The 46,356-nt window shown below is 44.2% G+C and carries 56 protein-coding genes and 2 tRNA genes; 6 read left to right on the top strand and 52 right to left on the bottom strand.

Going from position 1 to position 46,356, the window contains the following annotated elements:
* Positions 1-91: 91 nt before the first annotated feature.
* The 39 genes from GB992_RS02495 to rpsJ form a co-directional block, all read right to left on the bottom strand.
* Positions 92-352: a TetR family transcriptional regulator gene (locus GB992_RS02495; protein ID WP_161001060.1), complete on the bottom strand. Its 261-nt coding sequence runs from the start codon at positions 350-352 to the stop codon at positions 92-94.
* Between the two features lie 171 nt (positions 353-523).
* Positions 524-595 (bottom strand) — tRNA-Gln (locus tag GB992_RS02490).
* Positions 596-601: 6 nt separating this feature from the next.
* Positions 602-674 (bottom strand) — tRNA-Glu (locus GB992_RS02485).
* Between the two features lie 209 nt (positions 675-883).
* Positions 884-1,276 carry a 30S ribosomal protein S9 gene (gene rpsI / locus GB992_RS02480; RefSeq protein WP_161001059.1) on the bottom strand — a complete coding sequence of 131 codons (393 nt, stop codon included), beginning with the start codon at positions 1,274-1,276 and terminating at the stop codon, positions 884-886.
* 13 nt (positions 1,277-1,289) lie between these two features.
* Positions 1,290-1,733 carry a 50S ribosomal protein L13 gene (rplM, locus tag GB992_RS02475; RefSeq protein WP_017262682.1) on the bottom strand — a complete coding sequence of 148 codons (444 nt, stop codon included), beginning with the start codon at positions 1,731-1,733 and terminating at the stop codon, positions 1,290-1,292.
* Positions 1,734-1,841: 108 nt separating this feature from the next.
* Positions 1,842-2,624, bottom strand: coding sequence for a tRNA pseudouridine(38-40) synthase TruA (gene truA / locus GB992_RS02470; protein ID WP_161001058.1), 783 nt, complete (start codon positions 2,622-2,624; stop codon positions 1,842-1,844).
* A gap of 32 nt (positions 2,625-2,656) precedes the next feature.
* A complete protein-coding gene (locus GB992_RS02465) occupies positions 2,657-3,457 on the bottom strand; it encodes an energy-coupling factor transporter transmembrane component T family protein (RefSeq protein WP_017262680.1) in 801 nt (266 codons plus the stop codon).
* On the bottom strand, positions 3,457-4,320 hold the full coding sequence (locus tag GB992_RS02460) for an energy-coupling factor ABC transporter ATP-binding protein (protein ID WP_161001057.1): 864 nt from the start codon (positions 4,318-4,320) through the stop codon (positions 3,457-3,459). The genes GB992_RS02465 and GB992_RS02460 overlap by 1 nt, the downstream gene beginning before the upstream one ends.
* Positions 4,296-5,138 carry an energy-coupling factor ABC transporter ATP-binding protein gene (locus GB992_RS02455; protein ID WP_186337559.1) on the bottom strand — a complete coding sequence of 281 codons (843 nt, stop codon included), beginning with the start codon at positions 5,136-5,138 and terminating at the stop codon, positions 4,296-4,298. Before GB992_RS02455 ends, GB992_RS02460 begins: the two co-directional genes overlap by 25 nt.
* Positions 5,132-5,656, bottom strand: a complete 525-nt coding sequence (locus GB992_RS02450; protein ID WP_161001055.1) for a hypothetical protein — start codon at positions 5,654-5,656, stop codon at positions 5,132-5,134. The genes GB992_RS02455 and GB992_RS02450 overlap by 7 nt, the downstream gene beginning before the upstream one ends.
* Positions 5,657-5,960: 304 nt before the next feature.
* A complete protein-coding gene (gene rplQ, locus GB992_RS02445; RefSeq protein ID WP_017262676.1) occupies positions 5,961-6,344 on the bottom strand; it encodes a 50S ribosomal protein L17 in 384 nt (127 codons plus the stop codon).
* A gap of 31 nt (positions 6,345-6,375) precedes the next feature.
* Positions 6,376-7,320, bottom strand: coding sequence for a DNA-directed RNA polymerase subunit alpha (locus GB992_RS02440; RefSeq protein WP_161001054.1), 945 nt, complete (start codon positions 7,318-7,320; stop codon positions 6,376-6,378).
* A 76-nt stretch (positions 7,321-7,396) separates the two neighbouring features.
* On the bottom strand, positions 7,397-7,786 hold the full coding sequence (gene rpsK / locus GB992_RS02435; protein ID WP_017262674.1) for a 30S ribosomal protein S11: 390 nt from the start codon (positions 7,784-7,786) through the stop codon (positions 7,397-7,399).
* A gap of 28 nt (positions 7,787-7,814) precedes the next feature.
* Positions 7,815-8,180: a 30S ribosomal protein S13 gene (rpsM, locus tag GB992_RS02430; RefSeq protein ID WP_017262673.1), complete on the bottom strand. Its 366-nt coding sequence runs from the start codon at positions 8,178-8,180 to the stop codon at positions 7,815-7,817.
* Between the two features lie 24 nt (positions 8,181-8,204).
* On the bottom strand, positions 8,205-8,324 hold the full coding sequence (gene rpmJ, locus GB992_RS02425) for a 50S ribosomal protein L36 (RefSeq protein WP_081495882.1): 120 nt from the start codon (positions 8,322-8,324) through the stop codon (positions 8,205-8,207).
* 33 nt (positions 8,325-8,357) lie between these two features.
* Positions 8,358-8,573: a translation initiation factor IF-1 gene (gene infA / locus GB992_RS02420; RefSeq protein ID WP_017262672.1), complete on the bottom strand. Its 216-nt coding sequence runs from the start codon at positions 8,571-8,573 to the stop codon at positions 8,358-8,360.
* Between the two features lie 161 nt (positions 8,574-8,734).
* Entirely contained in the window at positions 8,735-9,400 is a 666-nt protein-coding gene (locus GB992_RS02415; protein ID WP_161001053.1) for an adenylate kinase, read from the bottom strand.
* Positions 9,401-9,402: 2 nt separating this feature from the next.
* Complete coding sequence (gene secY, locus GB992_RS02410) at positions 9,403-10,740, bottom strand: preprotein translocase subunit SecY (RefSeq protein WP_161001052.1); 1,338 nt, start codon at positions 10,738-10,740, stop codon at positions 9,403-9,405.
* The gene (gene rplO, locus GB992_RS02405) at positions 10,741-11,175 is read right to left on the bottom strand and encodes a 50S ribosomal protein L15 (RefSeq protein WP_017262669.1); all 435 of its coding nucleotides are present in this window, start codon (positions 11,173-11,175) and stop codon (positions 10,741-10,743) included.
* 32 nt (positions 11,176-11,207) lie between these two features.
* Positions 11,208-11,393 (bottom strand): 50S ribosomal protein L30, encoded by a 186-nt coding sequence (rpmD, locus tag GB992_RS02400; RefSeq protein WP_017262668.1) that lies wholly within the window; start codon positions 11,391-11,393, stop codon positions 11,208-11,210.
* A gap of 13 nt (positions 11,394-11,406) precedes the next feature.
* Positions 11,407-11,907: a 30S ribosomal protein S5 gene (gene rpsE, locus GB992_RS02395; protein ID WP_017262667.1), complete on the bottom strand. Its 501-nt coding sequence runs from the start codon at positions 11,905-11,907 to the stop codon at positions 11,407-11,409.
* 18 nt (positions 11,908-11,925) lie between these two features.
* Positions 11,926-12,282, bottom strand: a complete 357-nt coding sequence (rplR, locus tag GB992_RS02390) for a 50S ribosomal protein L18 (protein WP_017262666.1) — start codon at positions 12,280-12,282, stop codon at positions 11,926-11,928.
* Between the two features lie 80 nt (positions 12,283-12,362).
* Positions 12,363-12,899 (bottom strand): 50S ribosomal protein L6, encoded by a 537-nt coding sequence (rplF, locus tag GB992_RS02385; protein WP_017262665.1) that lies wholly within the window; start codon positions 12,897-12,899, stop codon positions 12,363-12,365.
* A gap of 29 nt (positions 12,900-12,928) precedes the next feature.
* Entirely contained in the window at positions 12,929-13,327 is a 399-nt protein-coding gene (gene rpsH, locus GB992_RS02380; RefSeq protein WP_017262664.1) for a 30S ribosomal protein S8, read from the bottom strand.
* Positions 13,328-13,414: 87 nt separating this feature from the next.
* Complete coding sequence (locus tag GB992_RS02375) at positions 13,415-13,600, bottom strand: type Z 30S ribosomal protein S14 (RefSeq protein ID WP_017262663.1); 186 nt, start codon at positions 13,598-13,600, stop codon at positions 13,415-13,417.
* Between the two features lie 17 nt (positions 13,601-13,617).
* Positions 13,618-14,160, bottom strand: coding sequence for a 50S ribosomal protein L5 (gene rplE / locus GB992_RS02370; protein ID WP_161001051.1), 543 nt, complete (start codon positions 14,158-14,160; stop codon positions 13,618-13,620).
* A 27-nt stretch (positions 14,161-14,187) separates the two neighbouring features.
* The gene (rplX, locus tag GB992_RS02365) at positions 14,188-14,496 is read right to left on the bottom strand and encodes a 50S ribosomal protein L24 (RefSeq protein ID WP_017262661.1); all 309 of its coding nucleotides are present in this window, start codon (positions 14,494-14,496) and stop codon (positions 14,188-14,190) included.
* Between the two features lie 50 nt (positions 14,497-14,546).
* Positions 14,547-14,915 (bottom strand): 50S ribosomal protein L14, encoded by a 369-nt coding sequence (gene rplN / locus GB992_RS02360; protein WP_017262660.1) that lies wholly within the window; start codon positions 14,913-14,915, stop codon positions 14,547-14,549.
* Between the two features lie 46 nt (positions 14,916-14,961).
* A complete protein-coding gene (gene rpsQ, locus GB992_RS02355) occupies positions 14,962-15,225 on the bottom strand; it encodes a 30S ribosomal protein S17 (RefSeq protein WP_017262659.1) in 264 nt (87 codons plus the stop codon).
* 27 nt (positions 15,226-15,252) lie between these two features.
* Positions 15,253-15,453: a 50S ribosomal protein L29 gene (gene rpmC / locus GB992_RS02350; RefSeq protein ID WP_017262658.1), complete on the bottom strand. Its 201-nt coding sequence runs from the start codon at positions 15,451-15,453 to the stop codon at positions 15,253-15,255.
* A gap of 2 nt (positions 15,454-15,455) precedes the next feature.
* Positions 15,456-15,884: a 50S ribosomal protein L16 gene (gene rplP / locus GB992_RS02345; protein ID WP_161001050.1), complete on the bottom strand. Its 429-nt coding sequence runs from the start codon at positions 15,882-15,884 to the stop codon at positions 15,456-15,458.
* Between the two features lie 2 nt (positions 15,885-15,886).
* On the bottom strand, positions 15,887-16,549 hold the full coding sequence (gene rpsC, locus GB992_RS02340; RefSeq protein ID WP_017262656.1) for a 30S ribosomal protein S3: 663 nt from the start codon (positions 16,547-16,549) through the stop codon (positions 15,887-15,889).
* 12 nt (positions 16,550-16,561) lie between these two features.
* Positions 16,562-16,909 (bottom strand): 50S ribosomal protein L22, encoded by a 348-nt coding sequence (gene rplV, locus GB992_RS02335; RefSeq protein WP_017262655.1) that lies wholly within the window; start codon positions 16,907-16,909, stop codon positions 16,562-16,564.
* A 16-nt stretch (positions 16,910-16,925) separates the two neighbouring features.
* Positions 16,926-17,204 (bottom strand): 30S ribosomal protein S19, encoded by a 279-nt coding sequence (gene rpsS, locus GB992_RS02330; protein ID WP_017262654.1) that lies wholly within the window; start codon positions 17,202-17,204, stop codon positions 16,926-16,928.
* 85 nt (positions 17,205-17,289) lie between these two features.
* Positions 17,290-18,123, bottom strand: coding sequence for a 50S ribosomal protein L2 (rplB, locus tag GB992_RS02325; RefSeq protein WP_017262653.1), 834 nt, complete (start codon positions 18,121-18,123; stop codon positions 17,290-17,292).
* Positions 18,124-18,208: 85 nt separating this feature from the next.
* Positions 18,209-18,496 carry a 50S ribosomal protein L23 gene (gene rplW, locus GB992_RS02320; protein ID WP_017262652.1) on the bottom strand — a complete coding sequence of 96 codons (288 nt, stop codon included), beginning with the start codon at positions 18,494-18,496 and terminating at the stop codon, positions 18,209-18,211.
* The gene (rplD, locus tag GB992_RS02315) at positions 18,496-19,122 is read right to left on the bottom strand and encodes a 50S ribosomal protein L4 (protein WP_161001049.1); all 627 of its coding nucleotides are present in this window, start codon (positions 19,120-19,122) and stop codon (positions 18,496-18,498) included. Before rplD ends, rplW begins: the two co-directional genes overlap by 1 nt.
* 26 nt (positions 19,123-19,148) lie before the next feature.
* Entirely contained in the window at positions 19,149-19,808 is a 660-nt protein-coding gene (gene rplC, locus GB992_RS02310; RefSeq protein ID WP_161001048.1) for a 50S ribosomal protein L3, read from the bottom strand.
* A gap of 68 nt (positions 19,809-19,876) precedes the next feature.
* Complete coding sequence (gene rpsJ / locus GB992_RS02305) at positions 19,877-20,185, bottom strand: 30S ribosomal protein S10 (RefSeq protein ID WP_017262649.1); 309 nt, start codon at positions 20,183-20,185, stop codon at positions 19,877-19,879.
* A 340-nt stretch (positions 20,186-20,525) separates the two neighbouring features.
* Here rpsJ and GB992_RS02300 point away from each other — a divergent pair, with 340 nt between their 5' ends.
* Positions 20,526-21,092, top strand: coding sequence for a cysteine hydrolase family protein (locus GB992_RS02300; RefSeq protein WP_161001047.1), 567 nt, complete (start codon positions 20,526-20,528; stop codon positions 21,090-21,092).
* Between the two features lie 161 nt (positions 21,093-21,253).
* Positions 21,254-22,675 carry a C69 family dipeptidase gene (locus GB992_RS02295; RefSeq protein WP_161001046.1) on the top strand — a complete coding sequence of 474 codons (1,422 nt, stop codon included), beginning with the start codon at positions 21,254-21,256 and terminating at the stop codon, positions 22,673-22,675.
* Positions 22,676-22,954: 279 nt separating this feature from the next.
* Here the strand turns inward: GB992_RS02295 and fusA are convergent, their stop codons facing one another.
* The 3 genes from fusA to rpsL all read right to left on the bottom strand — a co-directional run bounded on the left by fusA (position 22,955) and on the right by rpsL (position 26,068).
* Positions 22,955-25,060: an elongation factor G gene (gene fusA, locus GB992_RS02290; RefSeq protein ID WP_161001045.1), complete on the bottom strand. Its 2,106-nt coding sequence runs from the start codon at positions 25,058-25,060 to the stop codon at positions 22,955-22,957.
* A gap of 103 nt (positions 25,061-25,163) precedes the next feature.
* Positions 25,164-25,634 (bottom strand): 30S ribosomal protein S7, encoded by a 471-nt coding sequence (gene rpsG / locus GB992_RS02285; protein ID WP_017262645.1) that lies wholly within the window; start codon positions 25,632-25,634, stop codon positions 25,164-25,166.
* Positions 25,635-25,654: 20 nt separating this feature from the next.
* The gene (rpsL, locus tag GB992_RS02280) at positions 25,655-26,068 is read right to left on the bottom strand and encodes a 30S ribosomal protein S12 (protein WP_017262644.1); all 414 of its coding nucleotides are present in this window, start codon (positions 26,066-26,068) and stop codon (positions 25,655-25,657) included.
* A 307-nt stretch (positions 26,069-26,375) separates the two neighbouring features.
* Between rpsL and GB992_RS02275 the strand changes: the two genes are divergently transcribed.
* The 3 genes from GB992_RS02275 (at position 26,376) to GB992_RS02265 (ending at position 29,218) form a co-directional block, all read left to right on the top strand.
* A complete protein-coding gene (locus GB992_RS02275) occupies positions 26,376-27,065 on the top strand; it encodes a prepilin peptidase (RefSeq protein ID WP_161001044.1) in 690 nt (229 codons plus the stop codon).
* 113 nt (positions 27,066-27,178) lie between these two features.
* A complete protein-coding gene (locus GB992_RS02270; protein ID WP_161001043.1) occupies positions 27,179-27,532 on the top strand; it encodes an ArsR/SmtB family transcription factor in 354 nt (117 codons plus the stop codon).
* Between the two features lie 6 nt (positions 27,533-27,538).
* Entirely contained in the window at positions 27,539-29,218 is a 1,680-nt protein-coding gene (locus GB992_RS02265) for an oleate hydratase (protein WP_161001042.1), read from the top strand.
* A gap of 656 nt (positions 29,219-29,874) precedes the next feature.
* On the opposite strand, the gene rpoC is transcribed toward GB992_RS02265, so the two are convergent.
* The 7 genes from rpoC to GB992_RS02230 all read right to left on the bottom strand — a co-directional run bounded on the left by rpoC (position 29,875) and on the right by GB992_RS02230 (position 43,340).
* The gene (gene rpoC / locus GB992_RS02260) at positions 29,875-33,531 is read right to left on the bottom strand and encodes a DNA-directed RNA polymerase subunit beta' (protein ID WP_161001041.1); all 3,657 of its coding nucleotides are present in this window, start codon (positions 33,529-33,531) and stop codon (positions 29,875-29,877) included.
* 41 nt (positions 33,532-33,572) lie between these two features.
* Complete coding sequence (rpoB, locus tag GB992_RS02255) at positions 33,573-37,205, bottom strand: DNA-directed RNA polymerase subunit beta (RefSeq protein ID WP_161001040.1); 3,633 nt, start codon at positions 37,203-37,205, stop codon at positions 33,573-33,575.
* Positions 37,206-37,470: 265 nt separating this feature from the next.
* Positions 37,471-38,061: a TetR/AcrR family transcriptional regulator gene (locus tag GB992_RS02250; protein ID WP_161001039.1), complete on the bottom strand. Its 591-nt coding sequence runs from the start codon at positions 38,059-38,061 to the stop codon at positions 37,471-37,473.
* 207 nt (positions 38,062-38,268) lie between these two features.
* A complete protein-coding gene (locus tag GB992_RS02245; protein WP_161001038.1) occupies positions 38,269-40,767 on the bottom strand; it encodes an ATP-dependent Clp protease ATP-binding subunit in 2,499 nt (832 codons plus the stop codon).
* 75 nt (positions 40,768-40,842) lie between these two features.
* Positions 40,843-41,316 carry a CtsR family transcriptional regulator gene (locus GB992_RS02240; protein ID WP_017262637.1) on the bottom strand — a complete coding sequence of 158 codons (474 nt, stop codon included), beginning with the start codon at positions 41,314-41,316 and terminating at the stop codon, positions 40,843-40,845.
* 116 nt (positions 41,317-41,432) lie between these two features.
* Positions 41,433-42,092, bottom strand: a complete 660-nt coding sequence (tenA, locus tag GB992_RS02235) for a thiaminase II (RefSeq protein ID WP_161001037.1) — start codon at positions 42,090-42,092, stop codon at positions 41,433-41,435.
* Between the two features lie 249 nt (positions 42,093-42,341).
* On the bottom strand, positions 42,342-43,340 hold the full coding sequence (locus GB992_RS02230; protein ID WP_161001036.1) for a D-2-hydroxyacid dehydrogenase: 999 nt from the start codon (positions 43,338-43,340) through the stop codon (positions 42,342-42,344).
* A gap of 222 nt (positions 43,341-43,562) precedes the next feature.
* On the opposite strand from GB992_RS02230, the gene GB992_RS02225 reads away from it, so the two are divergent.
* The gene (locus tag GB992_RS02225) at positions 43,563-43,949 is read left to right on the top strand and encodes a hypothetical protein (protein ID WP_161001035.1); all 387 of its coding nucleotides are present in this window, start codon (positions 43,563-43,565) and stop codon (positions 43,947-43,949) included.
* 106 nt (positions 43,950-44,055) lie between these two features.
* Here GB992_RS02225 and GB992_RS02220 read toward each other — a convergent pair whose 3' ends face one another.
* The 3 genes from GB992_RS02220 to GB992_RS02210 all read right to left on the bottom strand — a co-directional run bounded on the left by GB992_RS02220 (position 44,056) and on the right by GB992_RS02210 (position 46,174).
* Positions 44,056-44,973 (bottom strand): EamA family transporter, encoded by a 918-nt coding sequence (locus GB992_RS02220; protein ID WP_161001034.1) that lies wholly within the window; start codon positions 44,971-44,973, stop codon positions 44,056-44,058.
* Positions 44,974-45,011: 38 nt separating this feature from the next.
* Positions 45,012-45,401 carry a hypothetical protein gene (locus GB992_RS02215; protein WP_161001033.1) on the bottom strand — a complete coding sequence of 130 codons (390 nt, stop codon included), beginning with the start codon at positions 45,399-45,401 and terminating at the stop codon, positions 45,012-45,014.
* Positions 45,402-45,604: 203 nt separating this feature from the next.
* Positions 45,605-46,174, bottom strand: a complete 570-nt coding sequence (locus GB992_RS02210) for a hypothetical protein (protein WP_161001032.1) — start codon at positions 46,172-46,174, stop codon at positions 45,605-45,607.
* Positions 46,175-46,356: the final 182 nt, after the last annotated feature.

The following is a 46,356-nucleotide window of genomic DNA, read 5'->3' as shown; positions in this document are numbered from 1 at the left end:
TAATCAGAGACCACTTAAAATACTTGACTGGCAAACACCTTATCAGATCATGCTGACAAATTTGTCCAAAAATTCGGATTAAATTTGCAATCTACCTAACATCTAAGTATCTAAATACACTTAAATATCTTGCTTTCCACTCACTTAATAATATTTGTTCTGGAATTAAATCCCTGGCCTCGTTAAAGAAAAGATATTGTAAACAATCGAATTTATCTTGAAAATGATAATAAAAAGTCTGTCGATTAACGCCACTGTCTAAAACAATTTGTTTTACCGCAATTTCATCAAATGACCGAGTTTGTAGCAATGTTTTTAATGATTTCGCAAGCGCTTCCTTAGCTGTTTTCATGCCTTGTCTCCCATCTTTTAAAATCTAATTACATGATGTTCCACAAACTCATTTTTCTGTATAGACATAACGCGGGATATGTATAAACAAAGGCAGAAAGAAAAAAACATACCAACGACGCCCCATTAAAACTCAAAAATCTTAACAGGGCGTATTAGTATGTTTGCAAACTTGGGATAGCTGGATTCGAACCAGCGCATGACGGAGTCAAAGTCCGTTGCCTTACCGCTTGGCTATATCCCAATAAAATGACCCGTATGGGACTCGAACCCATGTCACCGCCGTGAAAGGGCGGTGTCTTAAACCGCTTGACTAACGGGTCTTATTTAAATCACATTGTTAATATAAAACACAATCTTGGGGTGAACCATAGACAAATTAGTCAAACTGATAAAAATAAAAAAAGACTCTCAACTTTTTCTACTAAATTCTATAGAAAAGTTGAAAACCTTCATTGATTAACATGATCTGCAAAAAAAGAACCCGCCAATTGGCAGGTTCTTTTTGAATCCAAAGTCGATAATGATAAGATTAACGCTTTGAGAATTGTGAAGCTTTACGGGCCTTTTTAAGACCGGGCTTCTTCCGTTCTTTCATCCGAGCATCACGGGTCAAAAGACCTGCGCCCTTCAAAGCTGAACGGAAATCAGGGTCAACCGTCAGTAAAGCACGGGCAATACCGTGACGAGTGGCACCGGCTTGACCGGAGAAGCCACCACCATTGACGTTAACCATAACATCGTAATTACCAGTCGTTTCTGTTGCAGCAAATGGTTGAACAACCACTTCACGCAAGTTAGCGAATGGAATGTAGTCTTCAATATCCTTACCATTCATGGTAATTTTACCAGTACCGGGAACTAAGCGAACCCGAGCAACTGAGTTTTTCCGACGACCTGTGCCGGCGTATTGAACAGTAGCCAATGTGATTTCCCCCTTAGATTAATTTAGTAATATCCAAAACTTCTGGCTGTTGTGCAGCTTGATCATGTTGGTCACCTGCATAAACGTGAAGCTTAAGCAGTTGTTTGTGACCAAGCGTACCTGCTGGCAACATGCCCTTAACGGAAGTTTCAATCAACCGAATTGGGTTTTCATCACGAAAGTTACCTGCAGTGCGTGACTTCAAACCACCTGGATGGTTTGAGTGGTGATAGTAAATCTTGTTTGTGGCTTTCTTACCAGTCAAGCCTACTTTTGAAGCATTAAGAACAATGACAAAGTCACCCGTATCCACATTAGGGGTAAATGTTGGCTTGTTCTTGCCTCGAAGAATAGAAGCAACGACTGAACTTAAGCGTCCCAAAGGAACGTCTGTGGCGTCAACCACGTACCATTTACGGTCTACTTCACCTGGTTTTGCTAAATATGTTGTACGCACGGTATTTTCCTCCAATTTCTTGTCTGTTTGACACTCGATAAAACTTTCCGGGGCTTATCGTGGGGCAAACAATACCAAGTAATAGTGTACTGTCCTGCCCCTCATAAGTCAATTGTTATTTTCATCTGAAACGTGTTTGTCATACAGCACAGATTCCAGATACAAACCGCTAGCCGGTGCCGTTTCACGCGCTTCTTCGCGATCTTTAGCCGCCATCACTCGTGGAATGTCATTAACCGGCCGACGCCCATTACCAATTTGTAACAACAATGCTACCATAATCCGAACTTGATTATAGAGAAAACCACTGCCATAAAAATCAAACACAAATTCATGATCTTCAGGACGCTCGTGAACTTGAATATCATAAATCATTCGTATATTTGACTTAGCTTGGCTACCTGAAGCCACAAAACTGGTGAAATCATGCTCACCAATCAAATCACGGCTCGCCGTCTGCATCCTGTCGAGTTTTAACGGATATTTATAGTGTCCAGTATAGTTCCGTTTGAATGGATCGACAAATGGCGTATTGGAAACAATATAACGATAACGCTTACCATGCGTTGAAAAACGGGCATGAAACGTATCATCAACCTCTTCAACACTCACCACTGCCATATCAAGCGGAAACATACTATTGAGCGCTAATCGTAAATTAGGAGCTGGAATTGGCTTGGGCAAATCAAAGTGGATCACCTGCCCGTGAGCATGTACCCCAGCATCTGTTCTCCCCGATCCAAATACCTGAATGGCTGGGTGAGGATTTTTCGCAATCTGGTTTACCACTTTCGTTAATACAGATTCAACGGTCCGCTGATGAGGCTGCACCTGAAAGCCGGCAAAATCAGTACCGTCATATTCAATAACAACTTTGTAGCGTTGACTCATTACCGACCTCCCTAATTTTTCTAGAAAAACTCTTACATGTGACGCAACACGACGAGAACAACATTTAACACAAGAATGACAACAACTGCTATCGTGTCGGCGTTATGCCACTTCAATACGCGGTAACGCGTGCGGTTTGTGGCTCCTTGATAACCACGTGACTCCATGGCCGTCGCTAAGTCGTCGGCTCGTCCAATAGCCCCGACAAAAAGCGGAATCAACAATGGAACAATCGCCCTCAAACGCTTGATTAAACCACCATTATTAAACTCCACCCCACGTGCACGTTGCGCATTCATAATTGTCTGCGCTTCATCCAATAACGTCGGTACAAACCGAAGCGCCACAGAGAGCATAAGAGCCGTTTGAGCCACTGGGAAGTGAATAACCCGCAGCGGCCGCAAAAGCGCTTCTACGCCGTCCGCAATCGCTAATGGCGCCGTCGTCAACGTGAGCACCGTTGCCATCGTTATAATTAACAGAAAACGTAAGAAAACTGCTGTAGACGTTTGAATCCCCGTTGAAGTAATCATTAAAATACCCCAATGCCAGTAAATGTGTCCGCCTGGTGTAAACAATAATTGCAAAATTGCCGTAAACACAATCAACCAAATCAGTGGACCAATACCACGCACAAAATAGCTGAAACTCAGTCCTGTTAAAAAGATAACGCCGCCAATAAAGGCAAACATTAGCACATAAGTTAACCAATTTGTGGTTAAAAAGGCGATCACAATAAAATAACAAGCCAACACCAACTTAGCTCGTGGATCTAACCGATGTAACCATGAATGGCCGGGAATATAACGTCCGAGCGTAAGTTGCTCAAGCATTAACGTCCCTCCTTCGGTAACTGACCACGCAACTGTATTGCCAGTTGTTCAGCCGTTAACGGCAACGAGTCAAACTCAAAGCCACGAGTCACTAAGTGTTGCGCAAAATTAGCAGCTGTTGGTAACGCCAATTGCTGTGCTTTTACCCATTCAGGATCGGCAAAAATTTCAGCAGGTGTGCCTGCCTTAATCAAATTACTATGTGCCATCACTAGCGCCTGATCCGCATAGTCAGCAACATCATCCATTTGGTGCGTAACTAAGATAACCGTCAGGTGTTGGTCAGCCTTTAACTTAGCAAACATGGCCATCATTTCGGCTCGTCCGCGTGGGTCTAACCCGGCCGTTGGCTCATCTAAAACGAGCACGCGCGGTTGACTGGCCAAGACACCAGCAATGGCAACGCGCCGCATCTGTCCACCAGACAACTCAAATGGTGACCGTTTTAGCAACTCATCCGGTAGCCCAACGTCATGAGCCGCCTGATGTGCCAAACTCATTGCCTCTTCATTAGTAAAACCAAAGTTAAGGGGACCAAACGCGATGTCACGCTCCACCGTTTGGTCAAATAATTGATTCTCAGGGAATTGAAACACCATCCCAACATGTTGATGAAGTGACTTTAGGTGTTTATTTGTTGTTTTGGCAGTTAACTGAAAATCATCCACCGTAACCGTGCCACTGGTGGGTTTAAGTAAACCATTTAAGTGCTGAACAAGTGTACTTTTGCCACTCCCTGTATGACCAATAATCGCAGTAAACGATTCACTAGGAACGGTGAAACTAACATCGCTTAACCCGACCGCCTCAAACGGCGAGTTGGGCTGGTACATATAGTTTACATGGTCAAATGTGATTGCCATAACCAATCCTCCAACTCGTCATCTGTTAGGTACTGTTTTGGGGTGACTAGTCCTTGTTTAGCCAATTGTTGGCTCAATTTTGTGCTAAACGGTAAGTCTAGCCCTGTGGACTCAAGTAATTGTTCGTCACTGAAAATAGCGCGCGGTGTCCCTTCACTAATCAACTGACCGTTATCCATGACTAGCAATCGTTGTGCTTGTGCGGCCTCACTTAAATCATGAGTGATTGATAAAATGGTCGGTGCTTGATTAGAACGACGTAGATGCTGCAATACAGACAACACCGTCTGCCGTCCGTGAGGATCCAGCATGCTAGTTGCCTCATCCAATACAATAATACTGGGGTTCATCGCAATGATTCCGGCTAGGGCAACCCGTTGCTTTTGCCCACCTGACAAACGGCTAGGCTCGCGTTCTGCAAATTGCCACATATCGACGGCTTCTAAAGCCTCTTGAACACGTTTTTGCATCTCAGGACGTGGTACCCCCGCATTTTCCAAGCCAAAGGCCACATCATCGGCCACCGTCGCTCCAACAAACTGGTTGTCTGGATTCTGAAACACCATGCCAATGTGTTCGCGAACCAGCCAAACCGATTCTGGTGACAATTTTGTTCCGGCTACAGTAACTGTCCCCGATTTAAAATCGATAAGGCCATCCAAAGCGCGAACCAACGTACTCTTACCACTTCCATTATGGCCAACGATAGCCACCCATTCTCCGGCATTGATCTCAAAAGAAATGTGATTTAATGTTGGCCGGTCTGCATCGGGATATTGATAAGATAAATCGTCAACTGAAATGATCTTTGTCACGATGTTCCCCCACTTCCTGCCGTATTGGCATGGTTGTTAATTTTAAACTGGTGTTGTTCGCCGGTATGTGCGGCATGAATCAGACGCCCCATATAATTTTTATATAACTGGAAACACTGTTTATTACCGTGTTTTAAAGACAGTTTAGCGACATTAGGTTCTTTAAGCAGTGCCGTATTCCAGCGGGTAATATCGGTCGCCGTCGCTGGATTATTCAATCCAAACTGATCAAGTTGATTAAAAGCGACATTAACAAGTTGTCCGTGTTTATCCACGTTAACAACGGCGAACACACGATACCCATCAACATAATGACTTTCACTCAACGTGTACGCGCCAGGTTTAAATGCCTCTTTAGGCAATACTTTGGCCGCTCGCTCACTTAGCCGACGCAAACGTGATTCATGTTCTTCGTGACGCCTTTGAGCGTTAATAGTCGTAATAGCGGTCGCCCCGAGTGCAAGCACTGCCAGTAGAACAACTACAAGACCTGTAATTAACTTTGCATGTTTCGTTTGCACTCAGTCTTCACCTCATTATAAAACGAATAATACCGCACTATTTTAGCGAAAACTAGACCAATACGCAAGCAACGCTGAAACCACTAGTAAACTCGTGTAATCAATTAATTCTATGTACAAAAAAATCACTTAGCATCACGGCACGAGTAAAAAACTCATTCAAGCTAGACTGGGCGAACGCGATCGCCATCATCATAACGCTTTATACCATTGACACTAGTGATTATTTTGAATATTCAAATACTAAATACATCCGTCGATATATTTAGGGTAGCTATTCAGACTACCATTGAACAGATAATGATTAGTCGACGAATTCCAAGATAACCATTTGCGCAGCATCGCCACGACGAGGCATAGTCTTGTACATCCGAGTATAACCACCATTACGTTCAGCAAACTTAGGTGCTAAGTCATCAAATAACTTTTGCAATGCAGTTTGCGCTTTAACGTTGTCACCGTCTTCTTTGACATCTGCAACAACGTCACGAACGAAAGCAGCTGCTTCACGACGAGCATGCAAGTCGCCTTGCTTACCCCAAGTAATCATTTGATCTGTAGTCTTACGAACTTCCTTGGCGCGTGCTTCGGTTGTTTCGATCCGACCATTAACAATCAAACTGGTTGTTAAATCGCGTAACAAAGCTTTACGTTGTGAACTAGTACGTTGTAATTTACGGTAGCCCATGCTTGAACCCTCCTTTTGTTGATAAGTCCGACTAGTCTTCTTGTTTCAAAGAAAGACCTAAGCCAGCCAATTTTGCCTTAACTTCTTCAAGTGACTTACGACCAAGGTTACGAACCTTCATCATGTCGGCTTCAGTACGATCCGTCAACTCTTGAACCGTGTTGATACCAGCACGCTTCAAACAGTTGTATGAACGAACAGACAAGTCTAACTCTTCGATGGTCATTTCGAGCATCTTTTCCTTGTGTGTTTCTTCCTTTTCGACCATGATTTCGGCATTCTTAGCCGTATCTGTCAAATCAACAAACATTGCAAGGTGTTCAGTTAGAATCTTCGCAGCGAGACTAATTGCTTCACTAGGCGTAATTGAACCGTCAGTCCAAACGTCTAATGTCAGCTTGTCATAGTCATCACGTTGACCAACACGAGTGTTTTCAACCTGGTAGTTGACACGTTCGATTGGGGTATAAATGGAATCGATTGGTAATACACCAATTGGCATATCATCCTGACGAGCTTTGTTTTCATCAGCTGAAACGTATCCACGGCCCTTGTTTGCAGTTAAGTGCATGTGGAAAGTGGCACCGTCTGCTACCGTGCAGATGTAAAGATCAGGGTTCATAACTTCAACATCAGCATCCGTTTGAATATCACCAGCAGTGACAGTCGCAGGACCCTTAACGTCGATGTCCATTCCCTTTTCTTCATCGGTCGCCATCTTCAAAGAAACCTTTTTCATATTCAAGATGATTTGTGTAACATCTTCAACAACGCCCTCAACAGTTGAGAACTCGTGAAGTACATCATCGATTTGAATACTGGTGACAGCAGCACCAGGCAAAGATGAAAGCAAAATCCGACGTAACGAATTTCCTAATGTTGTTCCGTAACCACGTTCAAGTGGTTCAACGATGAACTTCCCATAGTTGTTACTTTCATCGATTTTGTGAATATTTGGCTTTTCAAATTCGATCATTCTTTTGTTTACCCCTTTCAAAACTCGTCTTGTTAATTAATGAATGTTCATCACTCCAAATAAGTGATGTCATCAATTAAACACGACGACGCTTTGGAGGACGAGATCCGTTATGCGGCACTGGTGTGACGTCACGAATAGCCGTAACTTCTAGACCAGTTGATTGCAAAGCACGGATAGCTGCTTCACGACCGGAACCTGGGCCTTTAACGGCAACTTCAACCGTCTTCATGCCATGTTCCATAGAGCCTTTAGCTGCGGCTTCAGCGGCCATTTGTGCAGCGAAAGGAGTGGATTTACGACTACCACGGAAACCAAGAGCACCAGCTGAAGACCAAGCAACAGCGTTCCCTTGAACGTCAGTAATCATAACTAAAGTGTTGTTAAACGTTGAGTGAATATGTGCAACACCTGACTCGATGTTCTTTTTCACACGACGCTTACGCGATGTTTTTCTACCTGCCATAAGAAATGCTAACCTCCTTTATCTTGAATTACTTCTTCTTACCAGCAATTGATTTAGCTGGGCCTTTACGAGTCCGTGCGTTGTTCTTAGTGTGTTGTCCACGCACTGGTAAACCACGACGGTGACGCATGCCTCGGTATGAACCAATTTCTTGTAAGTTCTTGATGTTTAAGCTAACTTCACGGCGAAGATCTCCTTCAACCTTGTAGTTATCAACAATTGCACGAATCTTATCTTCGTCTTCTGGAGCCAAGTCCCGAACACGAACGTCTTCGCTAACACCAGCTTCAGCCAAAATCTTTTGAGCTGAAGTATTACCGATTCCGAAAATGTAAGTTAAACCGATCACGATCCGTTTGTCACGTGGTAAGTCAACACCTGCAATACGAGCCATAACAATTACCTCCTTTTATATGAATTATTTACCTTGACGTTGCTTGTGCTTTGGGTTTGCTGAGCAAATCACCATAACACGGCCGTTACGTTTGATAACACGGCAGTGTTCGCACATTGGTTTAACTGATGGTCTTACTTTCATGATATTTCCTCCAGAATTATGAGGCCTTAGGTATTACTTGAAACGGTACGTAATCCGACCCTTTGTTAAGTCATAAGGTGACATTTCAACAGTTACCTTATCACCAGGTAAAATACGAATGTAATGCATCCGAATCTTACCCGACACATGAGCCAAGATTTCGTGACCGTTTTCAAGTTCTACTTTAAACATTGCATTAGGCAACGTTTCTTTAACAGTACCTTCGATTTCAATTACGTCACTAGCCAAGCAGGTTTACCTCCCTTGTAAAAAAGTATTTTATAAATACGGTGGCGTCGAACGACGGAAAAACGGCGAAAACCACCGTTTCCACCCTCTTTACAAAAACATTGCGCAAACCATACCAAGAGAGTTTATCACATTCTTAAAGGGACTGCAAACACTACACTCTAGTCGTTAACTGACTGAAGAACGTCAGCAACATCTTTGAAGACGAGGTCAATGTCCCGATCGCCGTTAATGGTGTGCAGAACATTTTGATTCTTATAGTAATCAACCAGTGGCGTGTTCATCTTAATGTTCACAGCCAAACGATTCTTAACCGTTTCAGGCTTGTCATCGTCACGTTGATAGAAATCATGCGATCCACAAACATCACAGGTTCCTTCAACCTTGGTCGGGTTACTAATGCGGTTATAGGTTGCGCCACATGCACGGCAAATGTACCGTGCAGATAAGCGATCAACTAACACCGATGGTTCAACGTCGATATTAATCACGGCGTCCAAGTGACGATCAGAGTCAGCCAACATTTTATCTAAAGCGGCTGCCTGATCTAAGTTCCGTGGATACCCATCCAACATGAAGCCGTTCGTTAAAACGTCCTGTTGGCTGAGACGGTCACGAACAATACCGTTCGTGACTTCATCGGGAACCAATTCACCCTTATCAATGTAAGCTTTAGCAGCAAGTCCCATTTCAGTCTTGTTAGCCATTGCCTCGCGGAAAATATCCCCCGTTGAAATGTGCGGTACTTGATATTTTTCGTCGATCTTTTGTGCTTGCGTACCTTTACCAGCACCAGGCAAGCCCATCAGAATCAAATTGAATGCCATGATTAATCCTCCTGTTTTTCTGTTCCATGTGCTTCAAGCGCATCATCTTGGATGAAACCAACATATTGTCGTTTCATCATTAAGCCGTCCAATTGACGAATAATGTCAATGGCAACCCCAACAACGATCAGTAATGACGTACCACCAAGACCAATGGATTCGTCTAAGCCCCAGATATCACTGGCCAACAGTGGTACTAAGGCAACTAATCCAAGGAACAATGAGCCGACAGTACTTAAACGCATGAGCAAATGAGAAACATAGCTTTGTGTGTCTTTACCAGGCCAAACACTTGGAATATAACTACCTTGTTTTTGTAAATTCTCTGACAATTTCTCAGGATTAACCTGAACAAAAGCATAGAAGAATGTAAACAAGACGATTAATACAGTGTAAAGAATGGCACCTTCAGTTGTTTGCATATTGAAGATACGAGACATCACTTGGTACCAGTTATCCGCACCATGACTCTTTTGGAACGCCAACAGAATTGACTGAGGCGTCGAAATCAAAGAACTAGCGAAGATAACTGGAATAACACCGGCAACGTTAACTTTCAAAGGCAGGTAACTGCCAGATCCAGAAGTGGTTGCACGACGCGTATATTGAATCGGAATCCGCCGCTCAGCCTGTTGTACCCACGTTACAGCAACGATTATCACGATAACTAGAACGAGAACAGCAACGATGAACAGGATGCCCTGCCACATTTGGCCTTTGGAGGCGTCAGTGACGTTTTCTTGCCATAATTGACGAACACCAACTGGGGTGCGCGCAATGATTCCGGCAAAAATAATCATTGAAACACCATTTCCTAGCCCACGCTGAGTAATCATATCACCCAGCCAAGTAGCAAACATTGTTCCAGCAGTGAGCAAAATTCCAATCATAATGAACGTTTGTGCATTTGGTGTCTTGATCAAATGCATGGAAGCTAAGACGTTAAAACCAGCTGTGATACCGATTGATTGAACAAAGGCTAACACAATCGTTAGATAACGTGTCGCCTGGTTCAACTTACGCCGACCTACATCACCTTGTTTACTCCATTCAACAAACCGCGGCACAATATCCATTTGGAGTAATTGAACAACAATTTGAGCAGTAACAAACGGGGAAACCCCCATTGCAAACAAGGAATAGTTTGTCAAACCACCACCGGAAAAGATGTTCATTACATTAACAAGCCCGGAGCTTGCCACTGCTTGTAAAGCATGCGCATCAACTCCGGGAACGGTAATATAACAGCCTAACCGATAGACAATTAAGACAAACAAGGTAAAGAAGATCTTATTTCGGATTTCACGACTCTTAAAAGCATTCGAAATCGTCGAGATCAACTAGATCACCTCAGTCTTACCGCCGGCTGCTTCAATTGCAGCTACAGCTGCGTTTGAGAATTTGTTAGCGTGGACTGTCAACTTCTTAGTAACTTCACCGTTACCAAGAACCTTAACGCCACTCTTTTCGTTCTTCACTAAACCTGCTTCAACTAAGGTAGTTGGTGTAACATCAGCACCTTCATCAAAACTGTTTAAGGAAGCCAAGTTAACGATGGCGTATTCCTTACGGTTAATGTTAGTGAAACCGCGTTTTGGAATACGACGGTACAGAGGCATTTGACCCCCTTCAAAACCGACACGTGTCTTACTACGAGCCTTTTGACCCTTTTGACCACGACCGGAAGTTTTACCGTTCCCGGCTGATGTACCGCGACCGCGGCGCATACGTGCTTTACGAGAACCTTCGCTTGGTTGTAATTCGTTCAACTTCATTAGGTTGGCACCTCCTTACGCTAGAAATGTGATTACTTAACTTCTTCAACTGTGACTAAGTGCGCGATCTTAGCGATGGCACCGCGTGTTGCTTCGTTGTTAGGACGTACGACCGTGCTGTTAACACGACCTAAGCCTAAACCATACGCAACATTACGAACCTTGGGCTTCTGGTGAACGGCACTTTTCACTAAAGTAACTTTTACTTGATTAGCCATGAGTTTCGTCCTCCTATTCAGCTAAGTGTTCTACAGACACACCACGCAAGGCAGCAACGTCTTCGGCACGCTTTAATTCCTTAAGTCCTTCAAAGGTGGCACGCACAACGTTAATCGGTGTGCTTTCACCAAGAGACTTACTTGTAACGTCGGCAACACCGGCAAGTTCCATGACGGCACGAACGGCACCACCAGCAGCAACACCAGAACCTTCAACGGCTGGCTTAAGCATAACCTTTGATCCTGAGTAAATACCCAGCACTTCGTGAGGCAATGTTGAACCAACAACTGGAACTTTGATTAAGTTCTTGTGTGCAGCTTCAACAGCCTTACGAATAGCTTCTGGAACTTCTTGAGCCTTACCAGTACCAAAGCCAACGTGACCATTGTGGTCACCAACGACGACTAAGGCAGCAAAACGAAGACGACGACCACCCTTAACAACTTTCGTAATCCGGTTGATGGAAACGACGTTATCTTCTAAATCTAACTTACTTGGGTCGATAAAAGCCATTTGGTTATTCCTCCTTCTCTAGAATTTAAGTCCGTTTTCACGAGCGGCTTCAGCCAAAGCTTCTACCCGACCATGATATAAGTAACCGCCACGATCGAAGACAACATCAGTAATCTTCTTTTCGTTAGCGCGTTTAGCAACTAGTTCACCAACAGAAGCAGCTTTTTCTGTCTTGCTAGTTCCTTTAACATCTTTATCTAGTGTTGAGGCACTTGCCAGCGTCACACCCGCTACGTCATCAATTACTTGCGCGTAGATGTTTGAATTAGAACGATAAACGTTCAAGCGTGGGCGCTGCGCAGTACCAGAAATCTTGCCACGAACGCGCGCATGGCGGCGTTGACGTGTTTTATTCTTATCTGGTTTAGAAATCACAACAATTCACCTCATATTTTATTCGCAGTGAATACGTGCACTGCGACACGATAGTGGCAAACAAAGAAGTAGACAAAAGTCTACTTACCAGTTTTACCTTCCTTACGACGAACATATTCGCCTTCGTAACGAATACCTTTACCCTTATAAGGCTCTGGTGGACGGATACCACGGATTTCAGCAGCAAAGTCACCGACTTGTTGCTTAGAAATACCTGATAAAACAACAGTAGTGTTGTCAGGTACTTCAACCGTAACACCTTTACGGCCATCGAATTCAACAGGGTTTGAGTAACCAACACTCATGATCAGCTTAGTGCCTTGCAATTGTGCACGGTACCCAACACCGACTAACTTCAATGTCTTTTTGAAACCATCTGTAACACCTTCAACCATGTTGGCGAAGTTGGCACGAGTAGTTCCGTGAACGGCCTTTGTTTTGTTGTTATCGTCAGGACGATCAAACGAAACTTCAGTACCGTCTACTTTCATTGTGATCATGTCAGAGAACGTCCGGGTTAATTCACCTTTAGGTCCTTTAACAGTCACATCGTTACCGTTTTGCTTAACTTCTACCCCAGCGGGTAAAGTTACAACTTTATAACCAATACGACTCACGTTTTACACCTCCGATCGATTCTAAATGATTACCAAACGTAAGCGAGCACTTCGCCGCCCACGTCTTTTTGACGTGCTTCTTTATCGGTGATCACACCTTCAGACGTAGAGATGATTGCAATCCCTAAACCGTTCAAAACCTTAGGAACTGAATCGGCCTTTACGTATGAACGTAAACCAGGCTTGGAAATCCGCTTTAAGCCAGAGATGACACGTTCGCCATCCTTACCGTACTTAAGAAATACACGGATAATGCCTTGCTTGTCGTCGTCAATGTATTCAACATCGCGAATGAAACCTTCGTTTTTCAAGATTTCAGCAATGTCGTGTTTAATCTTTGATGCAGGAACTTCAACTGAATCGTGACGAACCATGTTGGCGTTACGAATCCGAGTTAAAAAGTCTGCAATCGGGTCAGTCATAGACATCGATATTTGCCTCCTTTTAGTATCGATAAAATCAATAAAACGACTTGAAAGGAATCCAAATCGAATTTACTCAGTAAAGACCGAAGTCTACCAACTAGCTTTCTTCATGCCAGGAATTTGACCCTTGTGGGCTAATTCACGCATGCAGAGACGGCATAGATGGAACTTACGATAAACTGAGTGCGGACGTCCACAACGTTCACAACGTGTGTAAGCTTGCGTTGAGAACTTAGCTGGGCGTTGGCTTTTTACAACCATTGATTTCTTTGCCATGTTTGTGGAACCTCCTATTACTTAGTAAATGGCATCCCAAGTTGGGCAAGCAACTCGTGGGATTCCTCATCAGTGTTAGCAGTGGTTACGATAACAATATCCAAACCACGAACCCGGTTAACGTTGTCGTAATTGATTTCAGGGAAGATCAGTTGTTCACGAACACCCAAGGTGTAGTTCCCACGTCCATCAAATGAACGGTTAGAAACACCATGGAAGTCACGAACACGTGGCAATGACACATTGATCAACTTGTCTAAAAAGTCATACATCCGTTCACCGCGCAAAGTTACCTTAGCACCAATGGACATTCCTTCACGAAGATGGAAACCGGCAATTGACTTCTTGGCCTTTGTGATAACTGGTTTTTGACCAGCAATAAGGGTCATTTCATTAACGGCTTCGTCCAAGTTCTTTGAGTTAGTGGTTGCATCACCAACCCCCATGTTCAGCACAATCTTGTCGATGTGTGGGGCTTGCATGCTTGAACTGTAGTTGAATTTTTCGATTAAGGAAGGTTTGATTTCCTTTTCGTATCGTTCTTTCAAACGGTTAGTCATTCTAAGATATTCCTCCTTTCCCTAAAATTAAGCGATTGTATTGCCAGTCTTCTTGGCAACGCGAACCTTTTTACCATCTTCAACTTTAAAACCAACACGCGTTGGCTTCTTAGTTGATGGGTCAATTAACATTACGTTAGATACGTGGATTGGCGCTTCAACATCAACGATTCCACCTTGTGGGTATTCGTTGTTTGGCTTCTGGTGTTTCTTCACCATGTTGATGCCTTCCACGACGACGCGGTCTGACTTGGCTAAGGTTGCCTTTACGGCACCTTCCTTACCCTTGTCCTTACCGGCGATTACGCGAACTTGATCTCCAGTTTTTAAGAACATTCTGCTGTGCACCTCCCGTTCAACTTATGCATCCAGCTTGATTACTTTGATTACAGAACTTCAGGTGCTAACGAAACGATCCGCATGAAGTTACCTTCACGAAGTTCACGCGCAACTGGTCCAAAGATACGAGTACCACGAGGGCTCTTGTCATCTGAGATAATAACAGCTGCGTTGTCGTCAAACTTAATGTATGAGCCATCAGTACGGTGCATACCGGATACAGTCCGAACGATAACAGCTTTAACAACGTCACCCTTTTTTACAACGCCACCTGGTGTTGCTTGTTTAACAGTAGCAACAATAATGTCACCAATGTTGGCTGACTTACGAGTGGAACCACCCAAGATCTTGATTGTCAAGATTTCACGGGCACCAGAGTTATCAGCGACCTTTAAACGACTTTCTTGTTGAATCACGGTTTTATCCTCCTTCCGCAGCTAATTAGAATACGTAGAAATGGTGTTACAGGATGACAGCCTTTTCAACGACATTCAATAGGCGGAAGTGCTTGGTCTTTGACAAAGGCCGAGTTTCCATAATCCGTACGATATCGCCAGTCTTGGCTTCGTTGTTGTCATCTTGCGCAACGAACTTCTTGGTGTATTTAACCCGCTTACCATAAACTGGGTGGGTCTTGTAAGTATCGATTGCGACGATGATCGTCTTGTCGTTCTTGTCAGAAACCACGTGGCCTTGGTAAACCTTACGTGCGTTACGTTCAGTCATAGGTTAAGTTCTCCTTTCGTATTCTAATTATTTGCTTTGGCTTAATTCTTGTTGACGGAGAGCCGTCTTCAACCGGGCGATGTTCTTACGAACCTGCTTTAAACGAGCGGTGTTTTCTAATTGACCAGTAGCCAATTGGAAACGTAAGTTGAACAATTCGTCCTTGTAGCCCTTTTCTTTATCAATCATTTCAGCAGTGGTTAATTTACTAATATCAGTCATTTTCATAATTATTCGCCACCTACTTCTGCTTCTTCTCGTGAGACGATTTTCGTCTTAACGGGCAGTTTGTGGCTAGCCAAACGTAAAGCTTCGTGCGCAACTTCAGAAGAAACGCCACCCACTTCAAACATAACCTTGCCACGCTTTACAGGAGATACCCAACCTTCAGGTGCCCCTTTCCCGTTACCCATACGAACACCAACACCTTTAGAAGTGTAGGACTTATGAGGGAAAATCTTGATCCAAACTTTACCACCACGCTTCATGTAACGGTTCATGGCAACACGAGCCGCTTCAATCTGGCGGTTAGAAACCCATGATGAAGTGATAGCTTGCAAACCGTAGTCGCCAAATGCAACTGTCTTGCCGCCCTTGGCTTCACCACGCATGTGACCGCGGAATTCCCGACGGTGCTTTACACGTTTAGGTACCAGCATGATTATTTCCCTCCTCGTTGAGTATTTGCTGACTTCTTGGCAGGAAGAACTTCACCACGGTAAATCCAGGTTTTAACACCCAGCATACCGTAAGTAGTCCGTGCTTCGTCCCAAGAATAGTCAATGTCCGCACGCAATGTATGCAACGGAACAGTTCCTTCTGAGTAACGTTCTTTACGGGCAATGTCAGCACCGTTTAAACGGCCTGAAACCATTGCTTTAATTCCGTGTGCACCAGAACGCATAGTGCGTTGGATAGCACCACGCATAGCGCGACGGAAAGCAACACGTTGCTCTAATTGCTTGGCAATTGAATCCCCAACTAAATGAGCATCCAAGTCAGGCTTCTTGATTTCAATGATGTTGATGTGTACTTGCTTGCCAGTTAGGCTGTTAAGTTCCTTACGGAGCTTTTCAACTTCTGACCCACCTTTACCGATAACCATCCCAGGCTTAGCAGTGTGAATGGATAATACCACTCGACCAGCAGCCCGTTCGATTTCAACGGTTGAAACAGATGCGTCGGCAAGTCTTTGATCGATAAACTTACGGATTTTAACGTCTTCGATTAACCAAGTTGCGTAATCTTTGTCAGCATACCACTTGGCTTCCCAATCGCGGATAACTCCGACACGAAATCCGTTTGGATTTACTTTTTGACCCACACTTGTTCCCTCCTACTTTTCAGATACGACTACTGTGATATGACTAGTCCGCTTGTTAATTGGTGATGCGGAACCTTTAGCCCGAGGACGGAACCGCTTAAGGGTTGGTCCTTCATTAGCAAATGCTTCAGATACAACTAAGTCGGCTCGATCTAAGTCGAAGTTGTTTTCAGCATTGGCAACAGCAGACTTCAATACTTTTTCTACGTCTTCGGCAGCACCGCGAGGCGTGAATTTTAAAATGGCAAATGCTTCGTTAACGCTCTTGCCGCGAATAAGGTCAACAACTAGGCGAACCTTACGAGCAGCGACACGAACAGTCTTTGCAGTTGCTTTTGCAGATGTAACTTGTTCAGCCATTGTTCAGTCCTCCTAATTATTTACTAGTAACCTTGTCGGCACCAGCGTGTCCGCGGAAAGTCCGCGTTGGAACAAATTCGCCAAGCTTGTGACCAACCATGTCATCAGAGATGAACACTGGGACATGCTTCCGTCCGTCATAAACAGCGATAGTGTATCCGATGAAGCTAGGGAAAATCGTTGAACGACGTGACCAAGTTTTGATCACTGTCTTCTTTTCAGAATCAGCTTGTGCAGCGATTTTCTTCAGCAGATGTTCATCGGCGAAAGGTCCTTTTTTAAGACTACGACCCATCGTGTGGCCTCCTCTCTTGTTAGCTATTAGCTAACGCGTTCGTGTGTTTAACAACTAATGTCGTATATGCATTGAATAAGAAAGATTACTTCTTCCGACGGTCACGCACAATAAGCTTGTTAGAACGAGCCTTGTGGTTACGAGTCTTCTTACCAGCAGTCTTCTTACCCCATGGTGACATTGGCGATGGACGGCCGACTGGGGCTTTACCTTCACCACCACCATGTGGGTGATCGTTAGGGTTCATAACTGACCCACGAACATGTGGACGTTGACCAGCATAACGCTTACGACCCGCTTTACCTAAGTTAATCAATTCGTGTTGTTCGTTACCAACCGCACCAACAGTAGCACGACCAGCAGCAAGAACCATACGAACTTCGCCAGAGGCCAAACGAACTAAGGCATACTTGCCTTCCTTACCCAACAACTGAGCAGATGCACCAGCTGAACGAGCAATTTGGCCACCTTTACCAGGCTTTAATTCAATGTTATGGATAACAGTACCAACTGGAATGTTAGTTAATGGCAATGCATTACCAACTTTGATATCTGCTTCAGGGCCTGATTCAACAACAGTGCCAACTTCTAGCCCCTTAGGTGCTAAGATGTATGACTTTGTTCCATCCTCATAAACTAGTAAAGCAATGTTAGCGGTCCGGTTTGGATCGTATTCAATAGCCTTAACAGTTGCCTTGTAATCGTCTTTAATACGCTTAAAGTCGATAATCCGGTAAGCACGCTTTGTACCACCGCCACGATGACGAACAGTCATGTGGCCTTGGTTGTTACGGCCTGCACGGTGACTTTGTGATTCCAATAACGACTTTTCAGGGGTCGTTTTAGTGATTTCACTAAAGTCGGAACCGGTCATGTTACGACGACCGTTAGTGGTTGGTTTATAACTCTTAATACCCACTATACTTTCCTCCTAATTTTTCGTGCCGTGATTGGTTGTCCCTTGTGAGGAGCCGTATCATCATCGGCGCATAGATTGAAGAAGACTATTCTTCGTTGAATAACTTAATTTCCTTTGAGTCTGCACTCAAAGTAACGATTGCCTTACGACGCTTCTTAGTGTAACCACTGTAACGTCCTTGGCGCTTAAGGTGTCCCTTAACGTTCATTACGTTAAGCTTGATTACCTTAACATCGAAGATTTCTTCGATGGCGCTCTTGATTTGCGTCTTGGTTGCGCGAGTATCAACATCAAACGTATAACGCTTGTCATCGATATCAGCCATTGAAGACTCAGTCACAACTGGGCGTAAAATCACATCACGTGCTTCCATTATGCGAGCACCTCCTCTACCTGAGAAAGAGCAGATTGCGTAATCACCATCTTGTCGTTGTTAACAACATCCAAAACATTAACGCCCTTAGCAGTCAAAACAGTGACATTAGCTAAGTTACGTGCAGACAATGCTGCGTTTTCGTTGTCATCTTCAACCACAACAAGGGTCTTTTCAGCAACTTTCAGGTTGTCTAAAACAGTGGCAAATTCAGCAGTCTTTGGTGCTTTAAAATCTAAAGCATCAACGACAACCAAGGCTTTGTCCAAGACCTTTTGTGATAAGACAGACTTCATGGCAAGTTGACGCGCTTTTTGTGGCAACTTGTAAGCGTATGAACGTGGAGTTGGTCCGAAGACAACACCACCGCCACGCCATTGTGGTGACCGGATCGACCCTTGACGAGCACGACCAGTACCTTTTTGACGCCATGGTTTCTTACCACCACCACGTACAGCACTACGGTTTTTAACCGCGTGAGTACCCTGATGCATTGAGGCACGTTGCATCAATACAGCATCGGTGATGACATTATTGTTAGGTTCGATACCAAACACAGCATCATTTAAATCAACTGTGCCTGACTTCTTACCATCTTGCTTGAATAAATCAACGCTGGTAGTCATAGCTATTAATCCTCCCTTCCCTTATATTATTTTTCGCTGTGGCGGTTGTTTTTCTTCAAACCGGCCTTAACAGAACTTTTAATTGTAACAAATGATTTGTTAGCACCTGGCACATTACCTTTGATCAACAACACGTTGTTGTCTAAGTCTGCACGGACAATCTTCAGGTTTTGCATGGTTACCTTGTGGTTACCCATACGTCCTGGAAGTGGCTTGCCTTTGAAGACACGGTTAATGATGGCACCCATTGAACCTGGGCGACGGTGGTAACGAGACCCATGGGCCATTGGTCCACGTGATTGGCCATCCTTATGGATGTTACCTTGATACCCATGCCCTTTAGTGATTCCGGTAACGTCGACTGCTTCGCCTTCTGCGAAGACGTCTGCTTTAAGCTCGTCACCGACTTTCGTCTCTCCAAACTCAACATTCCGAATTTCACGAACGAAGCGCTTAGGAGCCGTTTTTGCTGCTGCTACATGACCTTGCTCGGGCTTGTTAGACAAAACTTCACGTTTGTCATCGAAACCTAACTGAATTGCGTTGTAACCATCGTTTTCAACAGTCTTAACCTGCAATACTACGTTAGGTGTTACATCGATAACTGAAACAGCAACTAATTCGCCATTTTCAGTGAAGACTTGCGTCATCCCGACCTTTTTCCCTAAGATTCCTTTAGTGGTCATGAGTACACCTCCGATATAATGTATTTTTACCGTCAAATTAATGATCGGTTTAGAACGAAGAAATCAAATTATAATTTGATTTCGATATCAACACCGCTTGGCAATTCAAGCTTGGTCAATGAATCAACTGTTTTAGCAGTTGGGTTGACAATGTCGATTAAACGCTTATGAGTCCGAATTTCGAACTGTTCACGTGATTTCTTAAACTTATGTGGTGAACGTAACACCGTGAAAAGTGTCCGTTCAGTTGGTAACGGAATTGGACCTGAAATTTCAGCACCAGTCCGTTTTGCCGTTTCCACGATCTTGTCAGCTGACTGATCAAGGATACGGTGCTCATAAGCCTTTAAGCGAATCCGAATTTTCTTACTTGCCATATTTGTTCCCTCCTAACGTCTATTTTTTAGAAATAGGCTAGCTCCGTGAAAATTACCGCCACACCTCCGTGGCAAAGCGGCCGGGTGTGTCGCAACCTTTCACATCAATGCTCGCTTGTTGTTGCGCGATTTAAAGGGCAAAGTTGTCCCTTGTCTCGCACAAGCACCTATCTACTATACCAACCTAAGCCCGTAATGGCAAGGTTTTATTTACGTTTGTTAATTTCGTTTTGATTACAAAACGAAATTTTCTATTTAATCTGCGCGTAAATTTTATCAAATCTACATCTTTTTATCTATAATAAACTCAATCACGCGTACTCAAAATTGGAGGCAAACTATGACACAAATGGATTTTGGCAAACAAGCATTACTGATTATTGATTACACAAATGACTTTGTCGCTACTAAAGGTGCCCTGACTACTGGTAAACCCGGTCAAAACATTGAATCTAACATTTTAACGCTCGCACAACAATTTCTTCAAAACGGTGACTACGTCATTCTCCCAACTGATTTGCATGACGGTGTCGACCCTTACCATCCAGAAACCAAACTATTCCCGCCACATAACTTAAAGGATACATGGGGACGCGAGTTATACGGTGAGTTGGCATCATGGTATCAGTCACATAAGGATGATGACCACGTTTATTATTTCGACAAAAATCGCTATAGCGCATTTGCCAACACTAACTTAGATAACTTTTTACGCAGCCGTCGCATCACCAATCTTCATCTTGCCGGTGTCTGCACAGATATTTGTGTATTGCACACAGCTGTCGATGCCTACAACTTGGATTACCAATTGACTATTCACAAAGACGCTGTTGCCTCTTTCGATCCCGTTGGTCACGCTTGGGCTTTGAAACACTTCGAAAACACACTTGGTGCAACGATTGTTTAGTGTTAAAAACGCGCGTACCTGATCTGTTTCTACTATATATTGTGCGAACCAATTAGCGACATTATTTGTCCGACACCGCGGAGCAGATGAGCAAGTGTTATAGTGAAGGAGAATGTCGGCCAAATATCATCAAGCTGATAATTAACCATGGAGGTTTTATTATGTCGCTTTCTGAATTAAGTACGTGTACTACTATTCTGGTTGGTAAGAATGCCAGTTACGATGGCTCAACATTAATTGCTCGTAACGAAGATACTGGCACGGCTGCCGATCCTAAAAAGTTCGTTGTCGTCAAACCTGAAGACCAACCTCGCGAATACCAGGCTAAAATGAGTCAGTTTAGCATTACGCTGCCTGACAATCCTTTACGCTACACCGCTATTCCTAACGCAGTGGACAAACAGGGCATTTGGGGTGAAGCTGGTATCAACAGTGATAATGTCGCAATGAGTGCTACCGAAACCATTACCACGAACGAACGTATCTTAGGGGCTGACCCACTAACTAAAGCTGGTGTGGGCGAAGAGGATCTTCTAACTGTCACCCTCCCTTATATTCACAGCGCGCGTGAAGGCGTTGAGCGTGTCGGTAAAATTTTAAAGACACATGGCACTTATGAATCAAACGGAATTATTTTCTCTGACGCAAATGAAATTTGGTATATGGAAACTGCTGGTGGTCATCACTGGGTTGCGCAACGGATCCCGGACGATGCTTACGTTGTTGCCCCTAACCAAACGGGTATTCAAGAAGTTAACTTTGCAGATTCAACTAATTTTATGTTTGCGGACGACTTACAAACCTTCGTTGAGGAGAACCACCTTAATCTCGGTGATCATTTTAACTTCCGTGAGATTTTCGGGTCACATTCTCAACTTGACCATCACTACAATACGCCACGGGCTTGGTACGCACAGCGATACTTCAACCACGCAGCAACCCAGGACAAAACACCAATGAGCGACGACCTTCCGTTTATTACTCATGCTGATCACAAAATAACTATTGAAGACATCAAGTTTGTCCTCAGCTCACATTATCAGGATACCCCCTACGATCCGTTCGCTCTGGGTGCAACTAAAGAAACAGCTCCTTACCGACCAATCGGGATCAACCGGACACAAGAATTGAGTGTTCTTCAAATTCGGCCAAACGTACCTGCCGAGCGCGCCGCAATCCAATGGGTGGCTTTATCTGCCAATCCATTTAACACACTGGTTCCGTTTTTCACAAATGTTAATGATACGCCAGCAAGTTACCGTGATACGACTGCTGTGGTCGACAGTAAAAATGCCTATTGGGCAAATCGGCTAATTGCGGTTCTGGCTGCCGACCACTTTCAGGCCACGATAAGCGATGTTGAAAGTTATCAGGAGAAGACATTAGGTTACGGTCACCAACGCGTGCACGAAATTGATACAGCTAATGCTCAATTAAGCGATGCCGCATTGACAGATGCGCTAACAGCGGCTAACGAAAAAACTACCGACCATATTATGACGCAAACATCCGAGTTACTAAGTAAAGTTCTTGGAACCGCTGGTAACCTGGTTCCCGGCACATTTACGAGGGATAACTATTAGTCACCGCTCAAAAATTGAACGGCGAATTTACAATTGAAATGCAACACAAAGTAAAAAAATAAACCCATACCGGGTAGAATATGTTTAACGACCAAATCAAACAATTCGAGGTATCCGAAGCAGTTAAATCAACGTCCTCGCAAAGTGTTAAACTATGAAACCCCATATGAAGTATTTTTTGACAAACCGTTGCACTTAGTTTGACAATTCACCACTAACAAAAAAGCGACACCTAGCAGATTTGCTAGATGTCGCTTTTTAATGTCAACTAAATGACAATTAGTCTTCAGGATGGCTGTTGTTGCCGCCATTCTTCTTGATAATTTCTTCTTGAACTGACTTAGGAACAGCTGAGTAGTGATCAAATGTCATCGTAAATGTCCCACGACCTTGTGTTGCTGAACGCAATGTTGTAGCATAACCAAACATTTCAGCCAATGGAACAAATGCATGAACTTCTTGTGCATTCCCACGAGCTTCCATACCATCAACAGTACCACGACGAGCAGTTACATGACCCATAACATCACCAAGGTTGTCTTCTGGTGCAACAATATCAACCTTCATGATTGGTTCCAAGATAACTGGGGCAGCCTTCTTGGCAGCTTCACGTAATGCCAGAGAAGCGGCGATCTTAAATGCAGCTTCTGAAGAATCGACATCATGGTAACTACCATCGTAAAGCTTAGCCTTAACGTCAACTACTGGGTAACCGGCAACCATACCATTGGCCATGGATTCTTGTAACCCTTTGTCAACTGAAGGAATGTATTCACGAGGAACAACCCCACCGACAATGGCGTCTTCGAATTCGTAACCCTTACCAGTTTCGTTAGGTGTGAATTCAATCCAAACATCACCATATTGACCTTTACCACCAGACTGACGAATGAAACGACCCTCAACCTGAGCAGACTTCGTAATCGTTTCACGGTAAGCAACCTGAGGTGCACCAACAGTAGCTTCAACCTTAAATTCACGCTTCATCCGGTCAACTAAGATGTCCAGTTGAAGTTCACCCATACCAGAAATCAAAGTTTCACCAGTTTCAGAGTTCGTTTCAGCACGGAAACTAGGGTCTTCTTCAGACAGCTTTTGTAAGGCATTGTTCATCTTGTCTTGGTCAGCCTTTGTCTTAGGTTCAACGGCAACCTGAATAACTGGTTCAGGGAAGACCATTGATTCCAAGTGCAATGGATGATCAACATCAGTCAAAGAGTCACCAGTTGTGGTGTTCTTCAAACCGATGGCAGCAGCGATATCACCAGAAAAGACTTCTGGAATTTCGTTTTGCTGGTTTGAATGCATTTGTAGCAAACGACCAACACGTTCACGTTTGTCCTTAGTAGCGTTCAAAACATATGAACCGGATTCCAAAGTACCCGTGTAAACACGAATGAATGTTAAACGACCAACGTAAGGGTCAGTAGCAACCTTAAATGCTAAGGCAGCGAAGTTCTTGTCGTCACCGGCAATAAGATCTTCTTCTTCATCAGTATCTGGGTTAACGGCCGTGTAAGGCTTAACATCAAGTGGTGATGGTAAGTAGTCCACAACAGCATCCATTAACATCTGAACACCCTTGTTCTTGTAAGCAGAACCTGCAAGAACTGGGAAGAATTCGTTTGCCAAAGTAGCACGACGGATACCAGCCTTTAATTCTTCCTTGCTGATTTCTTCACCGTTAAGGTATTTTTCCATCAATTCGTCATCGGATTCAGCAACAGCTTCAACCAATGCATCACGACGCTTTTGAGCTTCTTCAACATACTGTTCAGGAATATCAACAGTATCCCATTCAGTCCCAAGGGCATCTTCATCGTACAAGTCAGCCTTCATTTCGATCAGGTCAATAACCCCTTCGAAATCGTCTTCAGCACCGATTGGCATCTGAACGGCGTGAGCGTTAGCTTGTAAACGGTCACCTAATGAGTCAACAGAGAAATCAAAGTCAGCACCTAACTTATCCATCTTATTAACGAACACGATACGGGGAACGTTATAAGTGGAAGCCTGACGCCAAACAGTTTCAGTCTGTGGTTCAACACCAGCCTGGGCATCAAGGACGGCAATCGCACCATCTAGCACACGCAAGGAACGTTCAACTTCCATTGTGAAGTCCACGTGTCCTGGTGTATCGATAATGTTGATTCGGTGGTTCTTCCATTGCGCTGTTGTAGCAGCAGACGTAATGGTAATCCCACGTTCTTGTTCTTGAGCCATCCAGTCCATTTGTGAAGCACCATCATGTGTTTCACCAATCTTGTGAATTTTACCAGTATAGTAAAGAATCCGTTCAGTTAACGTGGTTTTACCGGCATCGATATGGGCCATGATCCCGATATTACGTGTTTTTTCGAGTGGAAATTCACGTTTGTTAGCCATTATTTTCTCCTTTAAATTAGCTTATGCAATGCTTAAATCCCAAAAATGACACCACATGTAGATGGGTGTCATAGGGAGCCACCGACCAAACAGTCGGTTGTTTTTACCAGCGGTAATGTGCGAAGGCACGGTTGGCTTCAGCCATCCGGTGAGTGTCTTCACGCTTCTTAACAGAAGCACCGGTGTTGTTGGCAGCATCCATGATTTCACGAGCTAAACGTTCAGTCATGGTGTGTTCCCCACGTAACCGTGAGTATTGAACTAACCAACGTAAGCCCAAAGTGCTACGACGTTCTGGACGAACTTCGATTGGCACTTGATAGTTAGACCCACCAACACGGCGAGCCTTAACTTCCATAACAGGCATGATGTTGTTCATTGCTTCTTCAAATACTTCCAACGGTTCATTACCGGTTGTTTCTTTAATTTGATCAAAGGCATCATATAAAATCGTTGATGCAGTTCCCCGCTTACCGTCTAACATCAAGCGGTTGATTAAACGGGTAACCAGCTTTGAGTTGTAAATTGGATCAGGTAGCACTTCACGTGCTGGAATATGTCCTTTACGAGCCATCGTTTATCTTCCTTTCTTGATTAAGCCTTAGGCTTCTTAGTACCGTACTTAGAACGGCTTTGTTTCCGGTCAGTAACACCGGCAGTATCCAGAGCACCACGAATAATGTGGTAACGAACCCCAGGTAAATCCTTAACACGGCCACCACGGATAAGAACAACACTATGTTCTTGTAGGTTATGACCAATACCAGGAATATAAGCGGTAACTTCAATCAAGTTGGATAAACGCACACGGGCGTATTTCCGCAAAGCTGAGTTAGGCTTCTTTGGTGTCATAGTACCGACACGAGTTGCAACCCCACGTTTTTGAGGAGCAGCGTTGTTAGTTTGTTCTTTCTTGTAACTGTTGTACCCGAAGTTTAATGCTGGGGCATCTGATTTTGACGTTTTAGACTTACGACCACTACGAACGAGTTGGTTAATCGTTGGCATCTAAATGTCCTCCTTCCGATTCTTTGTTTTAGTTTAAGTCCACACATCCAGGCGGTTCTTTTTAAGTTATAAAAAAAGAAAAACCCAAATCTGTTTTCCAGTATGATTGCTGTTTTAGCTCCAGCCGCCATGGATGGCAGACACTTTCACAAAAAAGCACCTTTAATAGAATATCATCCCCGTCCATATGCGTCAAGGTTTCAACACGAAAAAAGCTAGTTCGATCGAAGTTTTTAGATAATGGACGAACATCACAGATCTCTTTACGTATGTTAAGACAAGACCAATAAAGGACGGTGTTTTTATTATGCCATACATCATCTTCAGCATCAGTTTCATTTACATTACGCTTTTTGTTTCTGCCATCATGTGTATCAGCACTAGGTTAGCTAATAACCGACCCGTCATGTTCGCGCGATCACGGTGCGATCAATGTGCGAAACACCTACGCTGGTGGCAGCTTATTCCCTGCCTCGGATGGCTACTTCAGTTAGGACGGTGTCCCGACTGTCATCAACCAATCTCTTTCACCTACGCACTCGCAGAAAGTTCAGTCGGTTTGCTTGGCGCGCTCATCATCCATTCCAATCCTTTTAATTCGGCTGTCAGTCTAGTCGTTTTTAATTTAATCCTGCTGGCTTTGGCTTGTCAGGACGCTACACACCTAGCTATCTCTGCGTGGCCAATCGTGGCTTTATTAGTATTAGCACTGATTCGTCATCAGTTTAGCTGGTCAAAATTGCTGATGGTAACAACAACATATTTAGTATCGCTTTATTTTATCCACCGATTTCAATTTATGGGCAATGGAGATGTTGACTGCATCGCCGTGCTGTCTTTAATGTTTCCAATACAAGTGGCTATTGCCAGTATCCTGTTTGCATCATTAATCGCCTTGACTCACTTCTATCTGAACCATCAACGCTCAAATCGACTCCCTTTTATCCCGTACCTTTTTAGTGGTCTAGTTATCGTCCAACTGTACGCTTTTATTTGATAATTGGCTGTTTAACCGGGTCAAGCAAACGTTTTGTAAGCGGTTGCAATGGTGACTCATTCGCGTTACTATATTCATGTAGTTAAATGTATCGATAGAGTGAGGTGATCTTTATGAGTGAAACGACATTACCGCAAGGTCGGCAAAAGGCTCTTGACGAGTTCATTAGTAATCTTGACTTGTTGAACACACTGGCCGATCAAAATCGGCAGCGCTTAATCATTTTATTAGGTGCTCATTTGAACACCGGTTTAACTGTTACTGAATTGACCTCACACATGAGTCTTTCACAGCCAGCAGTATCACATCATCTCAAAATTTTGCGACAAGCTGGCCTCGTATCCACCACCCATGAAGGCCTTAATCATCGGTATCACCTAACCGTAAATGACGCGTTAGATCAAGTTGGTCACTTGTTAAATACGATTAGGAACAGTAATAACTCGGCTCAACAAACAAAGGAGTGAGCGAACATGGCACAACATGCATACATGATTGGTACAGGAATTGGTAACTTAGCAACAGGAATTTACCTCATTCGCGATGGCGGTTGGCACGGTGACCAGATCACCATGTACGGTCTTGAAACCCACGGCGCAAATGATGGTGATACAGTAACCGGCTACGAAAATGAGTACGGTAACAAAGCCTTGAAAAACAGTCAGGGTTACCTTGCCAAAGGTGGTCGAATGCTCAACGAAGAAACCTATGAGAACTTGTGGGATCTCATGCGTTCTGTTCCGTCACTGGATCACCCTGATCAATCTGTGACTGACGAGATTTTAGCCTTTGACCATGCACACCCAACTCACGATGTTGCCCGGTTGATGGATAAAGTAAATGGCATTCGTAACAAAGGCGACGAAAATGATTACCGCCACATGCAGTTTGACAACCGCGACCGCTACCTTCTGACAAAACTAATGTTGATGCCGGAAAGCAAAGAAGAACGACTGAATGATATCGGGATTGATGAATGGTTTGCTAGTTCACCACACTTCTTCACTACTAACTTCTGGTACATGTGGCAAACAACTTTCGCATTCAAACGTCAAAGTTCAGCGATGGAATTGCGGCGCTACATGAACCGTATGATCCTTGAATTTAGTCGTATTAACACACTCGAGGGTGTTACTCGCACACCTTACAACCAGTACGAAAGTCTTATTTTGCCCATGCGCAAGTTCTTAGAAAACCATGGCGTAACTTTCATTAATAATCGTAAGGTTACGGCGCTCAGCTTCAAGGACACACCAATGCGTGACGATATTATTGTTACCGGCTTCGATTACGAAGAAGTTGATGGCGATCATCAAACCGGCCACGTTGACGTTAACGAAGATGATTTTGTCTTCGACACTAACGGTTCCATTACCGACAGTTCTTCGTTTGGAGACATGGATACCCCACTGAAGGAAAGCCACGAATATGCGCCCAGTGCAGCCCTATGGAAGCAAGCTTCCGAGCACTTCTATGACCTTGGTCACCCAGATAAATTCTTTAATGACCGAGAACAAAGTGAATGGATGAGCTTCACAGTCACTAACAATGACCACAAACTACTTAATGAAATTACCCGAATCACTCAACAACAACCCGGTAATGCATTGAATACTTGGATCGATAGTACCGGATTGATGTCAATTGTGGTTCATCATCAACCTCATTTCCACGCACAAAAGGAAAACGAAACCGTCTTCTGGGGTTACATTATGTATCCTCGACGGTGTGGTGATTACGTCAATAAACCATTCATTGAAATGACTGGTCGTGAAATTCTCACTGAACTTATTGGGCACTTAAACGAAGTTGATGATAGCCGTGACAAGATTGGTGATCACGTTGACGACATTATGGCATCAACCGTCAATGTCATTCCTGTTTACATGCCATATGCCAGTGCCCTTTTCAACCGCCGTGCGGTTGGCGACCGTCCACTGGTTGTACCAAAGCACAGTCACAACCTCGCCTTTATCAGTCAATTTGCTGAAATGCCATTTGACATGGTATTTACGGAACAATATTCATTCCGCTGCGCACAGCGTGCTGTATACACGTTCTTAGGCATTCCGTTGAGCAAACTGACACCGCTTCACCACTATGAAAAAGATCCGAAGGTCATGGCCCGTGCAACCAAGACAATGTTCAGATAATTAACCTTGTATCAAACAAATCAGTTCACAGCCTCTATGATTTGGAGGTTGCGAACTGATTTGTTTATTCTTGTGGAGCGCCGTTACGTCGACCAGAAACGCCGTTCCACGGGACCGGTCTCAGACTCTCGAAAACCGAGTGTCTTCGACCTCGACTTTGAGCCTTCATACCCCGAAGTCTCCAAGCTCGTCCTGCAATACTACGCGGGCACAAAACGCCCACCAACTATTGCCTTCGCGGAACTCAGTTTCTGGTCGACTTCACTCTTCTATAAAGATGCTACCCCCTAATGATAATTAGTGATGCAAACGTTAATGACTTACAATTGCAGACTATTCGACTGAGTTTTTGATACTTATATACAAAATGGAGCTGAAGGGCGTCAAAACTGAATGCAAGCCGTGAAAGTGTTGTTAATCAGGCTGATTTGTGCCGGATTTACAACATCGGACGGTCGGTAAGACGTGGTTTGCGGCTTAACGGCGAGGTGAAAGACTCCGATTTTCAGGAAGCTTGAACCGGTCCCACGGCGGCATTCAGTTTTGACAACCGCAAGCGTCAGTTAATTACTATGTACAAAAAGGCCTGCTAGACAAATTGTCCGGCAGACCTTTTTCGCGATTCGAGAATCAATAATTACACGGATAGCAACCAATTACTTAGTGCTTGTGTTCTTAGCGTCCTCTTCACGCATTTTCTTTTCTAAGTCACTAATGGAATAAACGCCTTCGGTACCAGTTACTTCAGCTTCTTTAGGCTGAATCTTCCGGTAATCTGGCATCCCAGTACCAGCTGGAATGATCTTCCCGATAATAACGTTTTCCTTTAACCCAACAAGTGGGTCGTTCTTTCCACGGATAGCAGCGTCGGTAAGAACCCGCGTTGTTTCCTGGAATGAAGCGGCTGATAAGAAACTGTTTGTTTCCAGAGCGGCTTTGGTAATACCTAAGATCACTGGACGACTAGTTGCAGGAATACCACCGGCAACCAATGTCTTCGTGTTAGCATCCTTAAAGTCAGCAATGTCCATCAACGTCCCTGGCAACATATCAGTGTCACCTGGATCCATGACACGAACTTTCCGCATCATCTGACGAACCATGATTTCAATATGCTTGTCGGCAATCCCAACACCTTGCATCCGGTAAACACGTTGAACTTCACGTAACAGGTAGTTTTCAGTAGACAGAACATCGCGGACCTTCAGCAATTCCTTAGGATCAATTGACCCTTCGTTCAATGCTGAACCACGGTGGATAAAGTCACCTTCAGCAACACGCATCCGCGCACGTAATGGTAACGTGTATGAACGTGTTTCGGCTTCACCTTTAACCGTGACTTCCTTCGTTCGTTCAGCCGGATTTTCTTCGATTGAGACAACCGTCCCAGTCACTTCAGTAATCTCAGCTTTACCTTTAGGGTTCCGTGCTTCAACAATTTCTTGAACACGAGGAAGCCCTTGGGTAATATCATCACCGGCAACACCACCAGTATGGAAGTTACGCATGGTTAACTGAGTACCAGGTTCACCGATTGACTGAGCAGCAACAGTACCAACTGCTTCACCAACTTCAACCTTGTCACCAGTAGCCATGTTACGACCGTAACAACGTTCACAAACACCATGTTTCGTGTTGCAAGTGAAGGCTGAACGAATCACAACTTCTGTTACGCCAGCATCAACGATGGATTGAGCAACGTCTTCATCGATCATCTGGTTAGCCTTAACTAAGGTCTCACCAGTCTTAGGATGTTTAACTGACTTCATTGCGTAACGACCAAGAATCCGTTCGTACAAGGATTCGATCATTTCATTACCGTTAGTAATGGCATGAATCGTCAAACCACGGTCAGTACCACAGTCCTTTTCACGAATGATAACATCTTGCGCAACATCAACCAGACGACGAGTCAAGTAACCAGAGTTGGCAGTCTTCAAAGCCGTATCAGTCATACCTTTACGGGCACCATGAGTAGAAATAAACATTTCCAACACAGAGAGACCTTCACGGAAGTTTGAAACGATTGGCAATTCCATTGTTTGACCGTTAGGCGCAGCCATCAAACCACGCATCCCGGCTAACTGAGTAAAGTTTGAAATGTTACCACGAGCACCGGAATCACTCATCATAAAGATTGGGTTATTCCACTCCATGGAGTCAACCAGTTGTTCCTGAATATCATCCTTAGCAGTGTTCCAAACGTCAATAACACGTTGGTAACGTTCGTCATCAGTAATTAAACCACGACGGAACTGCTTAGAAATCGTAGCAACTTGTTTACGTGCATCAGCAACGACATCATTCTTCGTCTTCAATGTTGAAATATCAGCAATCCCAACCGTCAAACCAGAGTTAGTAGATTCGTAGTAACCCAAATCCTTCATCCGGTCCAATAGCAGTGAAGTAGCTGTTACCTTGTAACGCTTGTAGACTTCAGCGATGATATCAGCCAAGAAGCCCTTCTTGAATGGATCATTCAACGGTTGATTACTCAATACAGATTTCAAGTCAGTGCCAGGTTCCAAGAAGAACCGGTCATCGATACCGTCTGTCAAGTTGTCACTCGTTGGTTCGTTCAAGTATGGGAATTCGTCAGGCAAGATGGCGTTAAAAATCATCTTCCCAACAGTCGTAATCAAGATGCGACTCTTTTGTTCATCAGTAAATGGCTTAGTTGGCATTGATGAAGTTTGCACACCAACACGGCTGTGTAAGTGAACATACCCATTTTGGTAGGCCACGCGGGCTTCGTTCAGATCTTTAAAGATCATGCCTTCGCCTTCACGACCAGCTTCTTCAGTAGTCAGGTAGTAGTTACCGATAACCATATCCTGAGAAGGTGTAACCACTGGACGACCATTGGCAGGTGCCAAGATGTGTCCGGCAGCCAGCATCAGCAAACGTGCTTCAGCTTGTGCTTCGTCTGATAACGGAACGTGGATGGCCATTTGGTCACCATCGAAGTCAGCGTTATAAGCTTCGCACACAAGTGGGTGCACACGCATCGCTTTACCAGAAACAAGTACTGGTTCAAATGCCTGAATCCCAAGACGGTGCAAGGTAGGGGCCCGGTTCAATAGAACTGGGTGTTCCTTGATAACATCTTCCAGAACATCATAAACATCGTTATCCTGACGGTCGATCTTACGACGGGCATTCTTGATGTTAGAAGCAAGGTCGCGCTTAACCAACTCTTTCATGATGAATGGCTTGAAGAGTTCCATGGCCATTGGCACAGGTAACCCCATTTGGTTCATCTTCAAAGTTGGGCCAACATCGATAACAGAACGGCCAGAGTAGTCAACACGTTTACCAAGTAAGTTTTGACGGAACCGTCCTTGCTTACCCTTCAACATGTGAGACAGTGACTTCAACGGACGGTTACCAGGACCGGCAACAGGACGACCACGACGACCGTTATCAATTAACGCGTCAACGGCTTCCTGCAACATTCGTTTTTCGTTTTGCACAATGATACCAGGTGCATTCAAGTCTAACAACCGCTTCAAACGGTTGTTACGGTTGATAACACGACGATATAAGTCGTTCAAATCAGAAGTGGCAAACCGACCACCTTCCAATTGAACCATTGGCCGTAAGTCCGGTGGAATAACCGGAACAACGTCCATAACCATCCAGTCAGGACGGTTACCGGATTGAATGAAGGCTTCCAAGATGTCTAGACGACGAACGGCACGAGTCCGTTTTTGACCAGATGCATCCTTTAACTCTTCCTTCAATTCGCTGGCTTCTTTATCCAAGTCAACAGCTGCCAGCAACTTACGAATTGCTTCGGCACCCATTTCAGCTTGGAATTCGTTACCATATTGCGCTTTCTTTTCACGGTATTCACGTTCAGATAACAACTGCTTGCGTTCCAAAGGCGTGTTGCCTGATTCCAACACAACGTATGAAGCAAAGTAGATGATTTCTTCAAGTGCCCGTGGGCTCATGTCAAGAACCAAACCCATACGGCTAGGAATACCCTTGAAGTACCAAATGTGGGTAACAGGAGCAGCTAATTCAATATGCCCCATCCGTTCACGGCGAACCTTAGAACGAGTAACTTCAACACCACAACGGTCACAAACAACACCCTTGTAGCGAATCCGTTTGTACTTACCACACGCACATTCCCAGTCTTTTGTTGGTCCAAAAATCCGTTCATCGAACAAGCCATCACGTTCAGGCTTTAATGTCCGATAATTGATGGTCTCAGGCTTCTTAACTTCACCATATGACCAGCTGCGGATTTTGTCGGGCGACGCAAGCCCAATCTGCATGCTTTCAAATTTGTTGACATCAATCAAAGGATTGACCTCCTTATTAGTTTCAATGGTGACGGTTCACACTACTCGTTTGTGGTGTTTCCTGACTCATTAGCCGGTGTAGTTGCTGGCTGTGCAGGAGCTGAAGCTGAGTTCGTGTTTGCACTAGCATCGTCTGACTTGTCGTCAACCGGATGTTCAGCAGCGTACTTACTCAATGCATCAACATTCACAACGTCATCTTCATCATCGTCCATGTCACGCAGTTCAATTTCTTGTTTGTTATTGTCAAGAACCTTCATGTCCAAACCAAGCGCTTGTAATTCCTTGACCAACACACGGAAGGATTCAGGAACACCAGGCTTCGGAATTGGATCGCCCTTAACGATGGCTTCATAAGTCTTAACACGGCCAACCACGTCATCTGACTTGTAGGTCAGGATTTCTTGCAACGTGTAAGCAGCACCGTAAGCTTCCAAAGCCCAAACTTCCATTTCACCGAAACGCTGACCACCAAATTGCGCTTTACCACCAAGTGGCTGTTGCGTAACCAGTGAGTAAGGTCCGATGGAACGTGCGTGAATCTTGTCGTCGACCATGTGGGCCAACTTCAAGTAGTGCATAACACCAACGGCAATTCTGTTGTCGAATGGTTCACCAGTACGGCCATCGTACAGAACGTACTTGGCATCAGCTGGCATACCAGCTTCTTGAACGGCATCCCAGATATCCTTATCCTGCGCACCATCGAAGACAGGCGTAGCAACGTGGATACCTAATTTACGAGCAGCCATTCCCAAATGCAGTTCCAGCACTTGACCAATGTTCATACGGGAAGGCACACCCATTGGTGAAAGCATAATGTCAATTGGTGTTCCATCAGGCATGTAAGGCATGTCCTCTTCAGGAATAACAATTGAAACAGTCCCCTTGTTACCATGACGACCGGACATCTTGTCACCGACCTGAATCTTACGTTTCTGGGCGATGTAGACACGAACCATCATATTAACACCAGGTGATAATTCATCCCCGTTTTCACGAGTGAAGATCTTAACGTCCTGGATAATACCGCCACCACCATGCGGAACATGGAGTGAAGTATCACGAACTTCACGGGCTTTTTCACCAAAGATAGCATGTAGCAAACGTTCTTCAGCAGATAATTCTGTCACACCCTTAGGCGTAACCTTACCAACCAAAATGTCACCATCATGAACTTCAGCACCAATCCGGATAATTCCTTGTTCGTCAAGATCCTTCAAGGAATCTTCACCAACGTTAGGAATTTCACGGGTCATTTCTTCCGGTCCAAGTTTGGTATCACGTGCTTCTGATTCGTATTCTTCAATATGAATCGAAGTGTAAACATCATCCTTAACCAACCGTTCGGAAATCGCAATGGCATCTTCGAAGTTGTAACCATTCCAAGTCATGAAGGCGATCAATGGGTTTTGTCCAAGGGCAAGTTCCCCACCTTCCATGGAAGGACCATCAGCCAAAATTTCATCGGCATCAACCTTGTCGCCAACCTTAACGATTGGACGTTGGTTGTAGTTCTTACCACCGTTTGAACGACGGAACTTCATTAACTTGTACGTGTCCAAAGTACTGTCTTCACGACGAACGCGAATCTGCGTAGCATCAACGAATTCAACAGTTCCGGCAGCCTTACTGATTAAAGCAACACCAGAGTCATGGGCAGCCTTATATTCAATCCCAGTACCAACAAGTGGTGCATGAGGATCCAACAAAGGAACAGCCTGACGTTGCATGTTGGCACCCATCAGAGCACGGTTAGAGTCATCGTTTTCCAAGAATGGAATACATGCGGTCGCAACGGCAACTACTTGCTTAGGCGAAACGTCCATGTAGTCGACGTTGTCGATGGAAGTTTCAATGTTTTCATCTTTTGAACGAGCCAAAACTGTGTCATCAACAAATGAACCATCGTCATTCAATGGTGAGTTGGCCTGGGCAATAACAAAGTTATCTTCTTCGTCGGCAGTTAAGTAGTCGATTCGGTCAGTAACCTTGTGGTTATCCCATGAAACACGACGGTATGGTGTTTCAATAAAGCCATAACGGTTAACCTTCGCATAACTAGACAATGAGTTGATCAACCCAATGTTTGGTCCTTCAGGCGTTTCAATTGGACACATCCGACCATAGTGGGTGTAGTGAACATCCCGGACTTCATATCCGGCACGGTCACGCGTCAAACCACCAGGTCCAAGAGCAGACAGACGACGCTTATGCGTTAATTCACCAAGTGGGTTCGTCTGATCCATGAATTGTGACAGTTGTGAACTACCGAAGAATTCTTTGATTGAAGCAACAACTGGACGAATGTTGATTAATTGTTGTGGCGTTACTGTGGCGGAGTCCTGAATGGACATCCGTTCACGAACAACACGTTCCATCCGTGATAAACCAATCCGGAATTGGTTCTGCAGTAATTCACCCACAGAACGAATCCGACGGTTACCCAAGTGATCGATATCATCAGTTGAACCAATACCTTCTTGCAAGTTGAAGAAGTAATTGATGGAAGCAATGATGTCAGCAGGTTGAATGGTGTGGTTCTTTAAGTCGATATGACCGTTACCAATCATGTTCACAACTTGTTCAGGATCTTTCTTAGAGAAGACCTTGATCATTTGAACATTCATTGGTTCCGTCACAACGGCTTCATCAGAAGGTGTGAACGTTACCGACTTAAAGTCTTCCTGATCCAGATATGGTGCCAACTTAGCCATAACGGTCTTGTCGATCACAGTACCCTTTTCAGCAATGATTTCACCTGAGTCAGGATCAGCCAACGTTTCCGCTAACGTCAAACCTAACAAACGGGTGTGTAAGTCTAACTTCTTGTTTAATTTGTAACGACCAACTGGTGCAGTGTCGTAACGTTTTGGATCGAAGAAGCGCGCCGTCAACAGGCTCCGTGAAGAGTCAGCTGTCTTAGGTTCACCAGGCCGTAACCGTTCGTAAATATCCTTCAAGGATTCTTCGACACGTGAGTCATCGGAATTCTTGTGAATATCCTTTTCCAAGGTCGACATGATGCCGTCGCTATCACCCAAGATTGAGATGATCTCGTCGTCAGAACCATAACCCAAAGCACGAACTAATTCGGTCATTGGAATCTTACGAGTCCGGTCAATCCGAACGTAAGAGATTTCTTTAGCATCGGTTTCGTATTCCAACCAAGCACCGCGGTTAGGAATGACAGTTGCGCCGTAAACTTCACGACCATTCTTGTCTTCGTCTTCCGTGTAGTACACACCAGGGGAACGAACCAATTGAGAAACGATAACCCGTTCAGCACCATTGATAATGAACGTCCCCTGATCAGTCATCAGTGGGAAGTCACCAAAGAACACGTCTTGACTCTTGATTTCACCAGTTTCGTGGTTGGTCAAACGTAAAGTAACGTGCAGTGGTGCAGAATAGTTGGCATCGTGTTCACGTGCTTCATCCACGGTGTACTTTGGTTCGAGTAACTGGTAGTCAACGAATTCCAATGATAAGTTTCCTTGGAAATCATCGATTGGCATGATGTCGTCGAACATGTCACGCAAGCCTTCGTCCAGGAACCATTGATAAGAGTCCGTTTGGATTTCAATCAGGTTCGGTAAATCAAGAACTTCCTTGATTCGTGCGTAACTTCTGCGGGTACGGTGTTTGCCGTATTTAACTAAATGCCCTGCCAAGTTCTTCACTCCTTCGAAATGATTTTCCAGTGAATAAGTCCTCATTTTAGTGTTACAGTTTCATTACAAATGACCTACAACCCTGTTTTTGGGCATAAAAAAGGCAAAAGCACCATTTCTTTTAAAGTTTAAATGAAAGCTGCTTTTGCTTCTCTATAAAGGCCTTGACGGACAATAGATCGCCAAGACGATTTTTATTCACAGTGATATACGATTAATAATATACTCGGTTTTGCTAAATGTGTCAACGAGAAACGCTCAACTTTTATTTCTCTGCCACACCAAACAAAATCAGGCGTAGCAGCACTTGAATGTGCTCACGCTGACTCAAATTTGCACCACCCAGTTGGTGAAACTTAGCAAACAGTGGTGCCAAACTGGTGAGGTAAAAATTAGCTGCCGTTGCCGGATCAACCCCGTCACGTAAAACCACTTTATCAGACTTAAAAAAGCGGATGATGGGTTGCAAATAATCCTGTGCAAACAATCTGCCAAGCTGAGCCTGATTCTCAGGACGCAGATATTGAAAGCTACCATGAATCAAGCTAAACGCATCACGTGGATGAATGGCGACCATTGCGGCTGACATATCTGTCAGGATTTCAAGCCCATCCCCTTTGTTAGCATCTAAAATTTGATTCATGTTTGCTGCTAACTCACCACCAACAGTTTCGATCACCTGCACAAAAATCAATTCTTTGTCGGCAAAGTGATGGTACAGTGCCGGTTGGGTAATGCCTGCTGCTGTCGCAATGTCACGCGTGGATGTGTCCGCATAGCCCTTTATTAAAAATTGTTTGCGAGCTGCCTCCAAGATTTTTTCTCGAGTGGCAGCCAACTGCGCCTCACGACTCATATTTTCACCTCATCGAGCCGTTCGTCAACATCTACGCACGGCTTCGTCTTTCCCTAATCTCCACCAGTGTGCCTGTTCTCCGCATAAAATGCAATTTTTACAGACGCGTTTAGAACACAAAAACGTTTATCGAGTTTTCCAACTCGACAAACGTTTTTAAAATGGTTCAATAACTGCTCACTAGCAATTATTAATTAGCAACCAAGACTACTTAGAACCAACTGCCGGTTTCTTGACAGGTTGTTCCTTAGTTGTAACCGTAATCTTACCAGCCTTAGCACCAACTGTAACAGCAGCATTTGTCTTTATTTGACCAGCAATCAATGCCTCACTCAGCTGATCTTCAACCTGAGTCTGTAATGCGCGTCGAATTGGACGAGCACCATACTCAGGATCAAAGCCAGCATCTGCAACGACATCAATGGCAGCTGGCGTAATTTTAACTTTAATGCCCTGTTCAGCGATTCGTGCCAACACATTGCCAGCCATAATCTTCACGATTTCGTGTAATTCTGGCTTCATCAATGAGTGGAAGACCACTGTTTCATCAATTCGGTTCAGAAATTCTGGACGGAACGTTTGACGCAGGGCTTGTCGAATCTTGTCTGACATTGCGGCGTAGTTGTCTGTCGCGCTAGTTGCACCGAAACCAACTTCTTTATCGTCACGAACAGCTGTGGCACCCAAGTTAGAGGTCATGATCAAAATCGTGTTACGGAAGTCAACCTTGCGGCCCTTAGAATCGGTTAAGAAACCGTCATCAAGAACTTGTAACAACAAGTTAAAGACTTCAGTATCAGCCTTTTCAGCTTCATCCAAGAGGACAACTGAGTACGGTTTGTTACGAACTTGTTCGGTCAATTGACCACCTTCATCATAACCAACGTAACCAGGCGCAGCACCGATCAAACGACTTGAGCTAAAGCGTTCTTGATATTCAGACATATCCACACGAATCATGTTATCTTCTGAACCGAACATCGCTTCAGCTAACGCTTTGGCGAGTTCCGTCTTCCCGACCCCAGTTGGTCCAAGGAACATGAACGAACCAATTGGACGGTTAGGATCTTTCAAACCGGAACGAGCACGACGAATGGCACGGGAAACGGCTGAAATAGCCTCGTCCTGACCAACCACACGTTTGTGAAGCACCTTTTCAAGGTTCAGCAAACGCGCTTCTTCATTCTTCTGCAACTGCGTTAATGGAACACCAGTCCACTCAGAAACAACTTCAGCCACATCTTCTTCGCCGACTTTTAGTTCATAATGCGGCTGACCGGACAACTCTTCGTTATCTTGATCGTCCATCATCTTGTCGACACGTTTGCGCAAGGCCATTTCCTTTTCACGCAATGCGGCAGCACCATCGAAATCTTGGTTTTCAATCGCGGCTTCCTTCTGTTGACGCAAGTCGTCCAACTTGTCTTCCTGTTTAGCCAACTTGGTCTTGTGACCAGACGCATCAATGCGAACTTTAGCTGCTGCTTCATCCATCAAATCAATTGCCTTATCAGGTAGGAAGCGTTCCGTAATGTACCGAGAGGACAGCTTAACCGCTGCTTCAACTGCATCATCAGTGATTTCAACTTGGTGATGTTCCTCATAACGGCTCTTCAAACCCTTTAAGATTTCCGTTGCTTCATCTTCCGTTGGTTCGTCAACCTGAACGGTGGCAAACCGACGTTCCAGAGCAGCATCTGACTCAATATACTTTTGGTATTCGTTTAGCGTAGTCGCCCCAATGGTTTGAAGTTCACCACGAGCCAACGCTGGCTTTAAGATGTTGGAAGCATCAATCGCACCTTCAGCACCACCGGCGCCAATCAACGTGTGCAATTCATCAATGAACAGCACAACATGACCATCGTTGTAAATTTCTTCAATGACCTTCTTCAAACGGTCTTCAAATTCACCACGATATTTAGTTCCAGCAACCAGTGATCCCATGTCCAACATCATCAACCGTTTGTCGGCCAAATCGTCAGGCACATCACCAGCAACGATTTTCTGGGCTAATCCTTCAGCAATCGCTGTTTTACCAACCCCAGGTTCACCAATCAAAACTGGGTTATTCTTGGTCCGACGACTGAGAATTTGGATCACCCGTTTGACCTCTTTTGCACGACCAACCACCGGATCCATTTGCTTGTCAGCAGCTAAGGCCGTCAAGTCACGCGCTAATGAATCAAGCGTTGGTGTGCCTTCTTGCTTATTTGCGTTGTTATTAGCTTTTGCCATCTGTTGACGCCGGCGCGGTGTGTCAGCGACACCTAGCTTACGCAAAATCACTTTACGTGTTTGTGCTAAATCAAGATTTAGTGTCATCAGAATACGCGATGATAGGATACTCTCATCAGACAACAATGCTAAGAGTAAATGTTCAGTCCCAATTTTAGTGGAACCCAAACGTTTTGCTTCATCCCCGGCCAATGTCAAAATGTCCTTGGCCTTCGGAGAATATGGTAAATACGTATCCTTGTCAGCGTTCGTCAGCGTACCGTAACCAGTAAACCGTTCGATTTCTTCACGGACGTCCTCTTCTGTCACGCTAAATTGCTGCAGGACTTTGTTAGCAATCCCATTTTGTTCAATGGTCAGGGCCAGTAATAAGTGTTCAGTACCCACAGCTTGGTGTTTAAAATACTTCGCTTGTTCCTGTGCTAATACCAATACATCTTTAGCACTAGGTGTGAATAAATTGTCCATCTTCTGTCCTGCCTTTCATTAATGCAGGCCTTAATTAACCCCTGCAAATCGTCGTTAAATCAATATTAATAAGCATTAGTCTTCAAAACGAAGGCGGTTGAGCACGCCGATTAGAATCCGGGCGCGCAATGTATTTTCAACTTCGCGGTCGGCAACATTGAGTGTATCTTTATCGATTGCCGAAAGAATAATGTTGGCTTCACGTTCCTTTAACACCCCATCATTAAATAGGGAATTAACTATAGCATATGCATCATGTTGATTGATTGAATCACCAACCACATCGTTCAGTAAATTATCCAACACATCGGCGTCAGCCAGTAAGTTGACCTTTTCAATACGAATATAACCACCGCCACCACGTTTACTTTCAACGATATAACCATTTTGAATGGTAAACCGTGTCTTAATGACGTAGTTAATCTGAGAAGGAACGACGTTAAACTGGTCGGCAATATCCGAACGTCTAATTTCTACCTGCTCAGCATCCTCCAGGATTCCCTTCAGATACTTTTCGATGACATCCGAAATATTTGTTGGTCCTTCCATCATCGCTCACCCCAATCTTTGACTAATATTGACTATATTATACGAAGATTGACGACGATTGCAATTAAAAAGTTTTTTAGTTCACTAGTAGCAACGTCAGCGCGCCACATTAAACCTTATTGCCAATCTTGGTGATCCAAAGCCATCTGCCAAAAATCACGTTCATAATAGGCACTCCGTGAAAAAGCTTTGGCCATTGCATCACGACCCGTTGCATCTGTTTGACGGGCAACTTGATCTGTTAATTTAATTTGCTTCGATACTGGTCCCGTATAGTCATCAGACTGATAACTGTCAATCCACGCTTGAAAAATCGGGACTGGCGAGGTGACTCCTTGTAGTGACGCACCAACATCTGCATATAGCCACGCACATGGCAACAATCCGGCAATAGCTGCCGGTGCACCAGCCTGTGTTAGTGTCCGATACATATGTGACGTGTAAGCATATGTCGTCGGCGCAATTGGTGTATTGATCACATCTTGTTGAGAGATGCCTAATTCTTTAAAGAACGTTTTGCGCGTCGCGATTTCACCATCGTGCAGACTATTCGCCAACTCCTGCAATAACGTCTTGACTGCCTGGTCCTGACTTGCATCCGCTGCCAATTCATGAATTCGAGCAAAGTCACGTAAATAATAATGATCCTGAATTAAATAATAACGAAATGTTGGCAACGTCATGCTGCCGTCGCTTATTTTTTTTATAAACGGATGATGGATGCTTTCCTGCCACACCGTTTGATTTTGCTGATAAACTTGCTGACTAAAATCCATCACAATGACTCCTTGTCTTCCATACTGTATCGATTCTTACCCACAGTCCCACAACAGCAGACTCGATCTATCAAGACTATTATCCTCTTGCAGACTAAAACAGTGAACAATTACATGACTTTAATGAAAGGTTTGCTGCAACATTCATCTTTTAACGATTGTTAGCAAAGTCAAAAAACAACACGCCCAATTTATTATTGAGCGTGTTGCCTATGTTTCTGTCGTCTAATAAAACATCAGACTCATTATCTAGTTAAAGGCCACTACGTTGTCAGCCTTACCAGTTTCAATCAATTGTTTGTTGTTGTTCAAAGCAAATTGAACCATGTTCCGAACAGCAGTGGTGGTATAGAAAGCGATGTGAGGACTTACCAAAACATTTTCGCGTTTCATCAAGTTCTTCAAACGATCGTCAGGAATAGCATCAAAGCTACCGAAGTCTGTGTTGAAAATACCAACTTCGTTTTCGTAAACATCAAGTGCAGCACCAGCAACTTTGCCACTGTCCAAAGCCTTGATCAAGTCATCAGTATCAACCAGATCACCACGGGCAGGGTTCAAGATGTAGACACCATCCTTCATCTTGTTAAAGGCGTCAGCATTTAACATGTGCATGTTTTCCTTCGTTGCAGGAGCATGAAGGGAAATAACATCTGCTTGCTTGTATAATTCATCCAAGGAATCAACGTAGATGCCTTCCTTTTCCAATTCAGGATTGTGGAAAACATCGTAGGCAACGATTTTAGCACCAAAACCACGGTAGATTTGGATGGCAGCGCGGCCAATCCGACCAGTAGCAATAACACCAACCGTTAAGCTGTTTAATTCAGTTGCAATATCTGGAGCCCACTTCAAGTCACCTTTGGCCTGACGGTTCTCGTACTGGGTCGTGTGACGAAGTAACCGCATCAATTCAGTAACCGTAAATTCAGCAATTGCTGCTGGTGAATAGGCAGGAACGTTGGTAACCTTGATGTCGTTACGTTTAACAGCATCAGCGTCAACGTTATCAACACCGACGTTACGTAATGACAGGTTCTTAACTCCCAATTCTGCCAAACGATCCAAAACTGAGGCTGTGTAAGGCTTTTGTTGGTAAACAACTGCCCCGTCAAAGCCTTTTGCCTGATCAACTGTGTCGTCAGTCAACAGATCCTTAACGATTTTAACCTCAATATTTTGATCCTTGGACCATTCTTCTACATATGGACGTTCGTCATCGCGAATGCCGTAAGCAATAATTTTCAATGCAGACACCTCCATGTATATTTAAACTACATCATTAGTATAGCATTAAAAAACGCGTAGTGGCGGCGTTTTCAGGCTTGTGAACCTCACTTTTTGAAAGTTATTTTCATTAATTGCTGGTATCAGTGGCTTCAATCCAATTTTTTATTTTACGATATTATAAGTTTGTTACCTATATCACAACTAAACGCGTTAGAATATAGGTGAAATGAAGGTGATCAAATGCAACAGCTATCTGTTTCCCAGCTTGCCGCTTTAAAGCAGGAATTGCGGACACAAAATCTGCAACAGCGATTTATCATCATCCATCTACGCGATCAGCAACACGGCGCCTTTTACCTCATTACTGATTATCAACGCATCATTGCTCTCAAAACTAAACATAAGCATGTGCAAATTGATATCGTCCAAGACATTTTGCCCGTCACCAATCGACTGGCTTATTGGGCCGTTGCTCAACAGGCCTTTACCGCTAGACCATGGGATCTTGCCCTGCAGCAACAACTGCTCCAGTGCACTAATGCCGTTTTGAACGAAAATCATCATCCTTCTAATACCGATTTCCCGTGGAACGCGTCAGATACATTTGATCATCCAGTTGAGCAATAATCCTGATACATCCTGTTATTCAACAGGTAACGTCAAAACACGTCAATGGACTCTCTTTGAGAATCCATTGACGTGTTTATTTGAATTTGTATATATGATTGAGCGTTTATTCCTCATCACGCTTAGGCGCACGGTAACTGATAGAGAGCATCACCACTGCTAGAATAATCAATCCACCGCCAAGTGCATCAGCCCAAGTAAAGACCGTGTGCAGGACTAAAATTGAAATGACCGTCGCTGCCAGCGGTTCAAAGGCATCCATTAAGCTTGCTGTTGTCGGAGTGATGTATAGCAAACTGACTGAATACATGACAAACGCAATCAATGTACCAAATAGTACGACAGCGCCAATCGATAAAACCGTCTTCGGTGTCAGTGTCGGCACACCAACCCACATTGGTTGAATAAAGTTCATGGCGAACCCACCAATCAATAAGCCCCAGCCATTTACGTTGACCGAGCCAAACGTCGGTAACAGTGGCCGCGGCAATAGTGTACTGGTCGCCACAGCAACCGCCGACATGAGCCCCCAGAACAATAATGCTGGTGAAACGGCTAAATGCGTAATGTGACCATGAGTAACGACAAAAAAAGCGCCTAGCAATGCCAACACCATCCCAATAGTTTCTGAACGTGATGGTAATTGGTGATGAAAAATCACGTAATACACCGTGATTACAATTGGCCCTAAGAACTGCAAGATAGTTGCAATCGCAGCATTGCCATAATGGACCGCTAAAAAATAAAAGTATTGGATAGGAATTAATCCCGCCAATCCAAAAATAATTTGTTGTCCAGCCGTCTTCCATGACCGCCAAACAGCAAAAATATCTTGGTGCCGAATAACGTTGAATAGCAGAAGCAAAAGGCCAGCCAGTGTCATTCGAATCGTCGTCAGCCATGCAGGGGTAACGACGTTATTTTCAAACAACGTTTGGGCGATCACACCTGAGACACCCCACAGCATTGAACCGCCACTGGCTAGCAAGATTCCCGTTAAAATATGTCCATTACGTGTTTCCACAATCTCTCCCCCAACGGCTGGTCATTGGGGCATAGAAATTAAGCATCCCAATGGCGATTTTTCAGTCGGTTACGGCGTTCGTACACAACTGAATACCAGACAATACCGGCAATAATTTCAAGTAGTGCAATGAGACCAACAAAATACCGGACTAACCCCGCTTCAGCGAAAAGTGCCACCAGTAGCACAAATAGTCCGAATACCACGGCTAAAGCTACCGTAATCGATAAAATGAAGCGACCAATACGTTGGTTTCGTTTGTACCAGCCAATGCCAAAGGCCACGCTGTAAACTGCGACAGCTAACCACCACCGCCATAAACTAGCGACTGTAATGTAGTGAATGGCCGGCCAAATCGTCAATAAAATCACACACAAGATCATCAGCAACCAAACAGCAACAGTTGCGCGTTTCGCCTTCTGATTCATTCTGACCATCCCCTTTTGAACATAATAACTTATTATAACCATGAATTAACAGTTAACACAAAGCGAGGAACTCACGAGTGCACGGAACATTCCCCGTCATCCATATAAAAGAGCCATGATATCAATCACATCGATCGTCGACGAATAATTAATAGCACAGCCCAGCTGAGTGAAATTTTTTTACATTTGCCAACTCAATGACATTAAATTTGTCGCGGATCATTAGCGGGTTCAATCTGGCCGTGTAAATGAAGACGGTGAACATGCTGACGATGAGTTGCCCGTTGGCTCTCTGCTAACTTTGCTTGGCTTTTCGCACTTGCTAACTGACTAATTACTGTTAGTAGCTGATCGTTAGATAATTCAGCTAACTGGTGAGCAGTCGCAATTGTGGCTGAATCCCATTGTTGGACTGAGTGGCCAGCCTCTTCATCCAAGACAATTTCCATTAACAATCCAATATTACTAAATAGATGGCTGTGCGCCGTTTTTTCGGCATGATCAAACCAGGCTAACACGTCTTCGCCATCACCTGTCAACACTTGCCGCCGATAAGGTAATTTCATGAGACATTGCAAAAACTCAGAATTATCCAATTGACTAACCGCCTGGGCCGCTGCCAAGTCTTCAACAGCTGGCACCGCCCCTTCGCCGGTCATAATTCCATCTAAGTATGCTAAGTGGCGAATCAAACGAAAATGACGACGATCCTTTCGTTTGACCGTCAGCCACTCATCAAAAACGGTTACCGCATGTTCATGTTTAATATCCACAGCCATCACTTCCTTGGACGCTTTAATCCTAAAGTAACATGGCATCAACTTTCGACCAACTAATCAGTTCCTAAATATACAGCTATGATAGATTGTAAAATTAATCCGAACGCTGTTCGGACAAAAAAGATCAGCTTCCTTTAAAATGGTGTTTACCACAAACCCATCTTTTAGGAGCTGAT

This window comes from Furfurilactobacillus milii (assembly GCF_009863985.1).
Lineage (GTDB): Bacteria > Bacillota > Bacilli > Lactobacillales > Lactobacillaceae > Furfurilactobacillus > Furfurilactobacillus milii_A.
The sequence above is the reverse complement of the archived record's forward strand: the minus strand, read 5'-3'. Positions and strand labels throughout refer to the sequence as shown.

What these genes read in the sequence shown, in the direction of transcription:
- GB992_RS02495 (WP_161001060.1), bottom strand. Translation starts at nt 352, where the DNA reads ATGAAAACAGCTAAGGAAGCGCTTGCGAAATCATTAAAAACATTGCTA.
- truA (WP_161001058.1), bottom strand. Translation starts at nt 2,624, where the DNA reads ATGAGTCAACGCTACAAAGTTGTTATTGAATATGACGGTACTGATTTT.
- GB992_RS02465 (WP_017262680.1), bottom strand. Translation starts at nt 3,457, where the DNA reads ATGCTTGAGCAACTTACGCTCGGACGTTATATTCCCGGCCATTCATGG.
- GB992_RS02460 (WP_161001057.1), bottom strand. Translation starts at nt 4,320, where the DNA reads ATGGCAATCACATTTGACCATGTAAACTATATGTACCAGCCCAACTCG.
- rplQ (WP_017262676.1), bottom strand. Translation starts at nt 6,344, where the DNA reads ATGGGCTACCGTAAATTACAACGTACTAGTTCACAACGTAAAGCTTTG.
- GB992_RS02440 (WP_161001054.1), bottom strand. Translation starts at nt 7,320, where the DNA reads ATGATCGAATTTGAAAAGCCAAATATTCACAAAATCGATGAAAGTAAC.
- rpsK (WP_017262674.1), bottom strand. Translation starts at nt 7,786, where the DNA reads ATGGCAGGTAGAAAAACATCGCGTAAGCGTCGTGTGAAAAAGAACATC.
- rpsM (WP_017262673.1), bottom strand. Translation starts at nt 8,180, where the DNA reads ATGGCTCGTATTGCAGGTGTTGACTTACCACGTGACAAACGGATCGTG.
- rpmJ (WP_081495882.1), bottom strand. Translation starts at nt 8,324, where the DNA reads ATGAAAGTAAGACCATCAGTTAAACCAATGTGCGAACACTGCCGTGTT.
- GB992_RS02415 (WP_161001053.1), bottom strand. Translation starts at nt 9,400, where the DNA reads ATGGCATTCAATTTGATTCTGATGGGCTTGCCTGGTGCTGGTAAAGGT.
- rplO (WP_017262669.1), bottom strand. Translation starts at nt 11,175, where the DNA reads ATGAAGTTGAACGAATTACAACCAAGCGAAGGTTCTCGTAAAGCACGT.
- rpmD (WP_017262668.1), bottom strand. Translation starts at nt 11,393, where the DNA reads ATGGCTAATCAAGTAAAAGTTACTTTAGTGAAAAGTGCCGTTCACCAG.
- rpsE (WP_017262667.1), bottom strand. Translation starts at nt 11,907, where the DNA reads ATGGCTTTTATCGACCCAAGTAAGTTAGATTTAGAAGATAACGTCGTT.
- rpsH (WP_017262664.1), bottom strand. Translation starts at nt 13,327, where the DNA reads ATGTCTATGACTGACCCGATTGCAGACTTTTTAACTCGGATTCGTAAC.
- GB992_RS02375 (WP_017262663.1), bottom strand. Translation starts at nt 13,600, where the DNA reads ATGGCAAAGAAATCAATGGTTGTAAAAAGCCAACGCCCAGCTAAGTTC.
- rplE (WP_161001051.1), bottom strand. Translation starts at nt 14,160, where the DNA reads ATGACTAACCGTTTGAAAGAACGATACGAAAAGGAAATCAAACCTTCC.
- rplX (WP_017262661.1), bottom strand. Translation starts at nt 14,496, where the DNA reads ATGTTCTTAAAAACTGGAGATCAAGTTCGCGTAATCGCCGGTAAGGAC.
- rpsQ (WP_017262659.1), bottom strand. Translation starts at nt 15,225, where the DNA reads ATGACTGAACGTAACGCACGTAAGGTTTACCAAGGCCACGTGGTTTCT.
- rpmC (WP_017262658.1), bottom strand. Translation starts at nt 15,453, where the DNA reads ATGAAAATGACTGATATTAGTAAATTAACCACTGCTGAAATGATTGAT.
- rplP (WP_161001050.1), bottom strand. Translation starts at nt 15,884, where the DNA reads ATGCTGGTACCTAAACGTGTAAAGCACCGTCGGGAATTCCGCGGTCAC.
- rplV (WP_017262655.1), bottom strand. Translation starts at nt 16,909, where the DNA reads ATGGCTGAACAAGTTACATCTGCAAAAGCAACTGCAAAGACTGTTCGT.
- rpsS (WP_017262654.1), bottom strand. Translation starts at nt 17,204, where the DNA reads ATGGGTCGTAGTCTTAAAAAAGGACCTTTCGCCGATGAACATCTGCTG.
- rplW (WP_017262652.1), bottom strand. Translation starts at nt 18,496, where the DNA reads ATGGAAGCACGTGATGTGATTTTACGCCCAGTTGTGACTGAGTCTTCA.
- rplD (WP_161001049.1), bottom strand. Translation starts at nt 19,122, where the DNA reads ATGACTACCAGCGTTGATTTATTCAAGCAAGATGGTAAGAAGTCAGGC.
- rplC (WP_161001048.1), bottom strand. Translation starts at nt 19,808, where the DNA reads ATGACCACTAAAGGAATCTTAGGGAAAAAGGTCGGGATGACGCAAGTC.
- rpsJ (WP_017262649.1), bottom strand. Translation starts at nt 20,185, where the DNA reads ATGGCAAGTAAGAAAATTCGGATTCGCTTAAAGGCTTATGAGCACCGT.
- GB992_RS02300 (WP_161001047.1), top strand. Translation starts at nt 20,526, where the DNA reads ATGACACAAATGGATTTTGGCAAACAAGCATTACTGATTATTGATTAC.
- GB992_RS02295 (WP_161001046.1), top strand. Translation starts at nt 21,254, where the DNA reads ATGTCGCTTTCTGAATTAAGTACGTGTACTACTATTCTGGTTGGTAAG.
- fusA (WP_161001045.1), bottom strand. Translation starts at nt 25,060, where the DNA reads ATGGCTAACAAACGTGAATTTCCACTCGAAAAAACACGTAATATCGGG.
- rpsG (WP_017262645.1), bottom strand. Translation starts at nt 25,634, where the DNA reads ATGGCTCGTAAAGGACATATTCCAGCACGTGAAGTGCTACCTGATCCA.
- rpsL (WP_017262644.1), bottom strand. Translation starts at nt 26,068, where the DNA reads ATGCCAACGATTAACCAACTCGTTCGTAGTGGTCGTAAGTCTAAAACG.
- GB992_RS02275 (WP_161001044.1), top strand. Translation starts at nt 26,376, where the DNA reads ATGCCATACATCATCTTCAGCATCAGTTTCATTTACATTACGCTTTTT.
- GB992_RS02270 (WP_161001043.1), top strand. Translation starts at nt 27,179, where the DNA reads ATGAGTGAAACGACATTACCGCAAGGTCGGCAAAAGGCTCTTGACGAG.
- GB992_RS02265 (WP_161001042.1), top strand. Translation starts at nt 27,539, where the DNA reads ATGGCACAACATGCATACATGATTGGTACAGGAATTGGTAACTTAGCA.
- GB992_RS02250 (WP_161001039.1), bottom strand. Translation starts at nt 38,061, where the DNA reads ATGAGTCGTGAGGCGCAGTTGGCTGCCACTCGAGAAAAAATCTTGGAG.
- GB992_RS02245 (WP_161001038.1), bottom strand. Translation starts at nt 40,767, where the DNA reads ATGGACAATTTATTCACACCTAGTGCTAAAGATGTATTGGTATTAGCA.
- GB992_RS02240 (WP_017262637.1), bottom strand. Translation starts at nt 41,316, where the DNA reads ATGGAAGGACCAACAAATATTTCGGATGTCATCGAAAAGTATCTGAAG.
- tenA (WP_161001037.1), bottom strand. Translation starts at nt 42,092, where the DNA reads ATGGATTTTAGTCAGCAAGTTTATCAGCAAAATCAAACGGTGTGGCAG.
- GB992_RS02225 (WP_161001035.1), top strand. Translation starts at nt 43,563, where the DNA reads ATGCAACAGCTATCTGTTTCCCAGCTTGCCGCTTTAAAGCAGGAATTG.
- GB992_RS02215 (WP_161001033.1), bottom strand. Translation starts at nt 45,401, where the DNA reads ATGAATCAGAAGGCGAAACGCGCAACTGTTGCTGTTTGGTTGCTGATG.